This is a genomic window from Undibacterium sp., assembly GCF_030683615.1.
In the GTDB taxonomy this organism is placed as follows: domain Bacteria; phylum Pseudomonadota; class Gammaproteobacteria; order Burkholderiales; family Burkholderiaceae_D; genus Undibacterium; species Undibacterium umbellatum.
Map to the genome: position 1 here is coordinate 1 of NZ_JAUXQE010000035.1, position 57,671 is coordinate 57,671.

Genomic DNA, 57,671 nt, shown 5'->3' on the forward strand with positions numbered 1-57,671 from the left:
ATAGTGGGCAAAAATGAGCAAAAACCCCATCAATGGCCTGATGGGGGGCGCGAAAAATAGCTTGAACGACGCTTTTATCAATTGAGTGCGCTACTTGGAGTTTCGTCCATCGAAAATTGATGCTTATTCAGCGTAGCCCTAAGGAGTATAGCTCGTCGCAGGCTTCTTTCGCGGGTGCCCACGTAAGTCCTTTTTCCATTGAGTCCAGAAGAACGTAACCACCTGTCCACAAAGTCTTTGCAACGGTTTTATTTTCTTTGGCGCGTGCAGTTATTGTAGAACTTTGGATGTTATGAATTTGTTCATATGCGATATCGACTGAGATCATTGCTTTTGCTCCTTTTGATGCAGGAATCTAGCACACATGGCGTCATTTCATCCCATAATCGTGACAAGTTGCATTTTCAAATAGCAAGATATCCAAAAAGCTGCTTGCGAGGCAGCTTTTTGCTGGTATAACAGAAATTACTTCGTCACAATCGCAAACGTCCCCGCCGCCTTGTCGATCAGACCAAAGAAGCGCACCAGGTCTATCTTGCTGCCATCCACCTTCAAGTCATCACTGAACAGCGTATCTTTGACGCCAGCCGTCCCGGCCATCATCTTGATGAAGATGGGTTTGGTCAGTGTCAGCGTGGCATTGGCGTCTTTGACAGGTTCGGCTTTCTTGTGATGCAGTACGGCGTTTTCTATCCATAGTACGTAGGATTCTTTGGTGTCGGTCAGGACCAGGTTGAGCTTGTAGTCTTTGCCTTCGGCATCGGGTCCATTCAGGCCGGCGGCCATGGCTTCGAGGAAGCGGTCTATCGGGGTTTGGCTCAGCATGTCTATCATGGCTGCGCGGTTGACGCCTTTGGCGGGTGGGCCGTTGCGCAGTTCGTTGGCGGCGGTCAGGTAGCTGTTGCGCCAGGTGGATGCTTCTGCCGCGTAGCCCATTTGTTCGTAGGTGCGGGCCAGTAATTCCTTGGCGTTCTTGTTATTGCTGTCGGTGAAAACAACGTGGTTCAGCAGTTCTGCGGTCCAGCGATAATCGCCTTTGTCGAAAGAGGTTTGTGCGGCGGCGATGGCCTTGTCTGCGCCGCCCAGCAAGTCTACATAGCGTTTGGCAGATTCTTGTGGTGGCAGGCGATTCAGATTGGCGGGATTGCCGTCATAAGCGCCTAAGTAAAACTGATAGACGGCTTTGACATTGTGGCGCAGGTCGCCATAGTAGCCGCGTGCGCCGAAATAGCTTTCCAGTGATTTGGGCAGCTTGATCTTGTCGGCAATTTCATAGGGTGTATAACCGGCATTGATGAGACGCACGGTCTGGTCATGGGTATATTTGTAGACATCGCGCTGTTTGGTGATGAATTCTGCGATGCGTGGTTTGCCCCAGACTGGCCAGTTGTGCTGGCCAAAATAGACTTCGGCATCGGCACTCTGTTCCAGCGCCTGTTCGAGGTAGCTGCCCCAGCGCTGGGCATCGCGGGCTTTGGCACCGCGTACAGGCAAGAGATTGTGCATGGTTTGCGCGAGTATCTCGGCACCGGCATAGGCTTTTTTATCGGGGATGCTGAAGGTCAGTTCTGAGGGCGCTTCTGCGCCTGGCACATTGTGGAAAACAAAATTGATGCCGTCCAGTGTTAGCTCTTGTGTTGGCTTGATGATGAGCTGGTTGGGTTCGAGCACGCCTATGCTGCCATAGGCGACACCCTTACCCAAGCCGGTATCAACCAGGCCCTTGGGCGAGCGTTCCAGGTCTTTGCCAAACTGGTAGCCAGAGCGTCTGGCCATGGCTGTGCCTACCAGGATGTTTTCGCTGGTGGCTTCTTCCATGAAACCATCGGGGGCGATGACGGGGATTTTCTTGCTTGCTACTTCTTCTGGCGTGATGACGCCGAGGGCTCCACCAAAATGATCAGCATGGCTATGGGTGAAGACGACAGCAACCACAGGCTTGTCACCCAAATGCTTGCGGGCAAAGGTGATGGCACTAGCCGCACTTTCTTTGGCAGTCAGCGGGTCGACGATGATCCAGCCTGTCTTGCCTTCGATGATAGTCATATTGGCGATATCAAAACCGCGTAATTGATAGATACCATCGGTGACTTTGAACAGGCCGATTTGCGCGTTGAGCTTGGCATGCCGCCACAGGCTGGGGTTGACGGTGGACGGGGCTGCACCTTCTATGAATTTCCATGCATCGAAATCGATCAACACTTCACCTGATGGACCAAGGATTTTGCCTTCTGGTTTGGCGATGAGACCACGTTTGGCATTTTCAAAATCCTGCTGGTCATCCAGTGCCAGACTTTGTGCGATGTCGGCATTGGCTTTGACGGTGGTGGCCGTGGCATCACCCATGGCAGTGTTGCCCGGTTTTTGGCTACAGGCGGTCAGTAGCATGGCTGCCGTGGCTGCCAAAGTCAGAGCCACAGTTTTTTTGAGGCAAAGGTGCTGAGGTGTTTTCATATCGTCTCCAGTGTCTATAAATTATCAACCCTGATCATATCGGCTGCTTTTTCTGCAATCATGATAGTTGGTGCATTGGTATTGCCGCCTATCAGTGTGGGCATGATGGAGGCATCTACGACGCGCAAGCCTTGCATGCCCATTACCCGCAGACGCTCATCGACGACAGCCATGGAATCTGTGGCCTGACCCATCTTGCAAGTGCCTGCTGGGTGGTACTGGGTATCTGCCCTTTGCCTGATATCTTGCTGCAAGCCTGCGATATCATCTGCCTGGGTGGGGTAGAGCATGGCGCCGCGCATGTGATCGAATACGCTGGATGCAAATAGCTTATGCTGGAATTGCGCGCCGCGCACCAGTAAATCGAGATCGCGCTCATCGCTTAAAAAACGCGGGTCGATGACAGGGGATGCATGCGGGTCTTTGCTGGCCAGACTGACCGTACCATGGCTGTGTGGGCGCAAGACATCAATGTGGCTGGAGATGCCATGGCCCAGATGCGGTTTGCGCGCATGGTCATCGACCAGAGCAATGACGAAGACAATTTGCAAGTCAGGTACGCTTAGGCTGGGGGCGGATCGCAGAAACGCACCGGCTTCGGCATAAGTGCTGGTGACCATGCCAGTGCGATGTTGCCGCCATTCCCACATGGCCTTGCTCATTTTTGTCATACCACTGAGCGACAAGCCAAAGGTAGCGTCTTTGGCGGCGCTGCCTTTGCTCCGCCAGCTTTGTACATAGTCGATATGGTCTTGCAGATTCTTGCCTACACCAGGCAAGTCGTGCACAAGCTGGATGCCTTGCTTTTGCAATTCGCTGGCCTGGCCTATGCCGGACAGCAGCAGGAGTTGTGGCGAGCCAAAGGCACCGCCAGACAAGATGACTTCACGACGGGCGCGTATTTGTTTCAGTTCACCGGCCTGATGGTATTCAATCCCGACAGCGCGTTTGCCCTCGAACAGGATGCGGGCAGCGACAGCATGGGTGACGACGTGCAGATTGGGACGCGCCAGATTCGGTGTCAGGTAAGCCTTGGCAGCGCTGCAGCGCTCGCCATTTTTATGGGTAACCTGGTAAAGAAAAGCGCCTTCCTGCTGCTCGCCATTGTAGTCCTGGTTTTGTGGCAAACCGCATTCAGATGCGGCCTGGATGAACAGGTGGTTGATCTCGCTTTGATGACGCGGGTAGCAGACATTCAGCGGTCCACCCTGACCGTGGTAGCTATTCTGTATATCTTCATTATGTTCGGCGCGTTTGAAGTAGGGTAATACCTCATCATAGGCCCAGCCTGTATTGCCGAGGGCAGCCCAATGATCATAGTCCCGCCGGTGACCGCGTACATAGAGCATGGCATTGATGGAGCTGGAGCCACCCAGGGTCTTGCCGCGTGGCTGATAGCCGCAACGGCCATTCAAGCCCGCTTGCGGCACGGTCTGGTAGCCATAGTTATGGTATTTGGTTGGTACGATGGCGGCCACACCTGCAGGCGCATGGATCAGCACGCTCTTGTCCGGACCTCCTGCTTCGAGCAAGGCCAGACTGATGTTGGGGTCTTCAGTCAGCCTGGCTGCGAGCACGCAACCGGCTGAGCCACTGCCTACGACGATGTAGTCGAATTCATGGGGTTTTGACATTTCTTGTCTCCTGATGTTATCGAGTGTAAGAGGCTAATTTTTTGGTGTCCAATGCATTCTTGGGCTAGAATCAATGCAGTGTATGCATGGATTGATGGTTGTTTTTGCATCCTTTATTGACAGGAAGGGATACCGTGGAATTGAAACGTCTCAGGCACGTCGTTGCGGTGGCAGATGAAAAGAATTTTGCCCGTGCGGCAGAGCGTGTGCATTTGTCGCAATCTGCTTTGAGTCGCAGCGTACAAGCAGCGGAAACCGAGCTGGGTGTGCAATTGTTTGACCGTGGCACGACCGAGGTGACGGCTACCCCTGCTGGCAATTTTTTCATAGAACGCGCCCGCAAGCTCTTGTTTGACAGCCGTTGCCTGCAAAGAGATATAGAGCTGTACCGCAGCAAGCAGATAGGTGACCTGGCCATAGGTGTAGGGCCTTTTCCGGCGGCGACACTGTTGCCCATGCTGATGCCTGAATTGAGGCAACACTTTGCGGGTGTCAATTTGCGCGTTGAAGTCAATAACTGGGAATATCTGGCCGAGCATTTGCGCAATGAAGAACTGGATTTCTTTGTGGCTGACACCCGTGACCTTCCGCCCGGCCAGGACCTGGACATCAACTTGCTGGCACGCCAGCGCGGTGGTTTTTTTGTACGTGCGCATCATCCTTTATTGAGCAAGCCGCGCAGCCTGCCTGCCGATATTTTGCAATACGGCCTGGCATCGGTACGCTTACCGCAAGCCATACGCAAGGCGCTGGCGCAATTGCTGGGTTTGCCCGTTAATGCGAACTTGCCTATCGCACTGGAATGCGATGATGTGCTGACACTCAAACGCGCTGCACTGGAATCTGACACCATACTGGCCGCCATCAATGCAGCCGTGGCAGATGAAATCCGGCGCGGGCAAATTGTGCCGCTGGTGATAGAGGGCATACCGACCATGCATTCAGAATTGGGCATCGTTTCTTTGCGGGGGCGCAGTCATTCACCAGTGGCGCAGTTTGTGATAGGCAGGTTCAAAGAGTTGGCTGACTCGCATGCGCAACAGTAGCGGCGTCATGAGTCCCGCCGCCAGTCTCACGCACAAACCTGACTATCGCCGCCGCGACTTCTTCGCCTTTGTCTTCCTGCAAAAAATGTCCGGCATTGCGGGTAATCGCATGCGGTTGGCCTTGTGCACCTGGCACCAGTTCTTGCCAGGCTTTATATCCGCCACGGGTGACCGGGTCGCGGTTGCTGAACAGGGTCAGGAAAGGTTTATCCCAGCGCTTGAAAACTTCCCAGGCGTGCTCATTGCGTTGCCGTTCGGGGTCATCTGGTGTGGTTGGTACAAAACCGGGGAATAAGCGGGCAGCGATGCGGTAGGCGCGGCCAGGGAAAGGCGCATCGTAGGCGGCAATTTCTGCTTTGCTTAAACCATGTACACAACCACTCTTGACGATGCGGCCTATGGGGAACCAAGGGCTATAGCGTGAAAATGCCCGCCAGATTTTAAATGCTTTGGGAACGGCCATCGTACCGGTAGGCAGGGCACCATTGGCCAGCACGATGCGCTCAAAACGCTCAGGCTCTTCTGCTGCCATGCGCAGGCCAATGAGAGAACCCCAGTCCTGGCAAAATAAGGTCAGGCCACGCAAGTCATTGGCGACCAGCCAGGCCTTCATCCACGACACATGATTGAGGTAGGAATAATCTTTCCTGCTTGCCGGTTTATCCGAGCGGCCAAAGCCAACCAGGTCAGGCGCAATGACGCGAAAACCCGCTGCCAGCAAGACCGGGATCATCTTGCGGTATAAATACGACCAGGTTGGCTCTCCATGCATGAGCAGGATGGGCGTGGCTTCGCGCGGGCCTTCATCAATGCAGGCGATGCGCAAGCCACCTATCTCGCTATAACGTGGCTGGTAAGGGAAGTCAGTGATGTGGGCAAATCGATGTTCGGGGGTGCGCAAGAATTTTTCTACGACAGGTAGTGCTGACATGCTGAACCTCAGTGATGAAAAACGATTAGAAGCGTTTGCTGAAAACAATCTGTTTGCTATTCGCGGGCATGCTGACAAAATCTCCGTCAACACCGACCCTGATTTTGCCTTGATAGATATTGCCTGCTTCCCCCAGAAAAGCTGCTTCCATCCCCGGCAAGGGCAAGGGAGGGGCGATATGGTTCAATAGCAAGGCTCCCACGTTGGCATCCCGCGCGATTTCAGCGGCTTGCTCAGGTGTGGTGTGATAATTGGTGATGTCATTGAAGATTTTTTTCAAATGCACCTTGCCAGCCTTGTCAGCCGCTTTTTCCAGCAAGTTGGTCAGAGGAACAGACAAGGCTTCATGCAGCAACAAGTCCACGTTCCTGGCTTGTGCTTGCACGGTTGCAGACTTGATGGTGTCGCCGCTGATGAGCAAGCTGCGGCCTTTATAGTTGATGCGATAACCCACTGCTGGGTGGATAGGGCCATGTTCCACTGTGAAGGCGATGATTTCCAGGTCGGCATCCTTGATCAGTGTCACAGTGCCCTGTGCCGGTGGCGCGAAACTTTTAACCATGCCACCAAAGCCACTGGGCGGCATGGTCGCTTCACCATGGTGGGCCACGCGGTAGCCCTGGTCCGGTTTATAGGCTTGCATGATGCCCTGCACCACAGTCTCAACGCCTTTGGGGCCATACACAGGAACCGGGTTCTGATTACTGGCAGATACCCAGCGCTGCAATAAAAATTCCCCCATGCCATCGATATGGTCAGAATGAAAATGCGTGAGGAAGACAGCATCAACTTGCCCTGGACTAAAACCCATCTTGCCCAGATTGCGTACCGTGCCGCTGCCCACGTCAAAGATGAATTGGCGTTGTCCGGCGATGACCAGAGTGCAGGGGCCGGAACGTTTGTCGTCTGGAAAGGGCGAACCCGCTCCACATAAACCAACATGCAAGCCATCGGGCAATTCTGCCAGGGGATTGGCATTCAGTCGCTGGGCTATCATTCTCTCAGCGATTGCCAGGCTGATGGGGGTACGCAGCAAGTACAGACCAAAGACCAGCAAGACCAGGATACTTAGTGTGATGATAAAAAAACGCTGGCTTTTCATGGCTTGGCCTTGTTCAGGGTTGTGTGGCGTCGGCGCATCAGCAGATAGCCCGCCGTGACCAGACCCAGCAAGAGCAGGATGGCTGGATATTTAAAGCGCGGGATATATACATGCACCATCGCATTGGTGAATACCTGCTGGGTAGGCTCGTAACCTTCGGGCATAGGTAATACCCCATTATCTTTGGCGTATTGCGCATAGGCAGTCTGCATGCTGGAAAACACCTCTGGCAGGCTGGTTTGCAGGTCCCGGGTTTCGCCAGGGTCAAGCTGGATATCATATAAATGCCAGCGGCCATCACCGACAGGTGGCAGGTTTTTCACCAGCTTGTAGTCGCCCCTGAACAAGGCCTGGTTGCCAGATAATTCATAGCCTATGTTTTCATCGGTCGGGTGGACCCTGTCTTTGCCATCAAACAGCACCGGGATCAGGCTGCTGCCGCGCATGGTTTCTACAGGCTTGCCCTGGTAACTGCCATTTGGTCTGGGGGTGTTCGCCAGTTCCAGTATCGTCGGCGCTATATCAATGATGTGGGTAAAGCTCTGGTGAATGCGGTTTTGCTGCATGCCCTTGCCAGCGATGATCAGCGGTACGCGTATGCCACCTTCACCGGCATAGAATTTATAGGTACTCAGAGGCGAGGCGGCAGCGCTGCTCCAGCTTGGGCCTATGATGCTGTAGGCTCCCTTGTCGCCGAGTTTGTTGATATCGCTGTTGTAGTACATGTCCAGCCACAGGCGTGCACTGAGCATGGCATATGGGTCGGATGCTTCTGCACCATTGTCTGACATGAACATGAAGATGGTATTGTCATACTGGCCGCTTTGCTTCAATGCCGCAATCAGCCGTCCTACGTGGTAGTCCATGGCTTCTGCCATGCCTGCATACACTTCCATGCGCCTTGCCTGGTAGGCTTGCTCGGCGGGTGTCAGCGCATCCCAGTCTTTGGTGGTGGACATGGTGACCATGGGTGTGTCTTTGGGCAGCAGGCCCAGTGCAATCGCACGGTCGCGCCTGGCCTGGCGCAAGGCTGTCCAGCCGTCTTTATATTTACCCTTGTACTTGTCGATGAATGAACGCGGGGCCTGCAAGGGAATATGATTGGCCTGGAAGGCGACATAGGCAAAGAAGGGCTGTGCCTGTTTGCCAGCCTGTTCATCAGTGCGGATGTAGTTGATCATCCGGTCCACATAATATTCTGAAGAGTAAAACTCCTTGGGCATGCTGGCTTCCTTGCCATCCTCATACCAGTAAACCTTGTCAGTCAGGTCGAGATAGCGTTTGCCGGTTTCCCAGTTATCCGAGCCACTGTCGCCCTGGATGATGGAGCGCTCAAAACCACGCTGATCTGGCAGATTGTGTGGCTCCTTGCCGACATGCCATTTTCCTGCGACATAGGTGCGATAGCCTGCATCTTTCAACAAGCTGGCAACAGTCACGACGCGGTCATTCAGGACACTCAGGTAACCTGGCTTGCCCTCATGTTCCAGGGGAATGGTTTCGCGCATATTGCCGACACCATTGAGATGATTGTCCACCCCGGTCAGTAGCATGGAGCGGGTAGGGGAGCACGAGGCGCTGACATGAAAGTTGGAAAAGCGCGTGCCTTGTTTGGCAAGTGCATCCAGATTGGGGGTGGCGATTTCACTGCCATAGGCACCCACATCACTAAAGCCCCAGTCGTCAGCCAGCAAGACCACGATATTGGGTCTGGAGGGTTTGCCTGCGCTGCCAGGTGGGGACGGCGGCAATTCGCTGGCCTGGGCAAAATGGCTGGCAAGGAAAATCAGGGCGAGCAAGCGAGTGACGCGCATGCTTATTCCTTGACGGATTTTAGTTTCAACAGCGGCTGCCAATGCAGCAGGCCAAACAGGATTGTCAGCAGCAGACTCATCCACAAGGGGCCACGATACTTGCCCAGATGCTTGAACACGGCTACGGCCTCCAGTGCATGAATGATCAGCAAGAGCCCGGCCAGATTGATGCACGCTCCTGTATAGGCCGGGGGCAGCAAGCCTGCCAGCGCAGCAAGAGCCAGTACATAGATCAGCAGGCAGGATAGTTTGAGGATATTAGTCAGCATGTTTGGCCTTGTTTGGATAATTGTTCGTCGGAATCTGCCATTTTTTGCAGGAGATTGGCGATGACCCATAAGCGATCTTGCCCCCAGACTGCAGCGCCAGCGCAATAAAACGAGGGTACGCCCCACAGGCCCAGGGCGAACATCGCTTCCCGGTTGATCTCAGCAGTGTTGCGCCAGGTTTCATCATGCAGCGCCAGTTGGACATCTGCCCAGGGCAGGCCCGCCCGCTCGGCGATTTTGCGCAAACCGCGATCGCTGCCAGCATCGAGCCCCTCGGCCCAGACGCCGCGCATAAAAGACAATATATAGTCTTGCCCTCGTCCCAGGCTTTCAGCCAGTGGTATCAGGGCAAGGCCTCGTTCTGTAGGGCGGCCTACCGGGTCGTTCAAGCGACCAAAAGGAATATGGCGGACATGGGCTTCGCGTGCGGTATCCATGGCGATGTAGCGTCTTTTGTTGGCAGGCACTGGCAAGCCGCGCATCACCATCGGAAGGAGGAAACGCAAGTTGATTTTCGTTCCCGTTAGCTGGCACAGTTTGAATACCCGCTCGACAACGATGGCTGAATAGGGGCTACGCAAGGAAAAGAAAAAATCGATTTCCGGCGGCTGCGCAATACTGAGCGGCCCGGTCAGATCTGTGGGGGGCGGATACAGGTAGCCCAGATCGCTGCCCAGTTCATCTTGCAGTCTTTGTTCCAGGTGATAGAGTCTGTCTACACCCCAGTACCATTCTCCCTCATACCAGAAACAGGCACCCAGGTAATGGCCCCTTGCCTTTCTCAGAGCATTTGCGCACTGCATATCTGCTACCGTTGATTCTTCTGTAGCAGGGGAGAATTTCAGCGTCACTGCTGCGAGTTCTGTGATCGCATGTGCTGCGCTCCACAGAGCGGCACTGATGCTGTCCGCAAGCTGCATGAATTGTCCGGCATGGATGGCCGCCACCAGCAAGCGGTTTGCCATGCTGATGTTTTCTGCTGAAGGTTGTTGTGAGAAGTCGGTAAATGGAAAACCAAAATGCCGCGCCAGCAGTTGCGCGTCCTGACGGCTATAGGCTTGCAATTTATCGCGTTCAGGTGCCGCCGCTTGCTCCGGCGGGCTGACCACGTAAGGCAGAATTTCCAATGGATACTTTTGCTGCATGGCGCCCAGGCTATGTGCCGCTAATACGCTATAGGGATCATCTGCCTGATGGAAATAATGAAGCTGCCTTGCCGTGCCGCTGCGCACTCGTGCCTTCAAGGCCCGTTCGCGCAACTGAAGCAGTCGCGAACGACCCAGCATGTGCTGGGTAATCACAGGCATCAACAGGCTTTTGATGGACATGCGCCGTGCTACCAGGCTTTGATGAAGCGCAACTGCAAGGTACGCGATACCAGGGCATTACTACCGCCAAAACTCTGGCTATAGTGCAGATTGAAACCTGCCTCCTTCCCTGGCAGCTTATAGGATATAAATGGTCCTGCGGCATAACTCTTGTAACGATTACCTCCTGCAGGTGCACCTGTGCCACTGTCATCGGTTACCTGGTTGATGGCCAGTACGTTCGAGCCGAATGCCCAATTACCCGAAACCTTGATGATACCGGCTTCGGCATAAACAAAATTGCCACTGCGATAATTGGTATCCTTGTTGGTACTGTTCATGCCAAATGACAGACGGCCTGCAATGGTAACGCCGCTATCCCAGACTTCGCTGCCATGATTGGGATTGAGAGAGTAACTGACAGCCACACCGGGACGCAAAGTGTAAAAATTACCAAAGCCGGGGTTGGGGCCCCTATCCTTATTGTAGTTGCCGGTAGGCACAAATAAGGAAACACCAGCGGCGATCTTCAGACGGTCTTGCTGTTTGATCCAAACCATGGACAGCTCGGTATCGCCCATGCCTGAAGTATCTGCATTCTGGCTGGCCAGGGTGCTGGCGACAGCTGCCTGTACCTGTGCATTGGCTGCCGCCGCCACGCCGTTGATTGCACCGCGCAAAGCGGCTGGCAAGGCAGGGTTGGGCGTAGGGCTGACTGTGCCAGCCGGGCTCACAGCCGTAAATGTGCGGCTTTGCTTGATCAGGGGGATATTCATGGCAAAGGCAATATGCCCGTCGCCATACGTGCTTTGCGTCAGGTAACCGGCCAGGATATTGATCTGGGTTTGTGGTTGGTCAAATCCTATGGCTGCGGCAGGTACATTGAGTGTATATGTGCCATCTGGTACCGCACCCTTGGTCAGGGTGCCTGTGGGGAGCGGCAGGCTGCGGGCGGGCAGGCTGATATCATTGCCATCGCCATCGACGACTTTATAGATACTGGTAGTGGAAAGTGCCGCTGTGCCAAAAAAGCCGGGGTTTTCTATCGAAGCGGCCATCTCACCGCCAAACACGCCGACCGGGGATTGCCTGAGTTTATAGCCTTCGCCAGCCATGGCTGTCATGGTGCAGCAGGCCAGTGCCACGCCACTCAAGGCTTGGCCCAGTTGCAAAACAGGCCGCATCACATTGTGTTTATGTTCCATGTTTGTCTCCGTTATTTGAATGGGCTCTGCGGCCTGTTGTTTTATAGTCTCTCAATACATATGTGTACTGATAATGCTAATGTAGAGTCCGGTGGCGCAACTTGTCAAGAATTAAAATACACAAGTGTATGGATTTTGTCAGCTTGTTGTGGCCGCGTCGTGCTCGACTTAAAATGCTGACTTTGCAAGCGCTGATCTGTATCAGGGTAGACGAACAAGGGAAGATATGAAAGCAGCACCAAAAACAAGAAAAACCTCGGAAGGTCCCAGACTCAGCCGTGAAGACTGGATCGATGCCGCCTTCAAGGCAGTGGTCGATGGCGGCTTTGATAATGTCAGGGTGCTGGTGCTGGCAGACAAGCTGGGCGTGACGCGCGGCAGCTTTTACTGGCATTTTGCGGACCATGCAGAGTTGGTCAGCGATCTGCTCAAGCAATGGCGCGATTACCAGCGTGAACAAGACCGCATCGCCCGCAGTGAAATTGACCCAGACCCACAAAAAGATCTGGAACGACTCATCGAAATTGCTTTGCGCCACGGCGGCAAAGACCTGGAATACATGCGCTTTGAACTGGCACTGCGTGGCTATGGCAGGCGTGATGCCGAGGTCGCCAAGATGCTGGTTGACGTGGATCAGGAGCGTATGGACATGGTCAAAGAAAAATACATGCGTCTGACCAATAATGATGCGCAAAAATCACAGGAACTCGCATCCCTGTTTTACCTCGCCATCGTCGGCAGCTACCAGGCCCTCAGCCGCCCGGTCAACCCGCCGATGATCAGGGAGTATCTGAAAAGCATCATTGCCAATTACCTGGTGCAGGAGCAGCGGCTGGACAATGCTAAAAAGAAGTAAGGAAATTCGGCAGTTTTTTTAATGGAACAAAGATAAAGATGGCATGTGATTTTGAGCATGATTTCTCAAAAAATTGATGATGGGCACATAATTTTCATAGTCACAATCAAGCAGCGCTAGGCAGGCATCGAAATGTCCTAAATTTCGGGCTATCTCTGCCTTTAACAAGCGCTCGTCAATATTCGTTTCGTCCAAAATTGCAGATAGCTTATTCAGATTTAACCTTGTTTCCTCATTTAATAACCATTCTGACGGGACAACGCTTTGGCGATATTGATCATTGTCTCTTTGCATGATCATCTTGCGCAGAAACTTTTCTTGTTCTATGTCGAGTAATGATGCGCTCTCTTGCAGAATTTCCCGGTACTTTTTTGCTGTGCTGATTCTCACGGGAGGCAGGGCTTTGAGCCACTCTTCTGGAAAGTCTTTTTGTACAGGAACGATATGTTCGATTACGACGTAAGGGACGTTTAAAGCTTGCAGTCTCTTCCTTGCATAGTCGTAGGCTTCGTCCCGATCAAATAAAGGGTTCAAATGAATATCGGGGCGATCAACGATGGCTTTCGCTTCTGCAAATGAGCACTTGGAAATTTCACGCACAATTTTCATTAACAATACAGTGCTGACATTGACGGTAGGAATCCATACTTCATATTCGGTTCGTGTGTCAGTATGGAATGTGAAGCTATCTGCCATTCCTAATTCATGCAGATGCTCACGCCAAATTACCTTGCCGCAACTTGGACACAGGCCTACACATTCATTGTCGGTGACGTGAAAAATTTCGTCATATCCATCCGTCCAGTAAGCTCCAAAAGAAACAAAGCGAGAAGACAGGGTAATGTATCTAAGCAATTGCGTACAAGTATCGCAGTTTTTTATCAGGTAGGGGCCGGGAGTCATGTTAAAAGGGAATACATTTTTTTCTGTAACGATATGGTCAAAGCTGCGTCCTTTGTGGCGCGGATTTTAGCTCAGTATTGCATAGTTATTTGCAATTTGAAAATGATGATCTTTTTAGGAATGTTTGCGCTGTCTGCGCAACAATCCAGCAAACCAGGTTGATGCCCTGGAGGGAAATAGACGGTAGAAAAAATCACCGATTCTCGCATCAGTGCCTATCAGTAAACGTGTCTTGCGCTTTCTGACTGCACTCAAGATAGCGATTGCTGCTTGTTCAGGGCTGGTGCGGGCGATGCGCTTGAATTGTTTGTTCAGGCTTTCTGCATTTGCCGCCATGGCGGTGATATTGCCCAGCCTTGCCTGTTCAACCAGGCGAGTACGTATGCCTCCTGGGTGTACGCATAGTACATGGATGCCATATTTGCTGCCAGTTTCGTCTTTACGACTCACCCGCAATTCTTCGCGCAAGCTGTCAGAAAATGCCCTGACTGCTGCCTTGCTGGCATTGTAGAAGGACTGAGTAGGCAGCGATAACATGGCGAAGATGCTGGAGATGTTAACGATGACGGCGTCAGGCCTGGCGTGCATGTGTGGCGCGAAGGCCCGGCAGCCGTGAACGACGCCCCAGAAATTGATATCCATCAGCCAGTGTGCATCTGCCAGCTTGCCACTTAGTACGGGGGCAACCAGGGCCACGCCTGCATTATTGAAGAGGACATCGGCACCACCGAACTCTTGCAAGGCTGTGGCAGCCAGGGTTTGCAAGTCTGCCTCGCTGGCGACATCGCAGCTTTGCGTGAGCACGCGCTGGTTTGTTCCTGCGTTCTTGAATTGCCCAGTCAATGCTGCTGCAAGGTTGTTAAGGCGCTGCAGGTCTATATCTGCCAGCAAGAGGTCTGCGCCTGCTTCGGCGCAGGCATGCGCCAGCGCTTCGCCTATGCCGGATGCCGCACCGGTGATCACCACAAGTTTTTTGTGTAGGGATTTCATATTGTTTTGCCTATGTTGGGCAGGGCATGAAATTCTGCCCAGTCAAATTGCCTGAGGCGACGGCGGAACAGGAAAGTAAAGTCTGGCCACAGGGTACGGTTACTGCCATCTGCGGCCAGATACCAGCTGTGGCAACCACCGCTATTCCAGACACTGCCGACAAGTTTGCCTTGCACAGCCTGGTTGTAGTTGTTCTGCACCTCAGCCCTGACATCAAATGCCCTCGCCTTTTTTTTGTCGAGTGCGCGCAGGGCCGCCAGCACGAAATTGATTTGCGACTCTATCATATAAACTTGGGAATTATGTCCCAGCCCAGTGTTTGGGCCCGTCATGATGAACAGGTTGGGGAAGCCATGCACTACCGTACCCAGGTGAGCCTGCGGCCCTTGTGCCCAACTTTGGTTGAGATCTACGCCATCGCGCCCTGTAATGTCGAATGGTGCGCCGGCATCTGCCACCTGAAAGCCAGTGGCAGCGATCAGCACATCCAGTTGATGAACGCTGCCATCGGCGCAGATGACACCGTTGGTCGTCGCCCGTGTCACGCCATGTGGGATCAGTTGCACATTCGGTTTTTGCAAGGCGGGGTAAAAATCATCCGACAATAAAATGCGCTTGCAGCCTATGGTGTAATTGGGCGTCAGTTTTTTGCGCAAGGACTCATCCCTGACGCGATGTCGCAGATAACTTTCTACCTGTTTCTGCGCCCGGCGCAGCAGCCATTGCGCGCGGGTGAAGGCATACATGCGCGATTCCAGTTTGATGTAAGTCAGCTTGCGGCTCAGTTGCTGGCGCCAAGGTTGGGCGTGATAGCTGCGGCGCCTGGCTTCCGAAACAGCCTCATCATTGCGCGGGATGATCCAGGCTGGCGTGCGCTGAAATAACGTCAGGCTGCCGCATTGCGCGGCAATTGCAGGAACGATCTGTATGGCGCTGGCTCCAGTGCCGATGACACCAACGCGCTTGCCACGCAAGTCCACATCATGCCGCCAGCGGGCAGAATGAAACAGCTCACCATGGAAGGCATCGAGGTTTTTTATTTTTGGCATTTGCGGACGGCTCAGGCCACCGGTGCCTGCCGCCAGAGTTCGGGCTCGCATTTCTTCGCCACTTGCCAGTTGCACCAGCCAGTGGCCCTGATCTTCCAGCCATTTGGCGCTGACTACTCTGGCATTAAATTGCATGCCATGCCGCACGCCACCCTGATCGGCGCAGCGCTGCATATAAGCGGCAATTTCTGCCTGCGGCGGATAGAGACGCGTCCAGTCTGGATTTGGCATGAAGGAAAACGAATACAGGTTGGACGGGATATCACAGGCCGCACCAGGATAATGGTTGTCACGCCAGGTGCCGCCCAGGGTTTCTGCCTGTTCCACTAAATGCCAGTCGTATCCTGCTTTTTGCATGGTGATTGCCAGGCCAAGACCTGAGAAGCCACTGCCGACGATGAGGATATCGAAAACTTTGTTTGTGCTTGCGCTTGTCATTGGCTGGCCTTGCTGTAGATGGGTTCGCGGACTGTTAAATTTGAATCTGACGTTAACAGTACACTAGTGTATTGAAAAAAACTACTGCCCCAGACGATAAATTTATTTGTGGGCCTTTTCGTGGTGGAATAGAAAAGAAAAGTACAGATCAACCTGTGGCTATAATGCTGCTTCGATGTTTGCCAGAGGCAGATTTTTTATGACAGCTGCAAAGGTGCTTGGACAGTTCGTCCGCGTCGGTAGTGATGTTGGTGTTATCGTTGGCTACTATGGCATGCCTGATGTGCCTGAAGATCACTATGCCATTTGGTATGGTCAATTGGCCGCAGATGGCGTTACGCCTTCAGCGCGTACCGTGCCTGTGGAATATTGTGTGCTCGTGGATAAGCATGAGTTCTATCATTAAGTTGCTAGGACTTGAATTTACCCTTTGCTCTGCTCTTTTATGAACCCGGCGGCCTGCCGCAGACTGATCCTTGCTTCTGGCAAATTCACCATCGTCGGCCATACATGGGGCAAGTTGCTCTCTAATATCAGAGTGCTGCTGACACCTGCATTGAGAGCAGCCTGATGCAGGCGGGTGGCGTCATCCAGTAAGACTTCATGACGGCTGGCAAAAATTTGTAGCGGCGGCAATCCTTGCAAGTCAGCATACAGGGGTGAGGCCAGTTCATTTTTTGCTGGTGTGCCCTGCAAATATAGTGCTGCTGCCTTGGGCAGACTATCAGGCGAGAACATGACGTCGGCATTGGCTTGGGTTTGCATGCTGGCCCCTTCACAAGCCAGGTCTACCCAAGGTGAAAACAGAACTGCTGCTGCAGGCATGGGCAGGCCAGCCTTGCGTGCAGCCAGCAGGCAGGCCATGGCAAGCCCACCACCAGCGGAATCACCGGCGACAATAATCTTGTTGGCGAGCGAGGTTTTCAATAACTCCTGGTACCAGGCCAGGGCATCTTCGACTGCCGCCGGATAAGCGTGCTCAGGTGCCAGACGGTAATCAACAGAGCAAACTTTAGCCCTTGCTACTCGGCTCAGATAGGCACAGACAGGTTTGTGGCTCTCTATGCTACAAAAGAAATAACCGCCACCATGAAAATACAAGATCGTTCTATCGCTTTGTGCAGCCTGAAACCAGGCAGCTGCGCACAGGCCAGCACTGGCTGTCACAGAGGTAAATGTAATATCGGCCGGTAAGTGGCTTTGGTAGCGCAGCATGCGAGTGATCTTCTCTCTGGTCTTTGCTACGTCAATCGCTGCACCAGGCTTGGGTTTGAAGCGATAACGCAAGTAAATATTGGTGAGAAAGGAGGACAGACTCATAAGTATGTTTGCTGGAAAATTTTAATCAAGTCGCTCGATTGCTGGCATATGCCAGCGACCTTCAAGTGCTGCTGCCTTGGGCCAGTATAGTCTGGCGTTCAGTGCAAAACCCTGCCCCAGCTTGACTGGTAGCCAGTTGGCTTGCCATTTGTCTGGCGGTGCAGAGGCTTGGATGTAGAGATCAAGTGAGCCATCTTCATTCATGACCAGTGCATCGCGGCTGCCTATGGCATGGCGCTGCATGATGTTTTCGATGAGGAAATCATCAGTGCCATAAGCAGTGACAGACCAGAATGCCTTCGCTGGTGGCAGTTGATCTGGTGGGAAATGCAACCTGTAGCGCTTGCTGCCATCCAGCGGTTGGCCTTGCACATCGACACTGGCGCTCGGGTAAATGGCATCGGCAGGCAGGTTGGCTCCCAGCCCTATCATTGCTACCACAGCACGGATGTTATAGTCAGTTCCATAATTGCCAAGAATGGCTGGTGGCGTCACCCAGCCATTGACAGCATCACGTGGCTTTTTCAATTCTTGTGCGATCTTCCTGTCAGCCAGCCATCTGCCCAGGGCGATGCAGTTTTTTTCCAGCCATGACCAGTCTGGTGCTGCGCCGGGAACGATGCCTATGCGGCGCATTTTTTCCAGCATGGGTGCATCCGCTGCAACTGGAGGGTTGTCTTGCATGAGCTTGCTCAGATGGCTAAAGAAATGCCTCACATCCATTTGCCGCATTTGAACGATGGGCGGCAGAGATTTTTCCGGCTGGGGTCGCCAGATGGGGGCTGCTTCAGGTTTATTTTCCTGCCAGTCAGCCAGGCTGCGAAATTGCAGGCCATCCTGTAACTTGTGGACGACAGCAAAGTCTTCCGCGCCATTGGTCTGGGTACGGCCAATGAGCCAGACAATTCGAGTCGGCGCACGCAGGGCTTGCATGCCGGACGGCACTTCGCCCTGCCAGTTTGCCGGAACCAAAAGATATTTGCCGCCAGAATTGCCAGTGACGCGGCTGCCAGGCGCGGCAAAGACATTGGTCCATGCATCCATGAAGGGCATGACTTCATAGCGTTGCTTGTTGGCAGGCATCTCAAATACCCAGGGTCCTTGCTGCATGTCGATGAAGGCTGTAGTGTAGAGTGTATCGACATTGGGTCGCACCACATCCCTGAAGTTGGCGTCCGGGAATTGCCGGACACGCCGCAAATGATTTTCCGGGCCTATGCTTTGAACCGTAGTCTGGCGCGTCAACTCCATCATCACCAGTGGATAGCCAAACACATAAGTTTCTGCTCCACCCTTGATATAGTCAAGTTTTGCGTATAGCAAGGCGGCAGTGGCGAGCAGGAAAGCGAGAATAATCCAGCCTGCCTGCTTCAGTCTTTTCAAGTACATGGGCGCAGTATCAGTGGTGTTTAAGTGTCAGCGTGTGAACATGCTCAGCATTTTCGCCACCAGCTTGCCATAAGGTGGATAGGCAAAGCCCATGACATTCCAGTTTGATTGTATGAAAATGGGTTTGAGTTTGCTAAAGCTATTGAAACCCGCCTCCCCATGATAGGCACCCTGGCCACTGGGGCCGACCCCACCAAAAGCAAGTTGTGGCTGGCCCACATGCAAGAGGCAGTCATTGATGCAGACCCCGCCAGAGATAGTCTGGCGCAATACCTGGTCCCTGTGGGTATGATCATTGCCAAACCAGTAGACAGCCAGTGGCCGCGCACGCTGGTTAATGTAATTGATTGCTTCATCAAAATGCCGGTACGTCATGACGGGCAGGATGGGACCAAAAATTTCTTCCTTCATCAGGCGCATTTCGGCCGTCACGCCTGTGACGATGACGGGTGCCATCTTCTTCAATGCCGGGTCAAATTGTTCTGCAGCCGGATTGATCACATGCAGCCTGGCACCGTGCTGTGCTGCGTCTGCCAGCAAGTCTTGCAGGCGTTGCCACTGGCGGGCGTTGATAATGCTGGTATAGTCTTTATTGTCTGCCAGACGCGGATAGAGGCTTTGCATGGCTGCGCTTATGGCGGCGACTATGCTGGTTTCCTGTTCTTGCGGCACCAGCAGATAGTCAGGGGCAACACAGGTTTGTCCGGCATTGATGAGTTTACCCCAGGCAATGCGTCTGGCCGCAATGTTAATATCGGCATCAGCATCGATGATGGCCGGAGATTTGCCACCCAGTTCGAGCGTAACGGGTGTCAGGTTTTTTGCCGCTGCCTGCGAGACGATGCGGCCTACCTCCGTCGAACCAGTAAACACCAGATGATCAAAGGGAAGGCTGCTGAAACTGGCGGCCACGCTGGCGTCACCCTGCACTACGGTTAGTACGGATGGATCAAAATACTCTGCCACCAGTTTAGCCAGCAGGTCAGAAAGGCGCGGACATAATTCAGATGGCTTGAGCATGACGCGGTTACCTGCGGCAAGTGCATCCAGTGCCGGGCCCATGCACAAATCAAAAGGATAGTTCCAGGGGCTGAGTATGCCTATCACGCCCAAGGGTTGCGGCAAGACGCGGTTCTTGCCAAACAAGTGTTGCGGGCTGCTGGATAAGCGTCTTTGCTTCATCCAGCGTGGTAAATGTTTTTTGCAGTACTTGATTTTTTCTTCCAGCGTTGCCAGTTCCAGTAAGAAGGTTTCATTGACAGAGCGATTGCCAAAATCAGCTGAAATAGCGGCAGCAATTTCCAGCGCATGTTTGCGCGCCATGGCCAGCAGTTTGTTCAGTCTGTCCAGGCGAGTCGCAAGACTTGGCATTGATTCTTGCGCAAAGGCGGCACGCTGCATGGTCAGCAGGATTTGCAAGTCTTCTATGGCGGTTTGTTTCATGGTTACCTCTATCGACTGGTTGGCGGTGCTGCCAGCAAGATGGTACGAAAACCAAGATGGCTGGCAGCCAGATCATCCTCTTGTTCATGCCTGGCACCAGTGCGGTAGCGTACACAGTAATTGGGCGCGCACAGGAAAGAGCCGCCCTTGATGACATGGCTGGCTGCTGCTACATTGCGCTTGGCAAGTTGGTCTGGTGAGTGCGGGGCTGAATTCAGGGATGAATGATTGGGGGTGAATGTATCAGCCGTCATTTCCCACACATTCCCCAGCATGTCATGCAAGCCATAGGCATTCGGCGCATAACAGGCGACTGGTGCCAGGCCGATGAAGCCGTCTTCGCCAGAATTCTGTACCGGGAACAGACCTTGCCAGGTATTGGCATTCTTGGGTTGCTCATGATCCATACCTGCCTTGACCTGGCCGCCGCGTGCAGCCCATTCCCACTGCGCTTCGCCAGGTAAGGTATGGCCTTTCCATTTTGCATAGGCCTGCGCATCTTCGTACGCGATTGCAACCACCGGAAAGGCTTCCTTGCCTTTTATCGTTGTCTCTGGTCCGCCTGGATGACGCCAGTTGGCACCAGGAATATAACGCCACCATTGGCTGGGCGGGCCATTCACATCGGCATCCCTGGGCATGACAAAGACCACCGCACCGGGTTTGCGCATCTCCTCTGGCAAACCGGGGTGCAGGCGCTCATCGACAGGGCGCTCGGCAACCGTTACATAGCCTGTAGCTTTGACAAAGGCAGCATATTCAGCGTTGCTGACCTCTGTTTTGTCCATCCAGAAACCTTCAACGGCCACTTCCTGAACTGGCTTTTCTTCCGGGTATTTGCTGTCACCCATGTCAAAGCGGCCAGCGGGTATCCAGACCATGCCAGGGTGGGGCGTTGTACCTGCATCTGCTGGTAATGCGCATTCTCTGGGTGTCGCAACTGTTGCCTGGAGCTTGCCTGTAGAGGTACTTTCACCAATAGCTGGCTTTCTGAAAAAAAACAAAGCCAATACTGCGATAAGAATAATCGCTGCGATCAAGATGTATGCCTGCCTGGTTTTACTCATGCCTGACCTTGTGCTGTTTTTAGTATTGTCGAATTCTGCACTAGCCCGGATTCTAATGCCACACGCAAGCCGATGCGGCGCAGGCGTGGTATTTCCAGCGCCAGCAAGTCGGCACCACCCACTGACTGCAACCATAGCTTGACTTTCATCTGGTCCGTTGCATTCATCTCTGCCAGCACATCCAGACAACGTTGCACCATCCACAAAGTATAAGGTAAGGCGACCCGCGAAAATTGCTGATTACCCATGGGTATGCAAATTTCATCCAGCCTGCGTGGTAATGCTTTGCCTGCCGGTATTTTCGCTTGTACGGCTTTGAGCTGCTCATTAATGGCCGCCACCATGGGGATAAATTCTGCACAGATGGCTTTGAAAATCGGGACAAGGGTAGGTGCAATTTTATCCTCTGCGAGCAGACTGCCGCTCGCAATTTTGCCAGTAGACATTCTGTCTATCCAGGCACGCAGATGTGGCCGTGGTGCTACCAGTGCACGCGCAGGCCAGGGATCACGCCCCAGATGCCCATACATGGTGCCCACCAGGCCAAAGTCGCCGATTGTCGGGGCATCACCAAACAAGTATGCATGTCTGGAGAAATGCTGCTCCAGCAAATCCAGCATGTTAATGGTCCACTCATTCATCATCTTGTGCTGCTCAGGCCGAACGCCAACGGCATGCAACATGCCGCGTAACTTGTTGGCGACAAAGGCGACAGCACGCTTTTTTAATAAACGCGGGAAGTGTGGCAGGAGTGCGTTGCCTGCTTCGCGTTCAAACAGGGCATAGTTTTCTGGATAATTCCAGCGCGTGTGCATGGCAATGGGCACCCACCATTCATCCCCCCAGGCTTCCATAAGGTAAGATGCGAATTTTTGTACCGGGCTATGTGGTATGACAGGTGCTTGTGGAAAGAGCGCTTCGAGATAGTCGATCATGACACTGGAATCTTGTAACCATGCCTCGTCCGGTGTCACCAGCAGGGGCATCACGACTTCACCAGTTTTGCTTTTGCCCGTCCTGGTCAGTGTCCAGAAATTGACCTGATGATAGACGTAGGGGATTTTCTTGTAATTCAGATAGCACATCACTTTGCCGGTGAAGTAGGACAGGTGCCAGCCATGCAGTTCGTAGGGTTTGGATGTCATTGGCTTGGTGTTTGCTTAAAGTGATGGTGGGTGGTTTTTGTTAACAGTACATATGTGTATTGAATGTGTCAATCGGGTTTTTGTATTTACGGTTTTTGAGAGCGATATTTTTTCGGAATGCTCAATTCCGGAAGCTTTAGAATTAATTCGATTCTCTTGTCCTGGCTGACAGACTCTTAATGTAAGAGCAACAATGTTAACGTCATTCCAGCATGTTTTTAGCGGGAATCCAGCGGCTTTCGTGGCATATCGTGAAGGTATGAAATTCTGAGTCGTGGTGCTTTGGACGATTTGATTTTCAAATGCCTGTACGCGCCAATAACGATTGCCGGCCGGTGGTAGACCGGCGGCTACCCACCTTTTTGTCTCGCCAAAAAAGGTGGGCCAAAAAGGCGACCCAGGCATAGCCGCCCCTTCGGGGTTCCCGTTTGTGCAGCACAAAAAATGGGAAATGCCCGAAACTCGCTACGCTCAAACAACGGGCATTTCTAATCCATTTTCTGTACCGCACAAACGGCGTCTACACATGGGAAATGCTAACGTCAAAAACAACGGCACCCCCCAAGTCAAACCCAGTAGCAACGGCAATGCGACTTTCAGTGCCCTTGTTTGCCGAGTCAGTTATGAAAAAAAGCGAACAGCTTGCGCTATTCGCTTCAAAAGACCTTATCGCTAAGGCCCGCTTTCAATTTGCCCAGTAGGTGTACTCGTCGTTCTTGTCACGCGCCTGGTCCAGGGTTTTGTCTATGTAGATAGGGGCTGCGACCAGGGAGGGCCATAGCGATGCAGGCATGCTGGCGTGGTGGTTTTGCAGCATGAGTTTTAGCTCACGCAATTTTTCTGGTTGCAGGGTCGCCAGGTTGACTTTTTCTGTGGGGTCGGCTTGCAGGTTGAATAGCCAGTCTTTTTTAGGTAGTTCTGATGAAATCAGTTTCCAGCCCTGGTGGAGCACGGCGCGGTAGTCGCCGTCGCGCCAGTACAGGGGGCGCTGGGCTTGTGTGGCAGGCTGGCCGCCCAGGAAGGGCAGGAGGTTGACACCATCCACAGTGCGGGTTGAAGGTAGTGCAGCACCCGTGGCGGCAGCGATGGTGGGTAGCATGTCGATATTGGAAATCGCTTGTGCATAGCGCTGACCGGGGGCGATGTGGCCTGGCCATTTTGCCATATAGGGCACGCGCAGTCCGCCCTGGAAATGGGTCAATTTCCATCCGCGGTAGGGGCGGTTGACTTCTGGCAGGCCTAGATAACCGGGGGCGCCATTGTCACTGGAAAAAATAACCAGGGTATTTTCATCCAGGCCTTGTTCGCGCAGGGTTTGCAGTATCCTGCCTACGCTGCGGTCTACCGAGCGCACCATGGCAGCATAGACACGCTGGCGGTGGTCCTTGATGCCGCTCAGGGCATCATAATCTGCCTTGCTGGCTTGCAGCGGGGTGTGTACACCCCAGTGTGCCAGGTACATGAAGAAAGGGCGGTTCTTATTCTTCTTGATGGCAGCGACGGCTTCATCGGTAAAGTAATCCGTCAGGTACTTGTTTGGCTCAAACCATTTGCCGCCGTTATAGCTCACGCCAAAGCGCATGTTGGGCCACAGGAATTTATCGATGGGATCAAAATCCTGCTTGGAATTGACCACGTCAGCACTGTCTTGCGGCAGGTAGAGCCCGCTTTCCATGAACAGGCTTTCATCAAAGCCCTGATTGTTTGGCCGCATGTCTTTGGTGCTGCCAAGGTGCCATTTCCCGATGTGGATATTGTGGTAACCGCGCTGCTTCAGGATTTCAGCGACGGTGACTTCAGACGCAGGCATGCCCAGGTCATCAAAGTCTTTCATCTCCCGAATTCTTTCACTATTCAGGAGGGTGGGATGCAGTTGGTCTGCCTCTGTATTGAGCTTTGCCACTACTCTGGCCATAGCACCAGGCAGGGGTGTGAACTCTACTCCAAAGCGCCAGGGGTAACGACCAGTCATCAAGGCAGCGCGTGATACCGTGCAGACGGCGGCACCAGAATAACCTTCGACAAAATTGACGCCATCACGGGCTATAGAATCAATATTCGGGGTTGCCGCCCCTAACTTGGTATAGCCGCCACCATTGGTGCTGACATCATTGATGCCCAGGTCATCTGCCAGGATGATGATCACATTGGGCAAGCGTGGGCTAGTACCGACCGGCTGGGCAGGACCATCCATCCACTGCACTGGCCTGTAAGATTCACGCGGATGTTTTATATCGGTGTACCATCCTAGCGAATAGCGTAAGACGTTGATGCGATTGAGATACAGCGTGCCAGCAGCGACGGCGATAATGCCCAATGTCACCAGAGTTACGGATTTTAATTTCATACCTGTTTTTGTAGTAGTGTTTTATGCAGAGCTTGCTCGCTATTACTTCGACGCTTTCAGCCAACCACGGCAAATTGCCCCGCATTATCCGCCAGCCATTGCCGCGATAGGCTGGCATCATGCTGGTCTGGATGAAAATCTGCCGCCAGATAGTCGCGCCAGGCCTGGCGATTGGCGCTGATGATGCCATCCTTGCCAAACAGGAAGCGACAGGCACTGCGCCAGGTAGAAAGCTTGAACAGCGCACCATCATGCCAGAGATTGCGCATGGTCTGGTACAGCACATCCGTCATGAAGATCATGGTGATATAGCGAAACACCTTGATGCGCCTGGGATAGTCACCGCCTGCAGCCTGGTAGATATCATAGGCGGTGCAGCGATGTTCAGATTCTTCCGCACTATGCCATAGCCACATGGTTTTCAATCTGTCTTCACTGCCTTGCAAGGCAAATGGATGACGCAGCATCCAGTTGGCAAGGATGGCGGTGAAATGCTCGGTCGCCGCCGTAGCTGCCAGATGCAGACGCACATCGAGGTGGGCATTCTTTTCCAGACGTCGCAGTGCCCGCTTTTCTATGATGTTGGGGAAGCCAAGCTTATCCAGGTGGGCATTGAACAAGCTGTGGATACGTCTATGGGTTGCCTCCTGGCCGATGAAGCCGCGCACCTCCTGTTCATACTTTGCACGTGCAGCATCAGGCAAGGTCTTTAAACCCGCCCGTACCGAGTCGATGAAGTATTGTTCGCCCACAGGAAAGCTCATCGACAGGGCATTGAAGAACGCTGAGCGAAAGGCATCGCCACCATTCCAGCGAGCAGGGATGGGCGCTGTCAGATCAATCAGTAAACGGCGGACGATAAGTTCAGTCATGGCTTTTCCTTAGTCCAGGTTGCGCAATTCACGGCGCAATATCTTGCCCACATTGCTCTTGGGCAGTTCGTCGACAAAGCGTATTTCCTTGGGGATTTTATAACCTGTCAGATGCAGGCGACAGTGGGCAAGCAAGCTCGCTTCACTCAAGGCAGGGTTCTTTTTGACGACAAAAATCTTCACGACTTCACCCGCATGCGCATCTGTCTTAGCGACGGCAGCCACTTCCATGACGTCGGCATGCATCATGACGACTTCTTCGATTTCATTGGGGTAGACATTGAACCCGGACACCAGGATCATGTCCTTCATTCTGTCGACGATTTTCAGAAAACCCCGTTCATCCATGATGGCGACATCGCCAGTACGCAGGTAGCCATCGGCAGTCATGACCTTGGCAGTTTCTTCCGGGCGCTGCCAATATCCCTGCATGACTTGCGGGCCAAGCACGCATAGTTCGCCAGCTTCACCTGGTGGCACATCCTCGCCGCTGGCATTGCGTATTGATACATAGGTCGAGGGCAATGGCAGACCTATACTGCCGCTGTATTCTTTCATGTCCAGCGGGTTGACTGTCACCGTAGGCGAGCATTCTGTCAGGCCATAGCCTTCCACCAGCGGTGAGTTAGTCACTTGCTGCCAGCGTTCTGCCACCGGCCTTTGCACGGCTGCACCGCCGCCTATGGCAAAGCGCAACTGGCTGAAATCCACCTTGGCAAATTCAGGGTCATTCAACAAACCATTGAACAAGGTATTTACCGCAGGTAAAGAGACAAAGGGATACTTCGCCAGTATCTTGACAAACTCAGGTATCTTGCGTGGATCAGCCACCAGCACATTGGTGCCACCCAGGCCAACAAAGCTCAGGCAAGAGCCCAAGGCAAAGATATGGTAAAGCGGTATCGCTGTGATGCTGATGATCTCTTGCGACTTATCCATGAAAGGCGCGCTCCACAACTCGCCTTGCTTGGCGTTGGCGAGTATGTTCAAGTGACTGAGCATCGCTCCCTTGGAGACCCCCGTTGTGCCACCTGTATATTGCAGGAAGGCCAGGTCGTTGGGTGCTACCTTGACACTGCGATAGTCGGTAACCTTGCCCTGTTTCAGCACGTTCAAAAAACTGGCATGCCCAGGCAGTTTATAGGGCGGCACCATTTTCTTGACCTTGCGTATCAGGAAATTACCCAGCATGCGCTTCACAGGCGGCATCATGTCGGCCAGTCCCGTGACGATGACATGTTTGACACTGGTGTTGGCAATCACTTTTTCCAGTGTATGGGCATACAGTTCAACTACGATCATGGCGACCGCACCGCTATCCTTCAACTGATGCTCAAGTTCGCGCGGCGTGTACATGGGGTTGACATTCACCACCACATAACCAGCCCGCAAGAGACCAAACAGGCACACAGGATATTGCAGCACATTCGGCATCATCAGGGCCACCCGTGCACCCTTGGGCAAATCAAGCTGGTTCTGAAAATAACTGGCCAACTGCCGCGACATCAGATCGAGTTCGTCATAGGTGTAGCTGACACCACTGCTGCCACTGATAAAGGCCCGGCGCTTGCCATAGGTCTTGACGGCTTGTTCAAAGTACTCGCCTATCGATGTCAACGCCGCCACATCAATATCCGCCGGCACCCCGGCACTATAGCTGCGCGTCCAGATTCTCTCCATCATCAGCAGTCTCCATATCGGTTTTGTTTTCAATACAGTAGTGTATTGAAAACTGGATGTCAATGGAAAATGTGGTTAGTGGAAACTGTAGCTACACTGAGTTCACTAAATTATTTTGTTGTGGATCAAAGATTTTCACATCATGAATTTCTTTTAAGAAATCTATGATGTAGATAATTTGATTAGTATGTTCACGCCTTTCGTCATCGCCAAAAACAATACGAATCCTTTTGCTAATAGTCGAAAGAGCAGGCGTTGCTGTTGCGCCTAAAAGTTTTTGTATTTCAATTGAATCAGCCACCACATTTTCTCCTTCTTCATAACAGACCCTAACCAGCCACATGTTCCAATGCAATACCAAGGTCTTCGTGTGGGCAAAGGGCAATTGCTCGAACTCTATGGAGAATCCTTCTTCCTGGCGAAAATAATTTTTCAAATCTACAGCCAATGATTCATTTGAAAAGCTTGGCGCTTCATTGCCGAGCAATGCGTAGAGTGAGAAAGCCATATGATTATTCGTCTATATTTATTAGTGTTAATTGAAAATAGAATGCATGCTTGCAAGACCATCGAATGATGATCTGCTCGCGTTTTCTTGTACTGCTCGCTCATAGAGCAAGAAAAAGAAGTGGCTGCCAGGATACTGCTGGAATGCAATCTTGGACCAGATATGTCAGAAATTAAAGACAGTCATGTTCATTAGACCCAGGCAACTAATGTCCACGCTATCGAACACTCTCAACAAAAACTCGTTAAAATCTTGCTCTCAACGAACTTACCGGAGTCAGTTTTGCAACTCAGCCATCATAGCCAACACCAAAGCAAGGTTCTTTCCAACATCCCTGGCATACGTCATGGCTTTGGTAATGCACGCGACTTTGTCCCGGCCAGCCTGAGTGGGCATTGGGACACCGTACCTAACAAGCTGCAGGTACATGGTATCCGCGTGGTGGAAGTGACAGAGCAATCCCAGCAGTGCGGTGATGCCGATGCTTTTTTCACGCGCCTGCCGGGCATACCCGTGACCGTGATCACTGCTGATTGCGTACCTGTCTTGCTAGCCAGGCGAGATGGCAAAATGATTGCCGCTGCCCATGCAGGCTGGCGTGGCATCGTCGGTGGTGTGGTTCAAACCTTGTGGCAGGAGTTGGCCGCACAGGGCGAGCAGCCGCAAGACTGGGTGGCGGCCATCGGTGCGCATATAGGTCCATGCTGTTTTGAAGTCAGCGAAGAACTGGCGGCGGATTTTGTGCGGCAATTTCCTGATCTCGATGCCAGCGCCATCAACCCGCGTTACCGTTACGTTGACCTGAATGTATTGGCCAGACATGCCTTGCAGCAAATCGGTATTACCGAGATTGACCATGCCGTGCCTTGCACCATGTGTAGCAAGACTGGGGAAGGTAAACATGTCTATCGTAGTTATCGTCGTGGTGACCGTAATTCTTTTCAGCATTCAGGGCTGTTGATTTTGCCTTGATCTGATCACTCAAGCTTGTCTTGTGCGTGCTTGCTCAGGTAGCCAAGAAAATTGCTGGCAATGGGAGACAGGCGTTTGCCTCGCAGGTGGACGATGTACCAGTTCGACATGATGGGAAAATCCTGGACGTCCAGAACGGTCAGGTTTTGATCTGTTAAATGATCGCCCAGCGCATGGCGTGACAGGATGGTCAGCCCCATGTCGGCTGCAACCGCTTGTTTGATCGCTTCGTTGCTACCTAGCTCCAGTCTGACCAGGGGTGTGATCTTATTCTCGCTAAAGTAGTGCTCGCACGCCAGCCTGGTGCCAGAGCCCCGTTCACGCAGGATAAAGCGCTCATTTAATAACTGGGCAAATTGCAGCCTGTTTTTTCCCGCCAAAGGATGCTGCAAGTGAGCAACCACGACCAGTGGATTTGGCAAGAATACTTGTTTGACGACGTCAATGTCGCCGGGCGGCGTGGACATGATGTAGATATCGTCCAAATTGTGTCTCAGACGCTCGACGATGCCGTCACGGTTTTGCACCTCGAGCGCAATATCAATTTCTGTATACTCCCTGCAAAAATCACCCAGCATTCGGGGGATAAAGTATTTCGCGGTGCTGACCACGGCCACCCGCAAGCTGCCCGCGGTCAATCCCTTCATGGCAGCGATTTGTTGTTCAAAGCTGCCCCATTCATGTGCCAGGTTGCGGGCGGTGCTCGCCAATTCTTCGCCTGCTTTGGTCAGGTGCAGTTTTTTGCCTATCACTTCATACAAGGGCATACCTATGGTGTCTGTCATTTCTTTCAGTTGCATGGACACCGTGGGTTGAGTCACGTGACAGGCGCGTGCAACAGCACTGATGCTGCGCAGCTCTGCCAGGCGTATGAAGATCTGCAATTGTCTAAAGCTAATGTTCATAGGTTTTTATCTATGATTGTAGTTAGTAAAATTGATTTTACCTTATGATGGCCTGCGCTTACCATGCCTGCCAACGATTTATTTAAGGCAGATATGCAGAGCTTACTCGACCCCGCCATTCTCTTTTTTATCTTTGGCATCCTGGCTGGTTTGATGAAATCAAACCTGGAGATTCCCTCACAGATTGCCAAATTCCTGTCCTTGTATTTACTCATGGCCCTGGGTCTGAAGGGCGGTTTTGCGCTGGCGCATTCTGGCCTTAACCTGCAACTGGTGACCAGCCTGGGTTGCGCTATCGCATTGGCGCTGATTGTTCCCGCATTGTCTTACCTGGCCTTAAAGCGAATTTTGCCTGCGCTTGATGCGGTTGCCGTTGCGGCGACTTACGGTTCTGTCAGCGCGGTCACGTTTATCACGGCGGTGCAGTACATGGATACCCATGGTTTGCCTTACGGCGGCCACATGGCGGCCGCAATGGCGCTGATGGAGTCGCCAGCGATACTGTTTGCCGTGATCGTGGCAAATACAGTGCGCAAGCGCAACACGACTGTGGGTGCGGCTGGTACTGTACCCACGCTAGGCAAGATACTGCACGAGTCCTTGACCGACGGTGCGCAATTGCTGTTGTTGGGGGCCATGCTGGTGGGCATACTTTCCGGTGAGGCAGGCAAGGCCTCGATGCAGCCATTTTCTGGCGACCTGTTCAAAGGCATGCTGGCGTTTTTTCTGCTTGATATGGGTTTAAAGGCTGCACGCAACCTGGGACAATTGCGTGGAAAGTCCCCCTTGCTGATTGCCTATTCCTTGCTGGCACCGCTGGTCAATGCTGGAATAGCGCTAGGCCTGGCGGCCTTGTTCAGTTTGCCTGCCGGGGATGCCGCGCTGTTGATGGTACTTGCTGCCAGCGCCTCCTATATTGCGGTGCCGGCGGTTTTGCGCTTTGCTATTCCTGAAGCTTCGCCAGCACTGTATTTGGGCATGTCACTGGGTTTGACCTTTCCATTAAATATCTTGCTCGGTATCCCTTTGTACATGACAATCGCTCATCATGTATTGATTTGAAACCGCCTCACCTGATTTTCTTAAAGAGCATACAATCTTGCATGCCTGATTGGACTTGTTCAACTTTATCGGACTCAGCATGAGTAAACATACCCTGAATATTAACGGCCAGTTGCAGGCCGTAGATGTCGCCCCCGATACCCCTTTGTTATGGGCGCTGCGCGACAGCCTGAACCTGGTTGGTACCAAATATGGCTGCGGTGTGGGCCAGTGCGGGTCCTGTACTGTACATGTCAATGGTTCGCCTGTTCGTTCCTGTATGGTGCCTGTTTCTGCCGTGGGTAAACAGAAAGTCACTACCATAGAAGGCCTGGATGCCAAGGTCACGCACCCATTGCAAACCGCCTGGCAAGAACTGGATGTTCCTCAATGCGGCTATTGCCAGGCTGGCCAGATCATGTCTGCTGCGGCTTTGTTGAGAGACAAGCCCCATCCTACTGATGCTGACATCGACTCCGCCATGGGCGGCAATCTTTGCCGCTGTGCTGCCTATATACGCATACGTGCAGGGATACACAGGGCGGCTGAGCTCGCGAATGGCAAGAAGAAGGTGGCGAAATGAATAAGCAGATAAACAGCGCAATGCCAGCAGAAGTCAGCTCACCGACCCGCCGGGACTTTTTGCGCATGTCGGCATTTACTGGAGGTGGCCTGGTATTGGCTTACCTGGGTGTTGGCGACGGTGCACTGGCCCAGATCAGCAAACCTGCTGCCTCAGCAACTAATGCAGCAGACTTTGTCCCGCATGCCTTGATACGCATAGGCAGTGACGGTACGGTGACCCTGGTTTCCAAACAGCCAGAGATAGGGCAGGGCATCAAGACTTCGTTGCCTATGGTGATAGCCGAAGAGCTGGAAGTGAACTGGAAAGATGTGCGCGTCATCCAGGGTGACCTTAATCCTGCCTACGGCAGCCAGGGCGCTGGTGGTTCGACTTCCACGCCTACCAATTACAATGAATTCCGTCGCCTGGGTGCTACGGCGCGCACCATGCTCCTTAGTGCCGCTGCGCAGACCTGGGATGTGCCAGCTTCTGAATGCCATGCGGCTGAGAGTGCTGTACACCATGCGGCCAGCAATCGCAAACTGACGTATGCAGCGCTGGCTGCCAAGGCAGCGAGCCTGCCTTTGCCGGATGCCAAGGGTGTCAAACTCAAAGACCCAGCGCAATTCAAGCTGCTGGGTACTCGCATAGGTGGTGTTGATAACCCATCCATCGTCAGTGGTAAACCGCTGTTTGGCATTGATGTGAAATTGCCCGGCATGTTGTATGCCGTGTATGAAAAATGCCCGGTTTTTGGTGGCAAGGTGGTCAGCGCCAATCTCGACCATATCAAGACCCTGCCAGGCGTCAAAGATGCCTTTGTCATTGAAGGCACGGACAATCTGCGCGGCCTCATGCCTGGTGTCGCGATTATTGCCGAGACCACCTGGGCCGCCTTCAGCGCCCGCAAGCAGCTGGATATAAAATGGGACGAGGGGAAGGGCGCTACTGAAAGCTGGGCCGGTTTTGCTGAGCAAGCAAAAAAACTTTCTACTCAGTCAGGCACTACCACTTTGCGCAAGGACGGTGATGTTGCAGCCGCCATGGGCAAAGCCGCCAAGACGGTGGAAGCAGCCTACACCTACGCATTTATCTCGCATGCCAGCATGGAGCCACAAAATTGCACGGCAGCCTACAATGCCAAAGACAGCAGCCTGGAAATCTGGGCACCAACCCAGTTGCCTGAGTCTGGCCAGAATCTAGTCGCTGAAGTCCTGGCCATGCCCAAGGATAAAATCAAGCTGCACATCATTCGCAGTGGCGGCGGCTTTGGCCGTCGCTTGAGTTCGGACTTTATCGTCGAGGCAGCAGCGATTGCCAGACGCGTCAATGCGCCTGTCAAACTTACCTGGTCGCGTGAAGATGATATGCGGCATGATCATTTCCGTGCAGGTGGCTTTCATTTCTTGCGCGGTGCAGTGGATGACAAGGGCAAGCTCAGCGCCTGGCATAATCACTTCGTCAGCTTTGGTAATAAGGTTACAAGAGATGGCAAGCCGCAATTGCAGGCGGGCAGTGGTGCCAGTTTGTCGGGCGATGAATTTCCCGGCCGCTGGCTGGACAATTGCCTGCTGGAGCAGACGCTGATGGAGTGCAATATCCCCATGGGCCCATGGCGAGCACCGGGCAGCAATGTGTTTGCATGGGTGTTCCATAGCTTTATTGATGAGCTGGCACATGCCGCTGGACGTGATCCTTTACAGTTCCGCCTTGATATCCTTGGCGATAAAGAAATCGTGCCAGGCACAGGTGAGCGTGGTCAACCCTATCATGTGGGCCGCATGAAACGGGTCTTGCAGGAAGTGGCGCTCAAGGCAGACTGGGGTAAAAAGAAGTTCCCGCGTGGGCAGGGGCAGGGCATCGCCTTCCATTTCAGTCATCGTGGTTATATTGCCGAGGTGGCTGAAGTCACGGTCAGCAAGCAGGGTGAGCTCAAGGTTGACAGAGTGGTCGTGGTCACCGATATCGGTTCGCAGATCGTCAACCTTAGCGGTGCAGAACATCAGGTACAGGGATCAGTTTTGGATGGCATCAGTACCTTGATGTATCCTGAGCTTGATATACAGCGCGGCCGTGTTGTGCAAGGTAATTTTAATGAATATTCCTTGCTGCGCATCAAGGATGGTTATACCAAGGTGGAGGCCCACTTCCTGAAGACGGATTTTCCTGTGACGGGGCTGGGTGAGCCCGCCTTTCCGCCGGTGGCACCAGCTATCTGCAATGCGATTTTTGCGGCGACAGGCAAGCGGGTCAGGCAGTTGCCGTTGACGCATACGGATTTGAGTTGGAGTTGATTTAATGAGGGTGTAATGTGTGTTTCTCGTAGGTTGGGCTGGTAGGGCGTAGCTCAAACTACCCGTACCTCAACTCTCCATCCCATACCGCAACTTCAACTGCCGTGAAATCCGTTTCATCAACAAAGTCAGCGGATAACAAAAGCAAAAAAAGAACAGGCAGGCATACAAATAAATCGGTAACATCAAACGCGTGTTACCGGTCGCATTGATGACTGTATTGCAGCGGCTGACCAGTTCGCTGACGCCGATGATGGATGCCGTGCTCGATGCCATGACGATGATGAGCGCATAGCTGGTCCAGCTGGGGATGAACAGGAAGGCAGCATGGTGATTGCCTTTTTTCCATTCATCCATGGCGATGGTCAGGTTATCGCTGGTGAAGCCGATGACGGCGATTGCCAAAGCCAGCGCTGCCTTGATCCATACCGGGAAGCTGATTATGGTCTTGAAGTACGGCAGCAATATCTCGGATGGCAGCATGAAGGCCAGGTAAAACTGGAAGACGATAGTGGGTATGCTGCGTGAAAATTCTGTTGCCACCAGGCTGATTTTGACGCGGCGCGGATGACTTGATAATCTCAATGACGCCAGCGCCCAGCCTATGCCTGTACCTATGACCATGGCGACGATGGAGATCCAGATATTCATGGCAAAGCCACCCAGCAGGTACGGCGTCCAGGTCAGCAAGTGCTGGAAGATTTCTGTCGTTTCCATCATGCGACTCTTGCCAGGATTTTTTGTTCGAGCTGGCGTATAACACGTACGACGGCAAAGATAATTAATAAGAAGGTCAAGAGCAGGGCATTCATCATGACGCCGACATTGCCGCGTTCGTTGATGATGGAAGTAGTGGCCGACAACAGTTCAGGTACGGCAACGGCAGACGCCATCATGGTGGCTTTGGAGACATTGATGAGAGAAGCCGTGACTGAGCCGCTGGCCAGCCTGGCTATTTGTGAAGTATTGGCAAAGTGCAGACGGAATTCGCCATGCTGTAAACGGTAGGCGGTAGCTGCATCCAGTAAAGCCGTCATGACACCCGCACCGGTATACACACTGAGGCAAAACACCACCACATCAAATGCTGGCAGTGCTATGCCAGCAGATTCACTGAGTATGGCACCTACACCAAACAACAACAGATACATGCACAGCAGCGGCGGCGTCATGCGGCCTACCGTACCCAGCAAACGTGCGACGGCAGACAGCAGCCATATTCTCGATTCTGCAAATACCGCACCCGCCCAGCCCAGCAAGAGACTGCAAGTGATACACAGGATGGTCAGCGCCAGTGTCACCAGCAAGCCATAAAGAAACTGGTGGCGGTCAAAGCTGTCATATACCAGGGTCAGGTTGATACCAGTGGTTTCATTGAGCCATAAACCAAGTTGTGCCAGACCACCTACATCTGTCGAGGTCAGGAAAACCTGATTGCGGCATTCTGTGCGCCAGCTACCATCTGCCAGACGTCGGCAATAGGCTGCGCCATCGGCATCATCCTTCTTCCACAAGGTGCTGGTATCTGCCAGGAATTTGGATGGAGGAATATTCCACGCTTTTTCTCTCTCCAATAAAAAGCCATTGCGATGCCAGTCGGCGACGATATCGCCGAGTTTTTTTTCAAATTCCGTGCCTTTTTCACTCTTGCTGATGGCCATCGCCCAGGGTGTATTCAAGGTTGGTGGCAAAGGCGCTTTGTATCCCTTCCATTCTGGATTGGTCAGGTCATTAATGACTGCCGTGTTGTCGAACAGATAGCCTATGCAGCGCCCGTCCTTGACAGCCAGTTTGGCATCCCTGGCATTGTTATACATCTGCAATTCCATCAGGTAGCGTTGTTGCATGAGGCGGTTGAAGTAAGAGCCCTGGGTGGCGCACACTAGCTGGCCACGGGTATCTGCCCAGTCCTTGATATTTGCCGTCTGCGGCATGAACAGGGTGACGCCGGATGCATAATAATTGGGTTCTATCATGGTCACGATCTGGCGGCGTTCTGCCGTGTCTCCAGTCGTGGCAAGAACCAGGTCTATCACACCTTCCTGCAATTTTTGCAGGCGGTTGCTGCCGGTGACACTGACTTTTCGCAGTTGGACACCCAGGCGTTTGGCGATATCGGCCGCCAGATCATGCTCGAAACCTTCAGGCACACCGTTGGCATCAAGCATGCCAAAAGGTGGGTAGTCAGTTTTGACGCCGACGATGATGGCACCGCGCTCATGTATCAACGCTAGCCTCTCACTGGCAGCCGGGGTTTTTACTGTTTGTGCGTGTGCAGCAGTCATGAAGAAACTCATGAACAAAAACAAAAGAGTCCGGCTGCAATATGATTTTATTCTTGAATACTTCATGGTTTTTGATTCACGTTTATACCGGCACAGCAACAGCGCGTATGCCATAACCCAGAGTAGCCGGCAGCAAGGGTAGCAGGGCCTCATCCAGCTTACCCAGTAAATCTGACTGGGTAATCATCCATTCTGGCAGCAGGCTTTCTGGCGCCAGGGCGGTGATCGTGAAACCTGCCTCCTGCAACTCTGCACGCAAGCCAGCGACAGAATACAGATGATAGAAAAACTGGTGAGCCTGCTTGTCTATGTTGCGGGTGAAGAAAATATTACCAGGCTCTTTTTGCGTATCGCGCGCCTTTCCGGTCACACGTTGCCAGTACGCAGTGAACAGTTCAAAGGGGCGACGCCGAAAGATGCAGGGGACGCTGAGAACGAGTTTTCCTTCTGGACGTATCAGGCCGCGCAATTGTCTGAGCGTGGCTATCCTGGCTGAATGATCACCGATATGGCTGAGGACACCGAACATCAGCATGATCATGTCATAGTCACCCTGGGCATTGAGCTTTTCTGCTTCGCCATCGAACAGGCGTATGCGTGCAGCATGGGGGTGATCTTGCAAAAAGCGCGACAGCTCGGCAATCGCTGCATGGGAAATATCATATGCCGTCAGCCTTGCATCGGTCTGATGTAGCAGGGGTAGTGCATAGCGGCCATTGCCACAACCAAAATCGAGAATGTCTCTTGCTTCTTTTGCGCCGTTCTCAAACAGAAAATGCAGTGTGCTTTGATTCGGCTTGGGATAACGCTTTTCGTACTCGTGGCTGGTGTAATAGCGGTCATATAAATCCGTCATCGCCTCGGTGATTTGATGATTGTCACGGATCGGTACTGGCAAATTTTCTTTCACAAGCATTCTTTCGGTGTACTTGGGCTGATACTGTCGCCACACAACCATTTATTATCGACTTTTTTGTTCCAGATCTTATGCATGTCATTGAGGAAGCGTGAAGGCGGTATAGCCCATGATTTTTCGACTTGTTGCAAATACCCACTCCTATGCCAGTTGATAATGGTTTTTGAAAGGTATTTTTCAAGCTCGCCACCGCGTTCTGTCGGTGCGATGGCAATCGACCAGGGCGAGGTAAAGATGGTTGTCATGGGCATGACAAAATCATTGGCCCATTCTGGCGCCCGCAACATGGCGGCGATAGACATATCGTCATACACCAGGGCAGCACAGCGACCATCGCGCAAGGCCTGTTTGGACCTGTCATTCGAATACAGCGCAACTACGTCAGCGCCATAAGTCACCGTCACCTGACGATTATAGAATGCGCCACGACGACTGCATACGCGGCGGTTTTTCAAGTCAGTCCATTCCTTGAAATTCTCGGTTTTGCGCGTCAGCAGATTGACGCCAGAACTGTAGTAATGGGGTGTGATCAGGTTAAGTTCTTTTTGCCTTTCCGGCGTATCTGTCAGGGTGGCAATCAAGATATCGACCTGGCCATGCTTGACTGCATCAATCCGTTCAGCCGTCAAAACGCCTACCAGTTCCAGTTTTACGCCCAGGTCATTGGCAATGCTTTGAGCAAGATCAGGTTCCATGCCGACGATCTTACCGCTGGCATTATCCTGGAAACCCCACAATAGTACGTCTTTTTTGACGCCAACGATGAGTTTGCCACGCTGCTTGATTTCTGCCAGGCTGGTCGCCTGCGCGCCCATGCTTAGCATAAAAAAGGTGCTGCACAATACCAGGCTAAAGATGGTGGATTTGGAGGTCATCATGATGCCTGCTGATCTGCTTGTGGTCGATTATCGACCACACTGGTTTTTGAAAAATGGAAATGTAGTGCAACGCAAGTAATATCATCTGATTGAGGCGCGCCATTGGCGTGGAGGTCAACATCGGCGACGGTCCGGTTGACGGCTTCATTGACATCAGTAATGGGACGGTTTTTAAATAATGGTGGCAAGCGTTCTGGCGTGTATTCTTCATTTTGCGGGTTAAAAGCTTCGGTTACGCCATCGGTGTACATCAGCACATAGTCACCCGCTTGCAGTTGTATTGTTTTTTGTGCGAATGGTATGCCATCCATGATACCAAGTGCGCTGCCACCCGTCATAGGCAGGAATTCTGTGCTGCCATCCATGTGTACCAGCAGCGGTGGCGGGTGGCCGCCATTGACATACGTAAAACTGCCCGTTGCAGGATCCAGCACCGCGTAGAACGTGGTGACGAAGATACATTCATCATTGTCTTCAGCCAGTATGTCATTGGCGATAGCAATGATCTCGCCAGGCTCGCTGGCATTGCGTGTTGCAGTGGCACGTATCAGGGTTTTCGATACCATGCCGAACAGGGCTGCTGGTACTCCCTTGCCACTTACGTCAGCCACGACTATACCTATCTTGCCATTACCAAGGGAGAAGTGGTCATAAAAGTCACCACCCACTTCCTTGGCTGAGCGCATGATGCCCCATAAGGAGAACTCTTTTTCATTGGGCCAGTGACGCGGCAGGATGGATAGCTGCATGTTGGCCGCAATATCAAGCTCCTGCCTGATACCCACCAGTTGCAGGCTCTCCTTGAAGGCTTGTGAAATGGTTTCGAACCAGGGCTTCCAGGTACCGGGCACTACCGGTATCGGGGCAGGGGTGAACTGGCTTTCTTTTGCGATATGTGCCACCAGCTTGGATGCGGGCGAAATGAATTCGCGTGTAGTCACATAATAAGTGACGACCATCAACAGCGTCAGGCCCAGTATCACCAGCAACATGATGGGGCCGCGTTCCCATAAGAGATTTTTCCAGATCTGGTTCTTGGGAACGACATACACCAATTGCCAGGGGGCCGAGATAAAGGGATGACGTATCAGGAGGTAGTCGCCAATTTCTACGGCCTGATTGGCGGCTGTGTCGACCAGGCGACGGCCATCTTTAAGTATGCCCGCTGGCATAACTTTATCCAGTTTTTGTGTAGTTTGTACATCAAGGGCATTGGCATACGCTACCGGGTGGGCTACTACTTCGCCATAGGCATCAACCAGGAAGGCTGTGCCTGGCGTGTAAGCAAAATCACTGTTGATTCGATTGAGGTAATCCAGGCTGGTATCTATGGATACCACGCCACGGAACTGGCCTTTATGATACACCGGCGCTGCTGTTGGTACGAGTAAACCACTGGACGTGCCACCGTAGTACACGGGTGCCCAGTATTTTTCGCCAGTGGGATTTCTCTCTGGTGTGCCCATGAGCCATGCCTGGCTTTGATATACTTGCTCACTATGCGGACGTTTGGCTGCATCCATCCAGGGGTAGGTGTTGGAAAAATTGTCGACCGAGATGTAACGGCTTTCACTGGCATTCGGCAAATTGAAGGCGATGGCCTGGAATACCTGATTCAGGTTCAGAGCCATTTCCAGATCCAGATAAAACTCTGGCGTCCGACCTTGCAATTTTCCAATACCGTTCAGATTACCTGTCACATCTTTTTCTGGTGCTTTATCGAGGTCAAAATTGCTTTCTTTCTGTTCGAGTTTTTTGAAAAGCGGTGAATGTCCTGGGTGAGTTTCTGCTTCGCTCAAGCTTGATGGCGCAGTGTCGTAGAAATTGGCCGCCGTGATGCGCATGGCTTCCAGGCTATCGAGTGAAGAGCGCAAGATGAATTCAATAAATTGTCCATGACGTTCTACATGGCCTTGTATCACTTTGACTTCTTCAGTATGTTTTTGTCGTATTTGGTACAGGAAGAAACCCATGGTCAACAAGACAATGGCGACATAGGTGAAGCCGACCAGACGGTTATAGTTGCGGAAGAAGTTGATATTGTTGCTGACTGGCGTTGTATTGCTGTGCATTTTCTGATCCGGTGAGCGATGGACTGTGTTCTGTTTGCTGAAAATAATCAGGAGGGGAAGCTCTTGCTAAAGCGGACTTCATTGACGTCGCCATCGCGACGGTAGGCAAAGCTGTCAGCCATCTTTCTGACAAAATGGACGCCAAGGCCACCAATATCACGTTCATCTACGCTGAGTGTTGTATCTGGCTCGGCGATAGAAAAAGGATCAAAGGCGCGTGCGCTGTCGCGGATGGTCACTTCTACGCCATGCACTATCGTCAGAACGGTGACTTCAATTTCGCCATTGTCATCGTCGCCATAACCATGCATGACGACATTGGTGAGCAATTCATCCAGCATGAGAATGATGCTATTGACGGTGCGCGCGGGTATGTGGCGGCGTTCAGCCCAGCCACGCAAGGCTTCGGTCAGACTTTCTATTTCAGAGATCAAGCCGGGTATGATGTGATGGAATCTGGCTGGTCCCGGCGCTGTTTCTTCACTGGACATCTATGCCTCCTCAAAGACGGTAGTCGACTGTCAACCGGATAATCAGCATCAGGCATGTGCATTAGCACCATGGCACAGTCCGTTACTACACGCTGAAACTTGCATGCAATGGGATAACGCTGCCTGCATATTCCGCTCACTGTTCTTTTACGACTTCTTGCTATACACACAAAGAGGCAATATAAACAAGATGGGCATGCATATGGTTAAAAAATGTTAAATATAATGGATGTGAAAAATCGCGAGCAAACTCAGTTTGCTGCAGGAATTTTAGATATTGATGCCAACTTCAAAAGCATATCTTGCCTGACCAGACTATTATTCCCGCGCTTGAATTTTTTGTCGATGATTTCTAACGCAAATTAACAGATTTTTCATGTTTTCTTTATAATTTATTTTATCCATCAATAAGTGTTGTTTGCCTGCATTCATATTGCCGCCTGCGTGGTAGATCGGTTAAACTTTTTACATCGTCTCAGCTGGTTAAGAACAATGAATTCTCAATGGTTGTTTCCTACCCCTTACTGTCTTTTCGTCCGCTTGTCTGTGCGTCGCGAACGCTATGTGCAATTTAAAGAGCTGGCTGGCAAGGTGGCATTTGCTTATCAGCAGCACAGCCGCCGCATGCGCTGGATGGCCTATGCCACGGTTGCTGGTCCCGCAAATTATGTCTACATCATGTTACCGCTGGATGAATTGGGTGATATGGACCGTATGCCTTCACTGGACCAGGTCTTGCATGATGTGTATGGCGTCGACAGCACACCATTGCTGGAGAAATTTCAGGAATGCGTTTTGCAGATGGAAAGCTTTGTGCTGAACCGCGTCAATGACGGCATAGACCCGATAGAGCGCGAAACCCCGCCCCCTTATCTGTATTACCTCAATTTGCAAGCACAGCCAGGTCGCATGGGGCAACTCATGCAAAACTTGCAGCAACTTGGTGTGGCGACTGCTGGCAGCCCTTTATTTTGCTTCGCCACCTTTGCCGGGCCAGTCAGGCTGCATGCTTTCACCATGGGCAATACCATCGCTGAACTCGGCGAGGTCGCCACGCTGGAAACACGGGTCGTGCAGCACTATGGAGCAGAAGAGGGGCACAAGGTCATCGCACAGATACATGACACGCTGGTCGATATCGACGCATCGATACTGCGTTACATAGGTCATCTGGATTGAGGCGACCATGCATACCAGGGATTTAATAACTATGTTGGGCTTGGATGCAGAATATTTTACAAAGTGTATTGCCTTTGGGCATGACTTAGATTCGTGTCCATCATGAGTACAGATATGGACAAGGCTGCGCCGGAGTCTGAAACTCAGGTGGCAGAGCATGCGATTGCTGTCATCGGCATGTCATGTGTTTTCCCTGGTGCGTCCAATATAGAGGCTTTCTGGTCTCTGCTTGAGCAAGAGATATGTGCAGTCAAGCGCATACCGCCAGAACGCTGGGATAGTAAAGATTTGCCCGCATCTGCAGCACCTTATGCGGGTTTCATTGATGATGCAGCCTGTTTTGATCCAGCTTTTTTTGGTATTTCCCCCAAGGAAGCATACGCACTGGATCCACGTCAGCGCCTGACTTTGCAATTGGCCTGGTGGGCACTGGAAGATGCGGGCATTGCCGCCGACAGTTTGAAAGAGACGCGCTTGGGCGTCTTTATCGGTGCAGTCAATGGCGAATTCCTCGGCAGCTTTGCCCATACCGATGACGTAGAAGCCCACATGGGCATAGGCATGTCAAATGCCATCATCGCCAACCGTATTTCCCATGTGCTGGGCCTGCGTGGTCCCAGCATGACCATAGATACTGCCTGCTCATCTTCACTGGTTGCTGTTCATCAGGCTTGCCGCAGTTTGCAGGCAGGTGATGCTGATATGGTGCTTGCTGGCGGCGTCAGCCTGATGTTAAGGCCAGACAGCAGCGTCGCTTTGGGTAAGGGAAGTATGCTGGCACCGGATGGCCTGTGCAAAACCTTTGATGCCTCTGCCAATGGTTATGGCCGTGGTGAAGGCGCAGGGCTGGTTTTGCTGAAGCGCCTGTCAGATGCACTGGTCGATGGTGACCGTATCCATGCCGTGATACGTGGCTCGGCCACCAACCACGATGGCGTCTCGAACGGTATTACCGCCCCCAATGGACTGGCGCAAGAGCACTTGATACAGACGGCGATCACTGATGCTGACATATCGCCATCAGCGATACAATACGTAGAAGCCCACGGTACCGGTACTTTACTGGGCGACCCGACCGAAACACGCGCCTTGGGTCGCACTCTGGGCCAGCAGCCACGGAAAACGCCACTGCTCATAGGCTCTGTCAAAACCAATATAGGCCATCTGGAAGCGGCTGCCGGCATTGCTGGCCTGATCAAGCTGATACTGGCGCTCAAGCATAAAAAGATACCCGCCAGCCTGCATTACACCCAGCCTAATCCACATATTAATTTTGAGCAATTGCGCCTGCAAGTGGTGGCGCAAACTACGGACTGGCCTGCCAATGAGGGGTTCAGGCCCAGGGCCGCGTCTATCAGTGCCTTTGGTTTTGGTGGTGCAAACTGTCATGTCGTACTCGAAGAGTTTATTCCGGCTTCTGCTACAGAAAATCCTGAAACAGATAAGCCAGATATTTTGCTCTTGTCGGCATCCAACAATGAAGCTTTAATTCGGCTCGTGCAGCAGACCTCGTACAAGTTGCAGAATGGCGCTCATCAAGACTTTGCTGGTGTCTGTCAATTATCACGGCTTGGCCGGGCCCATTTGCGCCACAGGTTGGCGCTGGTGGCCAGCAGTGCGGGTGAGGCTGTTACAAACCTGCAGGCATGGCTGGAAAATGGCTTTAGTGAGCGGATTGTTACTGCCATTGCTGCCAGAAGGCCGCCCAAACTGGCCTTCCTTTGTCCTGGTCAGGGATCGCAACGGCCAGGCATGGCCAGGGAATTACTCCAATTCGCCAGCTTCCGTGCCACGATCGCAGAAGCTGATGCGGTCTTATCATGGTCGCTAAGCCAGTTATTGCTGAACTCCGATGAAAATATCGATAAGACTGCATTTACCCAGCCGGCTTTACTGACGCTTGGAGTGGGGTTGGCACGTCTGCTGGCTGAATATGGCGTCAAACCTGCGGTGCTGGCGGGACATAGTCTCGGGGAATACACAGCCGCCGTCATCGCTGGTGCACTGAGTTTTGAGCAAGCCCTGAAACTGGTTGAAAAGCGCGGTAGGCTCATGGGAGCATTGACTTCAGATGGTGCCATGGCTGCTGTGCGTGCTGATGAACAAACTGTGTTGCGCTATCTGGCTGATACAGATATCAGCATCGCCGCCGTGAATGGGGCGCAATCCGTAACTATTTCCGGTATCAGAGATCAACTGGATATACTCAGCCAGAAACTCATTGCAGATGGCATACGAGTTCGCATGTTGCGTGTAAAAACTGCGTTTCACTCGGTATTGCTGGAACCCATGCTGGCAGAGTTTAAATTGGCTTTGCAAGAGGTGGAGTGGCAGCCACTGCAAGTGTCAGTGACCTCGAATCTGACAGGTGAATTGCTGCCTGTCGACCACGTGTACGATACAGCCTACTGGTTAAGGCATACACGCGAAGCCGTGCGTTTTGCTGACAACATCGCGACGCTGAGTAAAAACGGTATTGAGACTGCTGTGGAGTTGGGAGCAGTGCCGGTTCTGTCTGGCATGTTGGACGATTTTGCAAACGCCAATGCCAGCAGTATGCGCAGCCTGCCATGCCTGGATGCGTCTAAGGATGATGGAGTCGCATTCTTGAGAGCAGTTGCACACCTGAATGTGCTGGGGAGCAAGCTGCAATTTGTCGATAAGAAAAATACAGCGGCTGGTGATGCATTGCCCTTGTACCCCTTTACCAAGGATGTCTTTCCTTTGCGCCTGGGTTTGAACAGTTTTAATGGCGGTAATGCGACTGTGCCACCAAGTAAAGCTGCTCAAATCAGTAAGTCAGCATCGGCAAGTACGCGCACGGTTGTTACCGATCCTGCCGCCATTCGCAGCCGCATCATTGCCGTCATCGCAGGTTTGCTGGCGATTGATGTCAGCAAGGTCGATGCGACAGCACCCTTGCTGGAAATTGGTGCAGATTCATTGATATTGATGCAGGCTGTGGGCCGCATAGAAAATGAATTTTCTGTCAAGATACCGGTGCGTGCCTTCTTTGAAAATTTGACGTCGATTGACGCCGTAGCTGCTTATCTGGCTGAGCAGCAGGCGGGTAAAGTCGTGTCTGAGGTAGTCGCCGGGCAACAGATTGAAACGGCTACACTAAACACGCCAGTTGCCAAACAAAAAAACAGTATCCCACTCAGCGGTAACTTGAGCGATGCACAGCGCAAGCATCTCGATGAATTTAGCCTCAGCTACTGTAAGAAAACCGCATTATCCAAACAACAGGCTCAGCAATACCGGCACGTGCTGGCAGATAGTCGCGCCTCCGCAGGTTTCCGCTTCTCTATCAAGGAAATGCTCTACCCCATCGTCGGCCAAAGAGCTGCCGGTCCCAAAATATGGGACCTCGATGGCAATGAATACATAGACATTTCCATGGGTTTTGGTGTGCAATTATTTGGGCACGAGCCAGCATTTTTGAAAGAAGCATTGGCAGAAAGCCTGTCACGCGGCATACGCATAGGGCCGCAGTCAGACATGGCTGGCGAGGTCGCCAGCCTCATCAATGAATTAACAGGGGTCGAGCGCGTAGCATTTTGCAGTTCAGGCACGGAAGCCATCATGACGGCGCTGCGTCTGGCCCGGACTTTTACTGGTCGCAACAAAATCGCCATCTTCCGCGACAGTTATCATGGCCATTTTGATGGCGTGCTGGGTGAGGTCAATGATGACCCATGGAAGGTAATGCCGCGTGTAGCTGGCATTACGCCAGGCATGGTCAGTGACCTGGCCTTCTTTGAATATGGCTCGGCAGAAGCGCTGGAATTATTGCGTGGTCGCCTGCATGAATTTGCCGCTGTGCTGGTGGAGCCTGTGCAGAGCCGTAACCCCGGCTTGCAACCACAAGATTTTTTGCGCAGCCTGCGTGCCATGACCAGGGCGGCTGGCAGCCTGCTGATTTTTGATGAAGTGCTGGTGGGCTTTCGCATACACCCCGGCGGTGCCCAGGCGCACTTTGATGTGCAGGCAGACATTGTCACCTATGGCAAGATAGTCGGTGGCGGTTTGCCAGTCGGCGTTATCGCTGGGCGGACCGATATCATGGCAGGCATCGACGGTGGGCATTGGCAATATGGCGATGCCTCTTACCCGACAGCAGATACCACTTTTTTTGCTGGTACCTTCAACAAGCACCCGCTTGTCATGGCAGCAGCCCATGCCGTGCTGACAGAGATCAAGCAGGGCGGTCTGGCTGTCTATCAAAAACTGAATGACAATACTGCCAGGTTGACGGCGGAGCTTGACCAGGTTTTTGCTGCAGCTGGTGCACCGATACACATGAAAAATTTCGGTTCCTTGTTCCGCTTTGTCTTCAGTGAAAATCTTGATCCCTTCTTTTATCATTTGTTGTATCGCGGCCTGTATGTGTGGGAAGGGCGCAATTTATTCCTTTCCACTGCACACACTGAAGATGATATCGCGGCGATAGTCAGTCGGGTAAAGGAAAGTGTAGCTGAGCTTAAGACGGCTGGTTTTATCGCCAGTACTTTGCCAACATCAAAGACAGAGAAAAAAATCCTGTCCCTGTCTCTTCCTTTATCGAAAGCCCAGAAACAATTGGCAACACTGGCAGCCTTGTCCGAGCAGGGTTCGGCAGCCTATGTCGTCAGCGTTGCGCTGGAATTGCGGGGTGATATCAATCATGCTGATATCGCTCTCGCATTTACGACGCTGGTAAGCAGGCATGATGCCCTTCGGGCGTCCATAGATCTGGACGCAGCGCTGCAGAAAATAGCGACTCATGTGGCAGTGAAAGTACCCCGCCATCAAGTCACTGCCAGTACACTGGATACAGCGCTGCAAAACAGCGTTGCAGCCAGTTTCGACCTGACGCAGGCGGGTGCATTCCGCATAGACTTGTTTGAGCTTGATGCGCATCATGCCGTCTTGCTGTTTGCAGCCCATCATGTCTTCATTGATGGGCAATCCATGCAAATGCTGTTTGAAGAATTCGCCGCGCTCATGAATGGCCGGGCTTTAATCGGCAAACCGGACTATGCCTTATTGGCGCAGCACATGGCAGATGCAGGTTCATCGCCTGAACAGCAAGAACATAAGCAATACTGGTTAAGTAAATTGCAGCAAGCACCGTCCGGCATAGAACTGCCATGCGCCCACGCCAGGGCCAGCATGCGTGGCTTCCAGGGCCAGCGCCTGACGCATGAACTCGACAAGAACATCTTGCGCCAGCTTGAACAAAAGACCAGCAAGCTGGGCATGTCATCCAGCATGGCATTGATAGCGGCGTTTGCAGCCAGTCTGCGTCGGGCCGGGGCAGGACGCGACATGGTATTGGGTGTACCCTATTCTGGTCGCGATGAAGCGCTGGCGCATACACTAGGTTATTGCGCGCATCTCTTGCCTTTGCGTTTGACTATTCCGGCACAGGCGCGTACCAGCGAGGTATTGGCAGAAGTCAAGCAGCAATTCCTTGATGCCATCACCCATGCAAATTACCCGCTGTCGCAACTGGTGGATGATCTGGGTCTGGTCCGTGACCCAGCCAGGCCGCCATTGGTGAATATCACTTTCAATGTAGACAAACTGGCGGCCATGCCTGCCTTGCCCGGTGTGACAGTGGAGGCGCATTCCCTGGCTATTAGCCATGCCCGCTTTGACATAGCTTGCAACCTGGTTGACTGGCAAGATGGCGCACGGGTGGAACTGGATTTCGATAGCCAGTTGTTTGATACGGTTAACATGCAGGAATTGTTGGACAGCTTTGTCGCGATGATAGAACGCATGGCAGGCACCGATCAGGATTTTGATGAACGCGCTGCTGCCAGGGCTGTCTGGTTACCTGCCAGGCTTGAATCAGTTCCTGGTATGCCGGGTTTGCTGGAAAGATTCCGTCAGTCTGCCATGCAAGATCCACCGGCGATTGCCTTGCGCCTGGACGCCACCGAAATCATGACGCGTCAGCAGCTTGATCTGCATTCAGACCTGCTGGCGAAAGAAATTCTTAGTGCTGATCAAACTGCAGGGCCCGTACTCTTATTGCTGGGCCGCAGCCTGGCATTCCCGGTTGGCATGCTGGCGGCGTGGAAGGCTGGCAAAGCTTACCTGCCGGTAGATAGTCATTTACCGCAAGGGAGGGTGCTGGAATTGATACGGCAGGCAAAGCCCTGCTGCGTTATCTTGCAAGATAATCCAGATATTATCGGTGCGCTGGTAGCGATGAATATCCCTTGCCTGCAATTGCCAACCAGTTTCAAGGGGATTCATCCTCAAGATCATCCATCATTGCCATTGCTAGCAACTAAGCCTGACGCCTGCGCCTATCAGCTATTCACCTCCGGTTCCACCGGCAAGCCCAAGCTGGTCGCCGTGCCGCATCGGGCGGTACAGCATTATCTTGATGCGATTATTTCCGCTTTTGATTTGCAACCCGGTTTGCGCTATGCCGTGATATCGACCTTTGCGGCTGATCTCGGCTTAACCACGGTCTTGCCTGCCTTGTTCCATGGCGGTTGCCTGAGCATCATCAGCAATGCCATGGCACGCGATGCTGACGGCTATGCTGCCCTGATGCAGCAAACGCCGGTCGATGTATTAAAAATTGTACCTTCCCATCTGGAAGCCTTGCTGACAGCACAGGACAAGGCTGCTGTCATGCCTTTGACGCATTTGATACTGGGTGGCGAAACCGCCAGCGCCAGACTATTGCAACAACTTTGCGATATCCATGCAAACTGCCGCATTTTCAATCACTTTGGACCCACCGAAGCCACCATAGGCGTCATGGTGGGTGAATGGCAGGGCGACTTGGGTGGCATGCGCTTCAGCCAGCCTTTGGGTAGTAATCGCATACATATACTCGATGTGGCAGGGCAGCCCTGCGTTTTTGGTGAAGCCGGTGAGATTTACCTGGGCGGCCCTGGTCTTGCATTGGGCTATGTTGGCATGCCTGAAGATGCAGCCGACTCATTCCTGTCCACGGAGATAGCCGGAGCACGTGAGCGCGTCTACCGCACTGGCGACCTCGCTGTCATGCATGCTGATGGCCGTATGCAGATACTGGGCCGCAAGGATGAACAACTGAAAATACGCGGCTACCGCATCGAGCCCGCAGAAATCATCGCCGTATTGATGGCGCAAGAAAATGTGGCTAATGCGACGGTGATCTTGCATAAGCCTGAGTCTGCAAATCCAGGCAGACCCTACCTGCTGGCCTATGTCGTTGCAGTTGATAAAGGCTTACCTCTTGATACGCAAAGCCTGTTAGTCGATTTGCGGCAGTATTTACCTGATTACATGCTGCCAAAAGCAGTCATCGCCATCAACAACATTCCTTATACCTCGAATGGCAAGCTAGACCGTGCGGCTTTGCCGAGGTTGAATGATGAACAAGATGCTTTGGAAAGCGCAAGCGCTACAACATCAGGAGCAGAAGCCGCCGTGCTGGCGATCTTGCGCGAGCTGTTTCAGCGCGAGAATTTGGGTCCGCAGGCAGATTTTTTCCGGAGTGGTGGCGATTCCATTTTGGCGATACAAATGATCGCACGCCTGCGCCAAGCTGGCTGGCAAGCCAAGGCCATGGATTTGTATGCAGCGCCCGTACTGGCAGACTTTGCAAAGAAACTCTTGGCCGTAGGTGAAATGACAGGCGCTGATGCCAGGCCTGAAGGTAAGTGCAGACTGTTGCCCGCGCAGCTCAGGTTGCAGGAACTGATGCAGAGGACTCCATCACATTTCAATTTATCCGTCTTGCTGGAAATGGCAGACTGGGTCAATGCCGAGATGCTGGAGCAGGTATTGCGGGCGCTTATAGAACAACATGATGCCCTGCGCCTTGGCTTTAATAACGAAGACGCACATTTTAATGAGCTTGCCAACACCCCAGTGTTGCATCTGACAAAAGACTACCAGCAAGTGCAGGCTACATTGCAGCCTGCGCAAGCCAATTTGCTGACCGCTGCCTGGACACCCGCAAGCCTGGGACAAAAATCCCGCCTCTTGCTGGTTGTGCACCATCTGGTCAGTGATGGCATCTCCCTGCAAATCCTGCTGGAAGATTTGCGAAAGGCACTGCTGGATTTGCACGCCGGGCGTACCCCCGCGCTGGGAAGAAAGACCGCATCGTTACAAGCCTGGGCAGAACACCTGAAACGACAGGCCAGCCAGGATGCGGTGTTGGCAGAAGCAGAATATTGGGAAATCTGCACATCCATCCCCGCACCTGAATTGCCCAATTTGCCAAATAGTGGTCAGGCGCATGGCTACGGCAGTATCGATGAAGACGCACAGGTCAGCGTGATCGTGCCAGCAGAAATCACCAGCCGCTTCATACAGGGGCAAACCGGTGTCTCAGCAGAGGATATCCTGATTGCTGCCCTGACCCTGAGCCTGGGTGAGTGGACAGGTGAAGCCGTCGCCTATCTGGAACTGGAAGGCCATGGTCGTCAACTTGATCAAGCTGACATGGATGTCAGCCGCAGCGTAGGCTGGTTCACCAGCCGCTATCCTGCCTGGTTTGATCTGACAGATGTAGCTGCAGCGGCTGCCGCCAGCGAGATCGCCATGCAACGCAGCGATATCCCTGCGCATGGCTTTGGCTACGGACTTTTGCGCTACCTGGGGCCAGAAAAAGTGCGCGCCGCGCTGGCACAAGGGCAAATGCCTGAGATCAGCCTGAACTACATGGGCCAGATCAGCCCGCCACCTGATGATGTCTTCAAACTGTTGTCATGGTCACCAGATCGTCAGGACAGAGGTGCAGAACGGGCAGCACATCTACCGCGCCTGCATAAGCTGGCGATAGAAGCCTATATCCTGGATGGTTGCCTGCATTTGCTGTGGCAATACCATGCAACTACGTATCAGGAACAGGAGATTCGCAGCATCGCGCAAAAAATGGCTGGATACATCGCCAGCATTTTGAATGGCTGTACAGCGACAGAAGCAAAATATGGGAAGGAAGAAATAGCATGAACATGATGCCCAAACCCGGTCTAAACCTGCGCCGCCCGGCGGTGCGACTGTCTGATGGAAGCCTGGTTGATAGACAGCCATTCAAGAGTGCATCTGGCCTGCCGCTGGTTTTGCGCCCGCATGCCAAGGGCGTGGATTTGCTGGGCTGGATCAGGGACAACCAGGCGCAGTTACAGCAGGATTTATTGCAATACGGTGGCTTGCTTTTCCGTGACTTTGATCTGCGTGACGTGCAGGATTTCCAGGCAGGCTTGAATGTCTTTGGCGTGCAGCTCATGAATTACATAGAAAAAGCCACGCCCCGCAAGCAGGTCGACGGGCAGGTGTATACCTCGACCATCTTCCCGCCCGAACATGTGATCGCCCTGCATAATGAATTATCGTATGTACGCCAATGGCCTGGGCGCATCGCCTTCTTTTGTGAAATCGCAGCCGAGACAGAAGGTGAGACCCCGATCGCCGATGTACGTCGCGTACTGGCCGCGATAGACACTGAAGTCAAAGAAAAATTCCGTCGCCTGGGCTGGATGCTGGTGCGTAATTTTGGTTCTGGCATAGGCCCCTCCTGGCAACATTCGCTGGCGGTAGAAAGCAGGGAAGAAGCCGAAGCCTATATGCAAAAGTCGGATACGCAATGGACCTGGATGGAAGGCGACAGGCTGCGTACGTCGCAGGTACGTTCCAGCATACGCTGCCATCCGCAAACGGGTGAAGAACTCTGGTTCAATCACATCGCTTTCTGGCATCCATCCAGCATGACGGATGAAATACGTAGTTCATTGACGGGTGACCTGGGTGTTGAGAACTTGCCGTATAACACTTTCTATGGTGATGGTACGCAGATACCGGATGAGGTGGTGGCCCATCTGCGCGCTGCTTATGATGCAGAAACCGTCAAGTTCCGCTGGCAGCAGGGGGATCTGCTCTTGCTCGACAATATGCTGGTCGCACATGGCCGCTCCAGATTTACCGGTGAGCGCAAGATACTGACAGCCATGGGCGATGAAGTGCGCCCGGCCAGCGTCTTGCCAGGTTCCCTAAATTAAGCACAAACCAGGCAAGGACAGGCAAGTGAGCAGCAAATTAAAAAGCGGATTTTCATTATCACCAGTCCAGCAAAGGCTGTGGCAACTGGCGCAAAGAGATGGTCAGCAGACGTATCTGGTCAGTGTTGATTTTCGTTGCACTGGTGTGGACGAACAAATTTTGTGTCGCGCCTTTGATCATGTGCTGGCCAGGCATGAAATCCTGCGTATGGAATTTGGCCTCTTGCCCGGCATGCAGTTGCCTGTGCAGGCTCCTTCTGACACATTGACACCCATGCAGGCAGCGTCACCGCAACTGGCAGCGATTCATGAAGACCAGCGCGCCTGCCTGCAAAAACTCAATGAAGGTCATTACCGTCTTGGCTTGTCTGCGCTGTGCGCCGATGCACAGACGGCTTTGTTTATACTGCTTGGCGTGGAAGAAAGACTTGCTGATGCCGTCTGGTGCGCCGCGTCCGTTAATGCAAAAAGCGAAAAAAGCGCAAAAATTGAAGGAGAAGACCTGCCTTTTACCAGCTTGGCACAATGGCAGCACGATATGCTTGCGGAGCAGCAAGACGTGCAGTTACCGGCCTGGGATAGCAGCAATAGTCTGACATCAGGCAGCAATCTCCCAGACTGGCCTTGCTTGCGCAGACGGCGCCAGGCTGCACCCTATGTAAAACGCCAGTCTCTTGCATTGTCGTCAGATTTGTCCGCTGCGTTGAATACTTTGGCAGGCCAGCACAAACTGCCGCTTGCCCACTTGCTTTACCTGGCCTGGGCGGTTTTGCTGTATCGATTGAATCCTCAATCACCTCCCGTGGCTTATCAGGCCAATGGTCGTGCCTACGAAGAAATGGCTACAGCCATGGGGCCTATGGCGCGTTTCATTCCTTTGCATACAGCCACTGCACCACAAGCCAGCTTCTTGGCATCACTGAAGACAGTTAGTCCGGCCATCGATGAAACCTGCGCTTTGCAAGACTATATTGCCCCGCTGGATAGTAAACTGGGCCTGGCTGCCGGTTTTTGCTGGCAGCAAGCTGGTACTGGCAAGTTGATAGTCGCAGATGCGCCATTTTCATGGACTGACGAATGCCTGCTGGTGTTGTCTGCTTATGCAAATGCAGAAGCGCAGATAGAGCTGTACTTCGATTACGACATGGCAGTCTGCGACTCTGCCAGCATGCACAATCTGGAAGAAGAATTGATGACGCTACTGGCGGCGATAGTTGCAACGCCAGATGCACAGATTGATAAACTGAGTGTGCTTGGTGCTAATGAGCGGCATCAGCTCATGCATGATTTTGCCGGGACTGTGGTGGTGCCTGCAGAACCGTGGCAGGCACCAGTGCAAGATATTCTTGACTGCTTGGCACTGCATCCTGAACAGATATTCGTACAAAGCTCGCTGACCCAATTGAGTGGACAGGCTTGTTCACACCGCATACAGGAACTGGCGCAACATGTGTTGTTGGCCAGACAGCAGGACGAATCCAAAGCCAGGGTCGTGGCAGTTTTGCTGGACCGTAGCGTTGACATGATAGCCAGCCTGTTGGCAATACAAGTGGCTGGTGCGGCTTATCTGCCGCTGGATACGGCCTATCCTGAAGATCGCATAGCTTTCATGTTGCAAGACAGTGGCGTGAGTTTGTTGTTGACCAGCGCGGCTATCGCAGCTCAATTCAAACAAGAAACTGCATTCGCGGGTTTGCTGGGAAAAATAAAGCTGATTACTGTTGATATCCTGCCCGCGCTTGAAAATGCAGCAAGTCCGCAATTTCCACTCTTGCAAGCCAGTGACCTGGCTTACTTGATCTATACCTCGGGTTCCACCGGCCAGCCCAAGGCTGTCGCCGTATCGCATGGCGCGCTCGCCAATCACATGCAATGGATGCTCAGGGATCTGCCGCTGGACGCAGATGATGCGGTCTTGCAAAAAACTGCCATCAGTTTCGATGCCTCGGTGTGGGAAGTATTTGCCCCTTTAATGGCAGGTGCAAGACTGGTATTGGCACCCCCTGGTGTGGAAAGAGACCCGGACGCACTGATGCAGACCCTGCAGGATTTCGATATCAGCGTGCTGCAACTTGTGCCCAGCATGTTGCGCATGATGGTAAGCCAGCCTGAATTTGCCAAGTGCCTGCGCTTGCGTCGCCTGTGCTGCGGTGGTGAAGTGCTGGATGCTGAACTGGCGCGTCAAGTCTTGACGGCATTGCCAGCCGGGGCAGAATGCATCAACCTGTATGGTCCAACTGAAGCGACGGTCGAGGTAGTGTTCGAGAAAGTCAGCATTGATGACACTATTGTCGCCATCGGCAAGCCCATAGACAATACCCGCATCTACGTCCTGGATGAATACATGCAGCCGCAACCCATAGGCGTGCGTGGAGAGTTATTTGTAGCAGGTGCCAGCCTGGCGCAAGGCTATTACCAGCGCGATGCCTTGACAGCAGAACGATTTATCACTGACCCATTCGCTAGTACTGGCGAGCGCATGTACCGCACCGGCGATCTGGGCGCATGGCGTGCCGATGGCAGCCTGGATTGCTTTGGCCGCGCTGACAGGCAGGTCAAGCTGCGCGGTTATCGCGTAGAACTGGGTGAGATAGAGGCCATCGTTGCCGCTCAAGCGGCAGTGCTGATGGCCGCCGTGGTGGTGGACAGGGATGCCGCAAACATTGATCAGCTATTGTGTTTCTACACGCTCAAGCCCGATGCCAAGCTTTCTGTGGCTGAGATCAGGCAGGTGCTGGCCGCTGCCTTGCCAGACTACATGTTGCCGAACTGGCTTATACCAATTGATGCTTTTCCCTTCATGCCCAATGGCAAGGTCGATAACAAGGCACTGTCGAAGTTGCGCCCTTCGAATACGGTGACCTCGCAGGCACCACGTGACACGCTGGAAATGCGTCTGGAACGTATCTGGGAAAGTGTCTTGCACGTATCCCAGGTCGGCATTACCAGCAATTTCTTTGACCTGGGCGGGCATTCATTGTTGGCAGTACGCCTGATGGCAGAGATAGAAAAAGAATTTGCTTACAGGTTACCGCTGACTTCGCTGTTTTCTGCACCCACTATTGCGGCGCAGGCAGAACTCTTGCGCAGTGAAAGCTTGCAACTTGATCCGGTCGTGATACCCATACGCGCAGGTAATCCACAGCATACGCCTGTCGTGCTGGTGCATCCCACTGGTGGCAGTGTGCTGTGTTATCGCGACTTGGCCAGTGGCCTGACGACAGACCGGCCAGTGATTGCCCTGCAAGACCCCGGCCTCATGGGTGAGGCTACTTATGAAAGCGTGGAAGAACTGGCCAGCCTGTATCTGGACAAAATTGCACCGCTGGTCAAGGACCAGCGTTATTTGCTGGCAGGCTGGTCGTCGGGCGGCATCATCGCATACGAAATGGCAAGGCAGGCTTTGGCACGTGGTTATGAAATTGCCTTCCTGTGTCTGATAGACAGCCAGGTCGCCCCCCTGGCTGAATCTGCGCCAAGACGTGAGCGTTTGTTGCGCTCCATCTCACGCCTGATTGCCCACAAGGCAGAAATCGCCTGTCCCGATTTGTCTGAACTGCCTTTTGACATCGCCTTGCAGCGCCTGCTGGAACTGGCGCGTGAAGCCGATTATGTGCCGCCACATGCGGACGAAAAAGAAATCGCCCGCTTGTTCCGCGTTTTTGAAAAAAATGTGACCGTCATAGGCCGTTATACCGCTGGCCCTTTGCCACGCCGCACCTTGCTGATGAAAGCCACCCAGGCCTTGCCAGAAGCCATACGCGAGGCAGCAGTGCATTACAACTCGGAAGAAAAGCACTTGGGTTGGGACAAGCTGTGCTTTGTCAAAGTGCGCGATATCGTGGGTGATCATATGTCCATGATGGAAGCACCCAGAGTCAATGCGGTGGTAGCAGCTTTGGATCAGGAATTGAAAGAAGTCGAAAGATTGCATGGGCTGGGGCGGCAAATACTGTTACCCATGCTAGGCCTGTAGTTTGTAGCAGGTCATGAGAATGTTGTTTTCGGTACGTATGATGTTTACATATCTATGAGAGCTGGAACAAATATGGAAATGGTTTTCCCCCTGACGGCTATGCAACAAGGCATGTTGTTTCACCATTTGCGTGAACCGGACAGTGCAGCTTATTTTCAACAATTGCAGGTACGTCTACAAGGGGAACTGGATGTCGCAAAGTTGCAGCTCGCCTGGCAAAGCGTCATAACTCACCATTGCGCCTTGCATATGCGCTTCCTGTGGACAGGGGACCAGCCGCGCCAGCAATTGCAGGCAGATGTAGTCTTGCCATTCAAAGTCGTCGATTACAGCCAGTCACCCAGGTGCGAGCATGAACAATTGCGCCAGCAGTTCTTGCAGGCAGACCGTCAACTGGGATTTTCGCTCGATACCGCGCCGTTGATGCGTGTTTCCTTACTGCACTGGGCAGATGATGAATGGGATATGGTCTGGAGCCATCATCATTTGATATTGGATGGCTGGGCATCCGGCCTGCTGCTGGCTGAGGTAGCGCAAGTCTATACAGATTTATTGCAGGGCAAGCCTGTCAGCTTGCCAGCAGAGCGCCCCTATACCGATTTTCTACATTGGCTGGGCAAACGCGATAATCTGGCGGCAGAAGATTACTGGCGTCATACCCTGCGCGGCTTTGAGCAGGCAACCACTGTGCCAGTGCTGAAACGCAGCACTGGACTAGCTGCAAAAGTCGTTGCTTTTGAAAACATGCTGACCGCTGATGACTTTACTGCATTGACAGCTTTGTCGCAAAAAACTGGTGTAACCACCGTCAGCGGTATCATGGCTTGCTGGGGTTTGCTTTTATCCCGATATGCAGACAGCAAGGATGTGCTGTTTGGCGTCACCACTTCTGGGCGGCCCGCCGAACTGGATGGGGTAGAGCAGATGGTCGGTCTGTTCATCAATACTATCCCTTTACGCATTAAACATAGCGCGGAACACAGTATTACCAACCTGCTAGGCGATGTACACAGACATCTGGCAGCCTCGCGTGAACATGAGCACAGCAGCCTTAGCCGCGTGGCCGAATGGAGTGAACTGCCGTCAGGCCAGGCGCTATTTGAGACTATCGTCGTTTATGAGAATTATCCGCTGGCAGTGCAGGGTCGTCAGTTGGGGGATACACGCATCGTCGATTACCATTTGCAGGAAGAGTCAAATTATCCGCTGACTTTGATCGTTGAACCCAAAGACGATGGACTGCATTTGCGCTTGCTGGCAGACAGTACGCGCATAGAACCTGCAGCAGCACAAGCCATGCTGGATCAATATCGCTTCTTGTTGCAACAACTTGCAAATGCGAGCGGTGACCAAGCAGTCAAGGATATGTACCTGCTGACGACAGAGCAACGTGAGCTGCAATTGCAGCAATGGAATGATACCGTTTGCGCTTATGACACCACTGCTACGTTGGCTAGTATCTTTATCGCCCAGGCAGCACGTACGCCGGATGCGATGGCACTGATAGATGCTCAGGGCATCATGAGCTATACAAGCTTGCAGGACAGGGTCAGCCAGGTAGTACATGCTATTAATGAACTGGGTTTGAGCGCGAATTCACCAGTCGCCGTCCGACTCACGCGCGATCGCGAAATGCTGATTTCCCTGCTGGCCGTAGTTGCCAGCGGCCATCACTATGTGCCAATTGAGCCGCAACTGCCTGCCGCACGCGTCATGGCGATTTTTGATAGCCTGCCGGTGCGCTGCATATTGACGGTTAGTAGTTTGATGGATAGCACGCAAGCCCTGGCTAACGAGCGGCAATTGCAGATAGTCTGCGTCGATCAAACGAATGCATTGCCAGTCACAGCCTTGCAAAATCAGGCGCGTCCGCAAGACCCTGCCTATGTGATCTTTACGTCGGGTTCTACTGGCAAGCCCAAGGGTGTGCTGGTCTTGCATCAAAAAGCCATCAACCTCATAGAGTGGGTGAACCACACATTTGCCATAGGCGGGCAAGACAAGCTCCTGTTTGTTACATCACCTGCATTTGATTTGTCTGTGTACGACATATTTGGCATATTGGCCGCAGGCGGTGTCGTCAGGATAGCGAGTGAAGCCGAGATTGCTGATCCTGAACGTTTGCTAAAAATAGTAGAAACAGAAAATATTACTTTCTGGGACTCTGCTCCCGCAGCTTTGTGGCAGCTTGAGTCATTGTTGCCGCAACGTTCTGCAACTTCCAGGCTGCGCCTGATCTTCCTCAGTGGCGACTGGATACCGCTGGCCCTGCCAGAGCGCATGAAAGCCGCTTTCCCTGGTGTCTGCGTCGTAGCCCTTGGTGGTGC

At 52.7% G+C, this 57,671-nt stretch carries 39 protein-coding genes (1 of these 39 running past the window's edge); 12 read left to right on the forward strand and 27 right to left on the reverse strand.

The genetic code is table 11. The annotated features are described in order from the left end of the window. Positions 1 to 465: 465 nt before the first annotated feature. Complete coding sequence (locus tag Q8K39_RS17300) at positions 466 to 2,454, reverse strand: alkyl/aryl-sulfatase (RefSeq protein ID WP_305262130.1); 1,989 nt, start codon at positions 2,452 to 2,454, stop codon at positions 466 to 468. Positions 2,455 to 2,468: 14 nt separating this feature from the next. Beyond that, positions 2,469 to 4,088: a GMC family oxidoreductase gene (locus Q8K39_RS17305; RefSeq protein WP_305262132.1), complete on the reverse strand. Its 1,620-nt coding sequence runs from the start codon at positions 4,086 to 4,088 to the stop codon at positions 2,469 to 2,471. 134 nt (positions 4,089 to 4,222) lie between these two features. Here Q8K39_RS17305 and Q8K39_RS17310 point away from each other — a divergent pair, with 134 nt between their 5' ends. Next, a complete protein-coding gene (locus tag Q8K39_RS17310) occupies positions 4,223 to 5,134 on the forward strand; it encodes a LysR family transcriptional regulator (RefSeq protein WP_305262133.1) in 912 nt (303 codons plus the stop codon). Here the strand turns inward: Q8K39_RS17310 and Q8K39_RS17315 are convergent. From Q8K39_RS17315 to Q8K39_RS17340, 6 genes are read right to left on the reverse strand one after another with little or no spacing between them, the layout of a single operon-like run. Further along, entirely contained in the window at positions 5,100 to 6,065 is a 966-nt protein-coding gene (locus Q8K39_RS17315) for a haloalkane dehalogenase (RefSeq protein ID WP_305262135.1), read from the reverse strand. The genes Q8K39_RS17310 and Q8K39_RS17315 overlap by 35 nt on opposite strands. Before the next feature lie 25 nt (positions 6,066 to 6,090). Next, complete coding sequence (locus Q8K39_RS17320; RefSeq protein ID WP_305262137.1) at positions 6,091 to 7,167, reverse strand: MBL fold metallo-hydrolase; 1,077 nt, start codon at positions 7,165 to 7,167, stop codon at positions 6,091 to 6,093. Beyond that, entirely contained in the window at positions 7,164 to 8,981 is a 1,818-nt protein-coding gene (locus tag Q8K39_RS17325) for an arylsulfatase (protein ID WP_305262140.1), read from the reverse strand. Before Q8K39_RS17325 ends, Q8K39_RS17320 begins: the two co-directional genes overlap by 4 nt. A 2-nt stretch (positions 8,982 to 8,983) precedes the next feature. Next, positions 8,984 to 9,250 carry a hypothetical protein gene (locus tag Q8K39_RS17330; RefSeq protein WP_305262142.1) on the reverse strand — a complete coding sequence of 89 codons (267 nt, stop codon included), beginning with the start codon at positions 9,248 to 9,250 and terminating at the stop codon, positions 8,984 to 8,986. After that, a complete protein-coding gene (locus Q8K39_RS17335; RefSeq protein ID WP_305262144.1) occupies positions 9,244 to 10,578 on the reverse strand; it encodes a DsbA family protein in 1,335 nt (444 codons plus the stop codon). Before Q8K39_RS17335 ends, Q8K39_RS17330 begins: the two co-directional genes overlap by 7 nt. An 8-nt stretch (positions 10,579 to 10,586) precedes the next feature. Next, a complete protein-coding gene (locus tag Q8K39_RS17340) occupies positions 10,587 to 11,762 on the reverse strand; it encodes a transporter (RefSeq protein WP_305262145.1) in 1,176 nt (391 codons plus the stop codon). A 226-nt stretch (positions 11,763 to 11,988) separates the two neighbouring features. Here Q8K39_RS17340 and Q8K39_RS17345 point away from each other — a divergent pair, with 226 nt between their 5' ends. Then, on the forward strand, positions 11,989 to 12,618 hold the full coding sequence (locus Q8K39_RS17345; protein WP_305262147.1) for a TetR/AcrR family transcriptional regulator: 630 nt from the start codon (positions 11,989 to 11,991) through the stop codon (positions 12,616 to 12,618). Positions 12,619 to 12,636: 18 nt separating this feature from the next. Here the strand turns inward: Q8K39_RS17345 and Q8K39_RS17350 are convergent, their stop codons facing one another. The 3 genes from Q8K39_RS17350 to Q8K39_RS17360 form a co-directional block, all read right to left on the reverse strand. Next, the gene (locus tag Q8K39_RS17350) at positions 12,637 to 13,521 is read right to left on the reverse strand and encodes a hypothetical protein (protein ID WP_305262148.1); all 885 of its coding nucleotides are present in this window, start codon (positions 13,519 to 13,521) and stop codon (positions 12,637 to 12,639) included. A 114-nt stretch (positions 13,522 to 13,635) separates the two neighbouring features. Further along, the gene (locus Q8K39_RS17355) at positions 13,636 to 14,511 is read right to left on the reverse strand and encodes an SDR family oxidoreductase (RefSeq protein WP_305262150.1); all 876 of its coding nucleotides are present in this window, start codon (positions 14,509 to 14,511) and stop codon (positions 13,636 to 13,638) included. Beyond that, on the reverse strand, positions 14,508 to 15,998 hold the full coding sequence (locus Q8K39_RS17360; RefSeq protein WP_305262151.1) for an NAD(P)/FAD-dependent oxidoreductase: 1,491 nt from the start codon (positions 15,996 to 15,998) through the stop codon (positions 14,508 to 14,510). Before Q8K39_RS17360 ends, Q8K39_RS17355 begins: the two co-directional genes overlap by 4 nt. A gap of 199 nt (positions 15,999 to 16,197) precedes the next feature. Between Q8K39_RS17360 and Q8K39_RS17365 the strand changes: the two genes are divergently transcribed. After that, positions 16,198 to 16,404 (forward strand): hypothetical protein, encoded by a 207-nt coding sequence (locus tag Q8K39_RS17365; protein WP_305262153.1) that lies wholly within the window; start codon positions 16,198 to 16,200, stop codon positions 16,402 to 16,404. Positions 16,405 to 16,421: 17 nt separating this feature from the next. Here the strand turns inward: Q8K39_RS17365 and Q8K39_RS17370 are convergent, their stop codons facing one another. The 9 genes from Q8K39_RS17370 to Q8K39_RS17410 form a co-directional block, all read right to left on the reverse strand. Continuing rightward, positions 16,422 to 17,318 carry an alpha/beta hydrolase gene (locus Q8K39_RS17370; RefSeq protein ID WP_305262155.1) on the reverse strand — a complete coding sequence of 299 codons (897 nt, stop codon included), beginning with the start codon at positions 17,316 to 17,318 and terminating at the stop codon, positions 16,422 to 16,424. Between the two features lie 21 nt (positions 17,319 to 17,339). Beyond that, positions 17,340 to 18,707 carry a DUF1254 domain-containing protein gene (locus tag Q8K39_RS17375; RefSeq protein ID WP_305262157.1) on the reverse strand — a complete coding sequence of 456 codons (1,368 nt, stop codon included), beginning with the start codon at positions 18,705 to 18,707 and terminating at the stop codon, positions 17,340 to 17,342. Positions 18,708 to 18,734: 27 nt separating this feature from the next. Then, a complete protein-coding gene (locus Q8K39_RS17380; protein WP_305262159.1) occupies positions 18,735 to 20,150 on the reverse strand; it encodes a coniferyl aldehyde dehydrogenase in 1,416 nt (471 codons plus the stop codon). Positions 20,151 to 20,158: 8 nt separating this feature from the next. Next, positions 20,159 to 21,217: a formylglycine-generating enzyme family protein gene (locus tag Q8K39_RS17385; protein ID WP_305262161.1), complete on the reverse strand. Its 1,059-nt coding sequence runs from the start codon at positions 21,215 to 21,217 to the stop codon at positions 20,159 to 20,161. After that, a complete protein-coding gene (locus Q8K39_RS17390) occupies positions 21,214 to 22,362 on the reverse strand; it encodes a glutathione S-transferase family protein (RefSeq protein ID WP_305262163.1) in 1,149 nt (382 codons plus the stop codon). Before Q8K39_RS17390 ends, Q8K39_RS17385 begins: the two co-directional genes overlap by 4 nt. Positions 22,363 to 23,047: 685 nt before the next feature. Continuing rightward, positions 23,048 to 24,709, reverse strand: a complete 1,662-nt coding sequence (locus Q8K39_RS17395) for a sulfatase-like hydrolase/transferase (protein ID WP_305262165.1) — start codon at positions 24,707 to 24,709, stop codon at positions 23,048 to 23,050. 56 nt (positions 24,710 to 24,765) lie between these two features. Further along, on the reverse strand, positions 24,766 to 25,581 hold the full coding sequence (locus Q8K39_RS17400) for a metal-dependent hydrolase (protein WP_305262167.1): 816 nt from the start codon (positions 25,579 to 25,581) through the stop codon (positions 24,766 to 24,768). Positions 25,582 to 25,590: 9 nt separating this feature from the next. Then, on the reverse strand, positions 25,591 to 27,261 hold the full coding sequence (locus tag Q8K39_RS17405; protein ID WP_305262503.1) for an AMP-binding protein: 1,671 nt from the start codon (positions 27,259 to 27,261) through the stop codon (positions 25,591 to 25,593). A gap of 91 nt (positions 27,262 to 27,352) precedes the next feature. Further along, a complete protein-coding gene (locus Q8K39_RS17410) occupies positions 27,353 to 27,769 on the reverse strand; it encodes a hypothetical protein (protein ID WP_305262169.1) in 417 nt (138 codons plus the stop codon). A 282-nt stretch (positions 27,770 to 28,051) separates the two neighbouring features. Here Q8K39_RS17410 and pgeF point away from each other — a divergent pair, with 282 nt between their 5' ends. Beyond that, entirely contained in the window at positions 28,052 to 28,741 is a 690-nt protein-coding gene (gene pgeF / locus Q8K39_RS17415) for a peptidoglycan editing factor PgeF (protein WP_305262171.1), read from the forward strand. Positions 28,742 to 28,746: 5 nt separating this feature from the next. Here pgeF and Q8K39_RS17420 read toward each other — a convergent pair whose 3' ends face one another. Beyond that, positions 28,747 to 29,646 carry a LysR family transcriptional regulator gene (locus Q8K39_RS17420; RefSeq protein WP_305262172.1) on the reverse strand — a complete coding sequence of 300 codons (900 nt, stop codon included), beginning with the start codon at positions 29,644 to 29,646 and terminating at the stop codon, positions 28,747 to 28,749. A gap of 93 nt (positions 29,647 to 29,739) precedes the next feature. Here Q8K39_RS17420 and Q8K39_RS17425 point away from each other — a divergent pair, with 93 nt between their 5' ends. From Q8K39_RS17425 to Q8K39_RS17435, 3 genes are all read left to right on the forward strand, one after another. Then, the gene (locus tag Q8K39_RS17425; protein ID WP_305262174.1) at positions 29,740 to 30,708 is read left to right on the forward strand and encodes a sodium-dependent bicarbonate transport family permease; all 969 of its coding nucleotides are present in this window, start codon (positions 29,740 to 29,742) and stop codon (positions 30,706 to 30,708) included. A gap of 79 nt (positions 30,709 to 30,787) precedes the next feature. Beyond that, a complete protein-coding gene (locus Q8K39_RS17430; protein WP_186952797.1) occupies positions 30,788 to 31,270 on the forward strand; it encodes a (2Fe-2S)-binding protein in 483 nt (160 codons plus the stop codon). Further along, positions 31,267 to 33,546: a molybdopterin cofactor-binding domain-containing protein gene (locus Q8K39_RS17435; RefSeq protein ID WP_305262179.1), complete on the forward strand. Its 2,280-nt coding sequence runs from the start codon at positions 31,267 to 31,269 to the stop codon at positions 33,544 to 33,546. Before Q8K39_RS17430 ends, Q8K39_RS17435 begins: the two co-directional genes overlap by 4 nt. A gap of 69 nt (positions 33,547 to 33,615) precedes the next feature. Here the strand turns inward: Q8K39_RS17435 and Q8K39_RS17440 are convergent, their stop codons facing one another. The 6 genes from Q8K39_RS17440 to Q8K39_RS17465 form a co-directional block, all read right to left on the reverse strand. Continuing rightward, positions 33,616 to 34,266, reverse strand: a complete 651-nt coding sequence (locus Q8K39_RS17440) for a polar amino acid ABC transporter permease (protein ID WP_305262181.1) — start codon at positions 34,264 to 34,266, stop codon at positions 33,616 to 33,618. After that, complete coding sequence (locus Q8K39_RS17445) at positions 34,263 to 35,831, reverse strand: transporter substrate-binding domain-containing protein (protein ID WP_305262183.1); 1,569 nt, start codon at positions 35,829 to 35,831, stop codon at positions 34,263 to 34,265. Before Q8K39_RS17445 ends, Q8K39_RS17440 begins: the two co-directional genes overlap by 4 nt. Positions 35,832 to 35,913: 82 nt before the next feature. Further along, on the reverse strand, positions 35,914 to 36,741 hold the full coding sequence (locus tag Q8K39_RS17450) for a bifunctional 2-polyprenyl-6-hydroxyphenol methylase/3-demethylubiquinol 3-O-methyltransferase UbiG (RefSeq protein WP_305262185.1): 828 nt from the start codon (positions 36,739 to 36,741) through the stop codon (positions 35,914 to 35,916). Next, the gene (locus Q8K39_RS17455) at positions 36,738 to 37,625 is read right to left on the reverse strand and encodes a transporter substrate-binding domain-containing protein (protein ID WP_305262187.1); all 888 of its coding nucleotides are present in this window, start codon (positions 37,623 to 37,625) and stop codon (positions 36,738 to 36,740) included. The genes Q8K39_RS17450 and Q8K39_RS17455 overlap by 4 nt, the downstream gene beginning before the upstream one ends. Further along, on the reverse strand, positions 37,622 to 39,697 hold the full coding sequence (locus Q8K39_RS17460) for a SpoIIE family protein phosphatase (protein ID WP_305262189.1): 2,076 nt from the start codon (positions 39,695 to 39,697) through the stop codon (positions 37,622 to 37,624). Before Q8K39_RS17460 ends, Q8K39_RS17455 begins: the two co-directional genes overlap by 4 nt. 47 nt (positions 39,698 to 39,744) lie before the next feature. Further along, the gene (locus Q8K39_RS17465) at positions 39,745 to 40,188 is read right to left on the reverse strand and encodes an ATP-binding protein (RefSeq protein ID WP_186952812.1); all 444 of its coding nucleotides are present in this window, start codon (positions 40,186 to 40,188) and stop codon (positions 39,745 to 39,747) included. A 492-nt stretch (positions 40,189 to 40,680) separates the two neighbouring features. Between Q8K39_RS17465 and Q8K39_RS17470 the strand changes: the two genes are divergently transcribed. The 5 genes from Q8K39_RS17470 to Q8K39_RS17490 form a co-directional block, all read left to right on the forward strand. Then, on the forward strand, positions 40,681 to 41,367 hold the full coding sequence (locus Q8K39_RS17470; protein WP_186952815.1) for a hypothetical protein: 687 nt from the start codon (positions 40,681 to 40,683) through the stop codon (positions 41,365 to 41,367). Positions 41,368 to 41,469: 102 nt separating this feature from the next. After that, entirely contained in the window at positions 41,470 to 50,322 is an 8,853-nt protein-coding gene (locus Q8K39_RS17475) for a type I polyketide synthase (RefSeq protein ID WP_305262191.1), read from the forward strand. Further along, on the forward strand, positions 50,319 to 51,368 hold the full coding sequence (locus Q8K39_RS17480) for a TauD/TfdA family dioxygenase (protein ID WP_305262193.1): 1,050 nt from the start codon (positions 50,319 to 50,321) through the stop codon (positions 51,366 to 51,368). Before Q8K39_RS17475 ends, Q8K39_RS17480 begins: the two co-directional genes overlap by 4 nt. 25 nt (positions 51,369 to 51,393) lie before the next feature. Beyond that, positions 51,394 to 55,344, forward strand: a complete 3,951-nt coding sequence (locus Q8K39_RS17485; protein WP_305262195.1) for an amino acid adenylation domain-containing protein — start codon at positions 51,394 to 51,396, stop codon at positions 55,342 to 55,344. A 72-nt stretch (positions 55,345 to 55,416) separates the two neighbouring features. Further along, positions 55,417 to 57,671, forward strand: partial view of a non-ribosomal peptide synthetase gene (locus tag Q8K39_RS17490; protein WP_305262197.1) — the 5' portion only. It continues 2,368 nt past the right edge of the window; the window shows 2,255 of its 4,623 coding nt (coding positions 1-2,255); its start codon is at positions 55,417 to 55,419; the stop codon falls past the right edge of the window.

Excerpts from the sequence above, each read along its gene's own strand:
- Q8K39_RS17300 (WP_305262130.1), bottom strand. The coding sequence starts at position 2,454 with ATGAAAACACCTCAGCACCTTTGCCTCAAAAAAACTGTGGCTCTGACT.
- Q8K39_RS17305 (WP_305262132.1), bottom strand. The coding sequence starts at position 4,088 with ATGTCAAAACCCCATGAATTCGACTACATCGTCGTAGGCAGTGGCTCA.
- Q8K39_RS17315 (WP_305262135.1), bottom strand. The coding sequence starts at position 6,065 with ATGTCAGCACTACCTGTCGTAGAAAAATTCTTGCGCACCCCCGAACAT.
- Q8K39_RS17320 (WP_305262137.1), bottom strand. The coding sequence starts at position 7,167 with ATGAAAAGCCAGCGTTTTTTTATCATCACACTAAGTATCCTGGTCTTG.
- Q8K39_RS17325 (WP_305262140.1), bottom strand. The coding sequence starts at position 8,981 with ATGCGCGTCACTCGCTTGCTCGCCCTGATTTTCCTTGCCAGCCATTTT.
- Q8K39_RS17330 (WP_305262142.1), bottom strand. The coding sequence starts at position 9,250 with ATGCTGACTAATATCCTCAAACTATCCTGCCTGCTGATCTATGTACTG.
- Q8K39_RS17335 (WP_305262144.1), bottom strand. The coding sequence starts at position 10,578 with ATGTCCATCAAAAGCCTGTTGATGCCTGTGATTACCCAGCACATGCTG.
- Q8K39_RS17340 (WP_305262145.1), bottom strand. The coding sequence starts at position 11,762 with ATGGAACATAAACACAATGTGATGCGGCCTGTTTTGCAACTGGGCCAA.
- Q8K39_RS17345 (WP_305262147.1), top strand. The coding sequence starts at position 11,989 with ATGAAAGCAGCACCAAAAACAAGAAAAACCTCGGAAGGTCCCAGACTC.
- Q8K39_RS17350 (WP_305262148.1), bottom strand. The coding sequence starts at position 13,521 with ATGACTCCCGGCCCCTACCTGATAAAAAACTGCGATACTTGTACGCAA.
- Q8K39_RS17355 (WP_305262150.1), bottom strand. The coding sequence starts at position 14,511 with ATGAAATCCCTACACAAAAAACTTGTGGTGATCACCGGTGCGGCATCC.
- Q8K39_RS17360 (WP_305262151.1), bottom strand. The coding sequence starts at position 15,998 with ATGACAAGCGCAAGCACAAACAAAGTTTTCGATATCCTCATCGTCGGC.
- Q8K39_RS17365 (WP_305262153.1), top strand. The coding sequence starts at position 16,198 with ATGACAGCTGCAAAGGTGCTTGGACAGTTCGTCCGCGTCGGTAGTGAT.
- Q8K39_RS17370 (WP_305262155.1), bottom strand. The coding sequence starts at position 17,318 with ATGAGTCTGTCCTCCTTTCTCACCAATATTTACTTGCGTTATCGCTTC.
- Q8K39_RS17375 (WP_305262157.1), bottom strand. The coding sequence starts at position 18,707 with ATGTACTTGAAAAGACTGAAGCAGGCAGGCTGGATTATTCTCGCTTTC.
- Q8K39_RS17380 (WP_305262159.1), bottom strand. The coding sequence starts at position 20,150 with ATGAAACAAACCGCCATAGAAGACTTGCAAATCCTGCTGACCATGCAG.
- Q8K39_RS17385 (WP_305262161.1), bottom strand. The coding sequence starts at position 21,217 with ATGAGTAAAACCAGGCAGGCATACATCTTGATCGCAGCGATTATTCTT.
- Q8K39_RS17390 (WP_305262163.1), bottom strand. The coding sequence starts at position 22,362 with ATGACATCCAAACCCTACGAACTGCATGGCTGGCACCTGTCCTACTTC.
- Q8K39_RS17395 (WP_305262165.1), bottom strand. The coding sequence starts at position 24,709 with ATGAAATTAAAATCCGTAACTCTGGTGACATTGGGCATTATCGCCGTC.
- Q8K39_RS17400 (WP_305262167.1), bottom strand. The coding sequence starts at position 25,581 with ATGACTGAACTTATCGTCCGCCGTTTACTGATTGATCTGACAGCGCCC.
- Q8K39_RS17405 (WP_305262503.1), bottom strand. The coding sequence starts at position 27,261 with ATGGAGAGAATCTGGACGCGCAGCTATAGTGCCGGGGTGCCGGCGGAT.
- Q8K39_RS17410 (WP_305262169.1), bottom strand. The coding sequence starts at position 27,769 with ATGGCTTTCTCACTCTACGCATTGCTCGGCAATGAAGCGCCAAGCTTT.
- Q8K39_RS17420 (WP_305262172.1), bottom strand. The coding sequence starts at position 29,646 with ATGAACATTAGCTTTAGACAATTGCAGATCTTCATACGCCTGGCAGAG.
- Q8K39_RS17425 (WP_305262174.1), top strand. The coding sequence starts at position 29,740 with ATGCAGAGCTTACTCGACCCCGCCATTCTCTTTTTTATCTTTGGCATC.
- Q8K39_RS17430 (WP_186952797.1), top strand. The coding sequence starts at position 30,788 with ATGAGTAAACATACCCTGAATATTAACGGCCAGTTGCAGGCCGTAGAT.
- Q8K39_RS17435 (WP_305262179.1), top strand. The coding sequence starts at position 31,267 with ATGAATAAGCAGATAAACAGCGCAATGCCAGCAGAAGTCAGCTCACCG.
- Q8K39_RS17440 (WP_305262181.1), bottom strand. The coding sequence starts at position 34,266 with ATGATGGAAACGACAGAAATCTTCCAGCACTTGCTGACCTGGACGCCG.
- Q8K39_RS17445 (WP_305262183.1), bottom strand. The coding sequence starts at position 35,831 with ATGACTGCTGCACACGCACAAACAGTAAAAACCCCGGCTGCCAGTGAG.
- Q8K39_RS17455 (WP_305262187.1), bottom strand. The coding sequence starts at position 37,625 with ATGATGACCTCCAAATCCACCATCTTTAGCCTGGTATTGTGCAGCACC.
- Q8K39_RS17460 (WP_305262189.1), bottom strand. The coding sequence starts at position 39,697 with ATGCACAGCAATACAACGCCAGTCAGCAACAATATCAACTTCTTCCGC.
- Q8K39_RS17465 (WP_186952812.1), bottom strand. The coding sequence starts at position 40,188 with ATGTCCAGTGAAGAAACAGCGCCGGGACCAGCCAGATTCCATCACATC.
- Q8K39_RS17470 (WP_186952815.1), top strand. The coding sequence starts at position 40,681 with ATGAATTCTCAATGGTTGTTTCCTACCCCTTACTGTCTTTTCGTCCGC.
- Q8K39_RS17475 (WP_305262191.1), top strand. The coding sequence starts at position 41,470 with ATGAGTACAGATATGGACAAGGCTGCGCCGGAGTCTGAAACTCAGGTG.
- Q8K39_RS17480 (WP_305262193.1), top strand. The coding sequence starts at position 50,319 with ATGAACATGATGCCCAAACCCGGTCTAAACCTGCGCCGCCCGGCGGTG.